This window comes from Methylobacterium sp. HMF5984 (genome assembly GCF_045033435.1).
Classification (GTDB): Bacteria; Pseudomonadota; Alphaproteobacteria; order Rhizobiales; family Beijerinckiaceae; genus Methylobacterium.
Window position 1 is genome coordinate 1421872 of the sequence record NZ_JBJFLN010000001.1, and the last position, 56513, is coordinate 1478384.

The window sequence follows — 56513 nt, forward strand, 5'->3', positions numbered from 1 at the left end:
TGCCGAGCTCCTCGCCGAGCTGGGCCGCCACCGTGTTGATCGAGAGCGCGAAGGCGGTCCGCAGCGGCACGGCGCCGCGGAACCGGTTGTTGGCGTTCTGCGGCTCCCAGTCGCCGATCTGCACCGGGCGGTCGACCAGCACGGTCTCCGGGGTCAGCCCGTTCTCGTAGGCGGTGAGGTAGACGAACAGCTTGAACAGCGAGCCGGCCTGGCGCTTGGCCTGGGTCGCGCGGTTGAACTGGCTGTCCTCGTAGTCGCGCCCGCCCACCATCGCGAGGATCGCGCCGTCCTTCGACATCGCGACGAGCGCGCCTTGGCCGATCTTCTTCTTGCCGCCCTCGGCGTCGAGGCGGCGTGCGACGATTCCCTCGGCGAGGCTCTGGAGGTCGAGGTTGAGGGTCGAGCGCACGGTGAGGTCGCCCGGCGCGTCTGTGAGCTTCTTGGCGTCGGCGGCGAGGAGGTCGAGAAAGTAGTTGCTGCCCGGCGGCGTCTCCGGCGGCGTGCGCAGCGTCACGGTCTTGGCCCGCGCCGCGTCGGCGGCCTCCGCGGTGATCGCGCCGGTCTCGACCATGGTCTGCAGCACCACGTCGGCGCGCTCCTTGGCGCCGCCGAAGTTGCGCGTCGGGGCGAGCTGCGAGGGCGCCCGCACCAGCCCGGCGAGCATCGCCGCTTCCGGCAGGGTCAGCGCCTTCGCACCCTTGCCGAAGTAGCGCCGCGCCGCCGCATCGGCACCGTAGGCGCCGGCCCCGAAATAGGCGGTGTTGAGGTAGCCGAGCAGGATGTCGTCCTTGCTCATCTCGGACTCGACCCGCAACGCCAGGAAGGCCTCCTGGATCTTGCGGCGCAGGGTCTTCTCCTGGTTGAGCGAGGTCAGCCGGACATATTGCTGCGTGATCGACGAGCCGCCCTCGCGCACCCCGCCGCCGACGGCGTTGCGCCAGGCCGCGCGCACCAGCCCGCGCAGGTCGATGCCCCAATGGCTGTAGAAGCGCCGATCCTCGATGGCGACGATCGCCTGGGCGAGATGCGGCGGAAGCTCCGCCTTGGTGATCGGCTGCCCGCGGAACGCGCCGCGGGTGGCGAAGACCCGGCCGTCGTCGGCCTCGACGGTGAGCGCGCGCTGGCCCTGGTCGATCACCACGCCGCCGAGCGGCGGCAGCGTCAGGAACGCGAACAGGACGTAGCCGGCCAGCGCAACGAGCGGCAACGCGACGACGGCGCCGGCGACCAGGAGCGCGGGGCGCAGCGGACGCCCGCGGATGGCGAAGCGCGACGGCGCGGACCCGGCGGTCGCCGGTCCCGCGATGGGGGCGTCAGCCTCGGCCGGAGTTTTGGATCGGCGGCGTGCCGCGAGGCCCCCGACGAGCGATCCGGTGGCGCGCGCCGCCTCCCGGCCCCTGCGCCCGGCGCCGCGCGCGGCACCGGCTGCGAGGATGCCGAGCTGGCGCGCCAGCACCTTGGCGGCGGCAGCCGCCTCCCGCGCCGCGGCACCGGGCGAGGCGTCGTCGGGGGGGCGTCGATCCGGATCGGGTGAAGGCATCGTGTTCCTGAACGGCGGCCCGTGCGACACCACAGCCCCGCCGGCGCTGCCGTTCTAGAACGAACGGGCGGAGCGAAGCTATGCCGTGTGGCGTCCGCCGGGACGTCCGGTCTCTCAGACGCCGTGGCGGAAGGGCATCGGCGAGCCGGCCGCCTCGTGGCGGTCGCGCAGGCGGAAGCCGAGGACGACCAGCAGGACGCCGAAGGCGACGGCGTAGGCGCCGAGCCACCAGGTGAGCACCAGCGCCGACATGCCCGGCTCGACGAGCAGCACCCCACCGAACAGGATCGAGACTACGCCGCCGAGGCCGAGCCACCAGCGTCCGAAATGCAGGTGCAGGCGGAAGGCGGCCGCGATCATCAGCGCGCCCGTGACGATTGCCCAGATCGCGACGAGCAGGACGAAGGCCCAGACGGCGGCGCCGGGCACGAAGAAGGCCGCGACGCCGACCAGGATGTCGAGCAGGCCCTCGATCAGCAGGAAGCCCCAACGCTCGTGGGCCTGTGCCGCCCGGACCGAGGCGACGATCGCGAACACGCCGTCGACGACCATGTAGGCGGCGAAGAACCACACCAGCGACAAGACGAAGGCGGCCGGCGCCACGAAGGCCATCACGCCGAACAGGATGGCGACGACGCCGCGCAGGGCGACGAGCCACCAGTTGCGCGCCAGCGTCCGGCTCATCGCGTCGAGGCGCGCGGTCCCGACGAGCGGGACGCCGGTCGGATGGGTTCGAGAGAAGAGGGCCATCGCATCGGCTCGCTGGTGATCGGTACGGTACTCCGGCGCGAAAACGCCGCACCGCAACGCCCGTTCCCCTCGGTCCTGTCCCGCGGGGTCGAACGGCGCGGCGAAGCGCAGCGGAACTTTGCCGTCGCATCGCCTTTTTAGTCGGTGAGGCGGGTTATTCGTTCGCTCCGGCCGCTTCGGCAGTGTTCGGCGCGGGCGCAGGCGGTTTCTTTTCGATGCTAGACGATCAGCGCCAGGCGACGGCCCTGGACCCGCAGACGCGCCCCGACGACCGGGAGGCGCCCGACCGACGCGACATCATCGATCTCAAGCCGCAGGAGAAGGATCCTCCCGCGGGCGACGAGGCCGACGAGAGCAAGGCCGAGTCCGATCAGGACGCGTCGTCCGAGGGCGAGGATGTCGAGAACCGGCCGGGTATCCTCAAGCGCCATCCGTGGTGGTTCGTCCTCGGCGGGATCGCGATCGTGCTCCTTGGGATCGCCGGGTTCTTCTACTGGCAGATCTACCTGCACCCTTACGAATCCACCGACGACGCGTTCGTCGACGCGCGCCAGTTCTCGATCGCGCCGAAGGTGTCCGGCTACGTCGTCGCGCTCTCGGTCACCGACAACCAGCACGTCGACACCGGCGCGACCCTGTTCCAGATCGACCGGCGCGATTACCAGGTCGCCCTCGAGCAGGCCCAGGCTCAGATCGCGTCGGCCAAGGCGTCGATCCAGAACGTCGACGCGCAGGTCGAGGCGCAGAGGGCGCAGATCGACGTCGCCAAGGCGCAGGTGACGCAGAACCAGGCGGCGCTCGACTTCGCGAAGGCGGATGCCGCCCGCTACAAGGATCTCGCCAGCCGCGGTGCCGGCACCGTGCAGCAATCGCAATCCTCGACTTCGACCCTCGAGCAGCGCCAGGCCGCGCTGACGAGCGCGAACGCCAGCGTGGTGCAGGCGCAGAAGCAGATCGGCTCGCTCCAGGCGCAGCGGGCATCGGCCGAGGCCAGCCTCGCCAACGCCGATGCGCAGGCGGCGCAGGCCGTGCTCAACCTCGGCTACACGACGGTGACGGCGGCGCAGCCGGGCCGGGTCGTGCAGCTCACCGGCGCGGTCGGGCAGTACGCCCAGGCCGGCCAATCGCTGGCGATGTTCGTGCCCGACGAGAAGTGGGTCGTCGCCAACTACAAGGAGACGCAGATCACCGACATGCGCCCGGGCCAGTCGGTGAGGATCGAGATCGACGCCTATCCCGACCGCAAGATCACCGGGAAGGTCGCCTCGGTGCAGCCCGGCTCGGGCACCGCCTTCAGCCTGCTGCCGGCGCAGAACGCCACCGGCAACTACGTGAAGGTGGTGCAGCGCGTGCCGGTGAAGATCGTCGTCGACGAGTGGCCGCAGGACGTGTCGATCGGCCCCGGCATGTCGATCGTGCCGACGGTGCGGGTGCGATGAGCGCCGGGGCCGCCGCGGCGGGCGGCGGTTCGCGCAAGGCCGGCGGCAAAGATGCGGGAAAAGCGAAGGCGACGTCGGGCGGCCTGCCGCGCACCGCGGGCGGCCACAGCCCGTGGGCGGTGGCGCTCGTGGTCGCGCTCGCGACCTTCATGGAGGTGCTCGACACCACCATCGCCAACGTCGCGCTCCGCTACATCTCGGGCGGGCTCGCCGTCGGGCCGGACGAGGCGGCGTGGGTGGTCACGAGCTACCTCGTCGCCAACGCGATCGCGCTCACCGCGTCGAGCTTCCTGGCCAAGCGCTACGGCCGCAAGGCATTCTTCATCGCCAGCGTCGCGCTGTTCACTGTCGCCTCGATCGCCTGCGGCTTCGCCTGGGACCTGAACTCGCTGCTGGTGTTCCGCGTGATCCAGGGGCTCGGCGGCGGCGGCATGGCGCCCCTGGCGCAGTCGATCCTCGCCGACTCGTTCCCCCCCGCCAAGCGGGGCCAAGCCTTCGCGCTCTACGGGCTCGCGATCGTCGTCGCGCCGGTCGTCGGCCCGACGCTCGGCGGCTGGCTGTCCGACAACGTCTCCTGGCACTGGTGCTTCCTGATCAACGGCCCCGTGGGCGTGATCGCGCTGGCGCTGATGTGGTGGCTCCTGGAAGATTCCGAAGCCGCGGTGAAGGAGCGCAAGGCGCTGCGGAAGAAGGGCATCCGGTTCGACGTCGTCGGCTTCCTCCTGGTGGCGACCTTCCTCGGCTCGCTCGAGGTCTGCCTTGACGAGGGCCAGCGCAAGGACTGGTTCGGCTCGCCGCTGATCCAGGTCTTCGGTGTTCTCGCCGTGGTGTCGTTCGTCGCGATGATCCCGTGGCTTCTGAGGGCGAAGAACCCGGCCGTCGACCTGCGCCTTCTCGGCAAGCGCCAGTTCGGCTCGTGCTTCCTGGTCATGCTCGCCACCGGCGCGATCCTGATCGCGACGACGCAGTTCATCCCGCAGATCACGCAGGACTATTACGGCTACACCGCCACCATCTCGGGGCTCGTGCTGGCGCCCGGCGGCCTCGTCACCGTGGCGATGATGCTGGTGATCGGGCAGGTGTCCGGCTACTTCCAGCCGAAATGGCTGATCGCCACCGGCGCGACGATCGTCGCGCTGGCGATGTACGACCTGACCCGGATCTACGGCGATTCCACGTTCTGGTTCTTCGCCTGGTCGCGGATCTACATCGGCATCGGCCTGCCGATGATCTTCATCTCGATCACCGCCGCCTCGTACGAGGGCATCGAGAAGTCGCAGACCGACCAGGCCTCGGCCTTGATCAACGTCGCCCGCAACGTCGGCGGGTCGATGGGCGTGTCGCTGGCGCAGAACATCCTGGCCTATCGCAGCCAGTTCCATCAGAGCCGGCTGTCGGAGAGCGTCACCACCACGAGCCCGGCCTACCAGGAGACCATGCGGCAGGCGACGCAGTACTTCACGGTGCACGGCACTCCCGGCGTCGACGCGCAGGGGCAGGCCACCGCCTGGATCGGGCAGCAGCTCGCGACGCAGACGGCGTTCTTCGCCTACATCGACGTGTTCTGGGCGCTCTGCCTCGTCTCGGCTTCGGCGGTGCCGCTGGCGATGATCCTCAAGCGGGTCGAGCGCGGCGGCGACGCGCCGGCGGGGCATTGAGGGAACGCCCTCCGAGATCCGGTGCGGCCGCGGATCGATGCGCCGGCGACGTTCGTCCGGTTCGACAGTTCGCGGGATAACGCTTACCGGCTGCAACCAGAAGAAATCATCTCGGCCCTGCGCGCCGAGCGGGAGGAAGCCGGCGTGCCGCGTTCATCGAGGACGACATCGACCGTTGCCGCCGTGGTGCTCCTTGCGCTCGCCCTGCCGGCGCGGGCCGCCGAGCCCGCCGGCGAGTGGCGGACCTTCGGGCACGACCATTCCAACCGGAATTTCTCCGATCTCTCGGCGATCGACCGGAGCAACGTCGGGCGGCTCCGGCCGGCCTGGATGTTCCAGACCGGGGTGACCGGCTACTTCCAGGCCCAGCCGGTGATGGTCGACGGCGCGCTCTACCTCTCGACCACGCAGAACAACGTCGCGGCGCTCGACGCGAAGTCCGGCCGGGTGCTGTGGACCTACACCCACAAGCCGCGCACCGAGAAGATCTTCGGGCCGCCCTCGAACCGCGGCGTCGCCGTCTCCGGCGGCCTCGTGTTCCAGGCGACGATGGACGGGCGGGTGATCGCGCTCGACGCCAAGTCCGGAAAGGTCGTGTGGGACCACGAGGCGGTGCGCCCGGAGGAAGGCGAGTCCGAGACCGCATCGGGGCTGACGGCGCAGCTCGGCGGCAAGCCGGTGCAAGGCTCGAGCCGCCTCGGCTTCAAGATGCCGCCGCTCGTCGCCGACGGTCTCGTCATCGTCGGGGTGAGCGGCGCCGGCTACGGGCTCCATGTCGAGGACGAGAAGGGCGGCCTCGACGGCGGCTCGGTCGTCGGGATCGAGGGCGGCTACGGGCGCCGCGGGTGGCTCGCCGCCTACGACGCGAAGACCGGCGAAGAGCGCTGGCGCTGGTACGTCACCAAGGCCGACGGCTGGGAGGGCGGATACGTCGAGACCACCGCCGACGGCGTCCCGCTGCATCGCGACGTCGCCGCCGAGAAGGCGGCAGCGCCGGCCAACCGCGAGGCATGGCGGGTCGGCGGCGGATCGCTCTGGATGACCCCGGCCTTCGACCCGGATCTCGGCCTGATCTACCTCGGCACCGGCAACCCGGCGCCGCAGAATTTCGGGCTCTCGCGGCCGGGCGACAACCTCTACACGATGAGCCTCGTGGCGCTCGACGCGAAAACCGGCGCGCTGCGCTGGTACTATCAGCAGGTGCCGCACGACGAGTGGGGCTACGACGTGGCGAGCCCGCCGTTCCTGCTCGACCTGAACGGGAAGGACGGCCCGGTGCAGGCGGTCGCCTCCGCCAGCAAGACCGGCTGGATCTACGTCCACGACCGCGCCACGGGCCGGCTGATCGAGCGCTCGGCCCCGCTGATCGCGCAGAAGAACCTGTTCGCTCCCCCGACCGCGGAAGGCACCGTGGTCGCGCCGGGACCCCTCGGCGCCGTGTCCTGGCCGCCGACGGCCTACGATGCCGCAAGCGGCCTCGCCTTCGCACAGGTCCGGCACGGGGCGACCACCTACACCGTCAAGACCGTGCCCGGCGGCCCCGGACGGCCGGAGATCCGCTACACCGAGACCGGCGAGGCGAAGGGCGAGCCGAGCTTCAGCACGCTCACGGCGGTCGACCTCGCCAAGGGCGGCACGATCGCCTGGTCGGTGAGGTCCGAGAGCCGGCTTGCCGGCGGCACGCTGGCGACGGCGGGCGGCCTGGTCTTCTCCGGCGAGGAGGACGGCCATCTCGACGCGCACGATGCCGGCACCGGCGAGATCCTGTGGCGGTTCCAGTGCGGCGCCGGCATCAGCGGCCCGGCGATTACCTACAGCCTCGACGGGAAGCAGTACGTCGCGGTGGCGGCCGGCGGCTCGTCCTTCACCAAGGCTTCCGGCTTCGGCACCGGCGACGCGCTGGTGGTGTTCGCGCTGCCGGACTGAGCGTGATCGCTCAGCCCTTCGGCCGCGCCTGCAGGATCGCCGCGCGGACGAACGGGCGCTTCAGCGCGATGCCGACATCCTCGCGCTCCATGAAGACCCGTGCGCCCTGGTGGTTGCGCACCGCCTTCATCAGGTTCAGCCGATAGCCCTGCCGGAACACGAAGATCGGCGGCAGCGGGTCGGCGAGGTAGGCGGCCACCGCGGCGTCGACCTCCTCCTCGGCGATGTGGTGGGCGTTGCAGAGGTCGCCGACGGTCTGGAAATCGATCATCCCATCGACATAGGGCGTCGCGCCCCGCCTGTCCCGGGCCGCGACCGCCGCCGTCGCGTTCGGGTCAGGCGACCGGGCGGTAGGCGGTGCGCAGGCGCAGGCCGAACACCGCGAGCATGGTCATGCCGCACAGGACGGTGTTGGCGTTCAGCAGCACGTTCTCGAACGAGGCCGAGATCACCGCCAGCATCCAGATGCGCAGGAAGAACAGCGTCTGAGCGTCGAGCAGCCGCCCGGCGCTGGCCCGCTGCAGGTCGCGGATCGGGGCCACGACGAGAGCGTTCAGGAGCAGCAGCGCGCCGGGCAAGCCCATGACCAGTGCGGCGTCGAGGAAGGAGTTGTGCGCCTGCGTCGCGGTCTGCACCCAGTCCGAGCCCGGGTCGGCGCCGCCGCCGTAGACGGTGCGGTCGGTCAGCCAGAAGGCGCCGTAGCCCCAGCCGCGGATCGGGTGCACGACGACGTGCTCGATCGCGAAGGCCCAGATCTCGTTGCGCGCAGTGAAGGTCGCGTCGGGAATGATCGCGTCCAGCACCGTTCGGATCGGCGGCAGCAGCACCGAACCGATGGTCGCGACGATCAGCAGCGCCACCGGGCCGACCAGCAGCAGCCCGCGCATCGTCCCCCCGCGCAGACGGCTGCACAGGACCGAGACCAGCAGGACGAGGGGCAGCACGGCCAGCGGCGTCTTCGAGCCGGCGAAGACCATGAAGACCAGCGCCCCCGCCGTGATGGTCCAGCCCAGGCCCCGGTGCAGCACGGCGGCGACGTAGAGGCCGCAGACCGCGATCATCGACATCGCCGAGCCGGCCTCGTTCTTGTGGGTGAAGATCCCGCGCCACAGGCCGATGTGGTTGTACTCGCCGGTGACGTCGAAGGCCGAGTGGATGGTGAGGTTGGGGACGAGCGCGACGCCGAGATAGCTCGCGGCCAGCACGATGCCGGCGGCGAGCGCCAGCGCGGTGGCGAACTGGCGCCCGTTGCGCGCGACCACGAGAACGCCGGCGGCGAGCAGCGCGACGATGCCGAACAGCACGATCCGGCGGATCGACAGCATCGGGTCGGTGGAGAGGAGGGTGGTGATGCCGAGCCAGCCGCCGAGCAGCAGGAGCGGCCAGGAGGCGAGGGGGCGCAGCCTGGCGAAGCCGAGCCGCCCGAGCACCATCAGCATCGCCGTGCCGAGGATGACGAACAGCGCCTGGGTGAAGAGGCTGCCGGTTTCCGGGTCGCTCAGGAGGCTGCGGTTGGCGAGGTCGCTGAACCAGAGATGGTTCCAGAGCAGGATCAGCACGACGGTGACGAACGGCAGGCGGACGGCGTCCGGGATGTCGCGTCCCGGCAGCGATCGCGACCGCCTGACGGCCGCCTCAGCCCTGATGCCGTGCGCCGCTGACACGAACCCGCCCTCACCGGCCATCCGCGGTCTGGAACCGCGCACCATCATAGTCCGGACGGAACACGCCGTCGCCCCGAACCTGCCCGCGGTCTCATCCGATCGCGGGTAACCTTGACGGAGCGATCAGCGCCGCCCGATCGTGATCGATTGCCGGCTCGCCGCCTGCGTCCGGAGGAAGGCCGCCATCTCGGCGAGCTCCGGCGCCTTCGACCGGAAGGTGACGGAGAGCGCGAGCAGGGTGTCGGCGTGGTCGAGCCCGGAATAGATCCGCTCCTGCACCGGCACGCGGGCGTTGCGCAGCGTCTCGGCGAGGCTCTGGGTGTTGCGCGGGCGGACGATCGTGTCGTCGGCGCCGGTCGCGAGGAAGGCCGGCGGCGCGCTCGGGCCGGCGAAGGTCACCGGCTGAGTTGCGCGCGGGTCCGGCGCCTGGCCGAACACCTTGCGCGAGGTGTCCTGGTCGAACGGCAGGAAGTCGTAGGGGCCGGACAGGCCGGCGACCGCACGGATCACCTTCGGGTCGACCCCGGCCGCCTTGAGGTAGCGGGTGTCGAGGCCGAGCATCACCGCGTTGTAGGCACCGGCCGAGTGCCCGGCGAGCACGATGCGGCGCGGGTCGCCGCCATAGGTTGCGATGTTGTCGCGGACCCAGGCGACGGCGGCTGCGCCGTCCTCGAGGAAGCCGGGGAAGGGCGCCTCGGGATAGAGCCGGTAGTCCGGCAGTACGGTGACGAAGCCCTGCGCGGCGAGCGCCTGTCCGACGAAGGCGTAATCCGCCTTCGAGCCGTTCTGCCAGGAGCCGCCGTAGAAGAACACCAGCACCGGCGCGTTCTCGGGCGCGTTCACGGGCGCGTAGACGTCGAGGCGACGCCGCGGGCCCTCGCCGAACGGCTCGTCCCGCAGCACCTGCCGGCCGCCGGAATCCCGCGGGCCGATCGCATCGAACAGGGCGAGCGGCGAGCAGGCGGCGATGCCGATTGCGGCGAGCGCGAGGCATGCCAGGCTGGCGAGAGCCGTGAGGATTCGTGTCATTCGATGTCCGATTGGGCCGCGAAGGCCAGATGCATGCGGCTCTGGGCGGATTCATGACCGGATCGCGCCGAACTCCGTCGACGCGTCAGGTGCGCAGCACGATGCAGGCGCCGCCGACGCTGCGGATCCGGCCGCACAGCCCGTCGGCCGCCTGCCGGCTCTCGGCCGGGATGCGGATGCGGTAGAACGCGCGGGTGCCGCGATTGCGCAGGCGCGTGCCGATGATCATCGGGCGGACCTCGCCGACCACCTTGGCGTAGGTGGCGCGCGCCCGGGAGAAGGTCGCCAGCGCCAGCGACTTCGAGAAGTTGCCGGCGAGCTGGATGCCCCACGGCGCGGCCGGCCCTTCGTTGGCGCCGATGGCGAAACGGTCGCCGCGCGACGGCATGCGCAAGGCGGCCGTGACCTGAAGGCAGGTCTGCGCCGGCTCGGGTGCGGTCTCGGCCTTCGCCGACTCGGGCACCCGGGCGTCCGCGCGCTTCGTCTCGCCGGGTTTGGCCTCGCCCGGCGTGGTCTCGGCGCTCTTGGTCTCCGTGTTCTTGGTCTCGGCCTTCTTGGCCTCGGCGCTCTTGGCCCCGCCCCCTTCCGGCGGCCCCATCTCGATCCGGGATGCGCCGCCGCGCCAGTCCTCGGCGGGCGCGCCGGTGATCGCGAGCACGTAGGCGCGGGTCTCGGCGGGCAGGCCGCCGCTGCCGGCAAGCCAGCTCGTCACCCGGCCCGGGCCGCCGTTGTAGGCGGCCGCCGCCAGGCCGAGATTGCCGAACTGCCGCTTCAGGTCGGCCAGCAGGTGGGCGGCATGCGGGATCGCCTGCTCGGGGTCGAACGGATCGGCCAGCCCGCGCTCGCGCGCCGTGCCGGGCATGAACTGGGCGACGCCCTGCGCCCCGACCGGGCTGACCACGCCGACGCGGAACGCGCTCTCGCGCCAGATCAATCGCGTCAGGAACGGCACCGGCAGCCCGCGCGCCCGCGCCGATCCCTCGATCAATCGGCACAACGCCTGCTCGACGGTCTCGGTGGCGCCGTCGGAGGGGACGGCGTGTGCGGGCGTGGCGAGGAGGAGGGTGGTCGCCAGGAGGGCGAAGGCGGCGCGATGCCGAGGGGATTTGAGCAACCCTCCGGCGATGCGAGCCCATGCGTTGCACCAGGCATAATCAAGAATGCTGGTGTGATACCGCTCCGAACACGCGCGTTTCCCTCCCCCGCAGAGGGGGGAGGGAAGGGTGCTGAACGAGGGGCTATCTGAAAACACCTCACGCCACGAATGGGAACGGTCATGCCTCGCGATCGTGCCCCTTGCGGTCGCGGGCGCCGTGCGCCGCAAGACCGATCCATCCCACGTGCACCGTTCTAGCGCCCTGCAACCGGCGATCAATCCGCCGCGTCACGTCCAGGCGGGGCGGTCGGTGCCGAGGCGGCGCGCGGGCAGGGACCATCGGACCGGCGCGCCGGCGACCGCCAGGGGCGGGCGCAGGCGATGGGCCGGGCCCCACGGCGTCGCCTCGACGCCGGCATCGAAGTCGTCGTCGGCTTCCGGCGCGAACGCCTCCATCGAGCCCGTCCGCTCGGCGTCGAGGAGCAACCGCGCCGTCCGGGCCAGCGAAAGGCGCGCCGCGCCGGCACGCCCGTCGCGCAAACGTCGCTCAAGGAGGCGGATCGCGGCGGCGGCCAGAAGGTAGCCGGTGGCGTGGTCGAGGGCCTGGACGGGCAGCGGCACCGGCCGGTCGGCGTTCCGCCACGCCTGCCCGGCCTCCGCGATGCCGCAGCTCATCTGCACCAGGCTGTCGAAGCCGCGGCGTCCGGCCCAGGGGCCGGTCCAGCCGTAGGCGTCGAGGCTGACGTCGATCAGCCCGGGCGAGAGGGCACGCCGTGCCGCGGCGCCGTAGCCGAGGCGGTCGAGCGCTTCGGGCCGGTAGCCGTGCACGAGGATGTCGGCGCCGGTGAGCAGCGCCTCGAACCGGTTGCGGTCGGCCTCGCGGCGAAGGTCGAGCCGGGCGCATCGCTTGCCCAGCGTCACGTCCGCCTCGACGCCGGGCTCGTTCCAGCCCGGCGGGTCGATCCGCAGGACCTCGGCGCCGAAGCCGGCCAGGAACCGGGTCGCCACCGGCCCGGCGAGCACCCGCGTCAGATCGAGGACGCGCAGGCCCGCGAGCGGCCGCGCGGGTTCGGGCTTCCAACTGGAGCGGGCGGCCGCGCCGGGATCGAAGGCGACGAGCGGCTCGGCCGCGACCGCCGCCCCCTGCGGATGCGCATCCCAAACCTCGACCGAGCGCATCTCGGCCGCGCAGCCGCCCTCCGCCACGATCGCCGCCTCCAGATCGGATTTGTCCCAGCCGGCGACGGCGGCCGCCATGCCCGCGCGGTCGGCTTGCGCGCCGAGAACGCGCTCGGCCGCCGCGCGGTGATGCGGCGCGTTGGTGTGGAGCCGGATCCAGCCGTCGCGGGTGCGGTAGTCGCCCGCCACCGGGTCCCACAGGTCCGGCAGCGTCCATTCGATCGGGCGGAGCGAGGTGCGGAACCACAGCGAGGCGAGGCGGCGGTCGACCGAGACGGCCGGCGTCGCGCCGACGGTGCCGACGAGGTCGGCGATCGCCAGCCCCGCCGCGGCGACGGAGCCGGCGGCTAGGTCGGTGACCGGAAAAGCCGAAGGCAGGGTCCCCGTCCCGGTGATCGTCCACGCCCCGGTGCCCGCCGCGCTGCCCAGCGCCGCACGGATCGTCGCCGCGAAGGTCTCTGCCGACATGCCGCCCCCTGTTGGCCCCCGGGTGGTTCGCCGTCGGGCCGCCGCCGCGCTATAGAGACCGCACCTGCCCCGGAACGAACGCGATTGATGCCCGAGCCGCTGCTTTCCGTCGAGGATCTCTCGGTCGCCTTCCGATCGCGCGAGGGCGAGAGCCGCGCCGTCGATGGCGTGTCGTTCACGATCCTGCCGGGCGAGACCGTGGCGCTGGTCGGCGAGTCGGGATCGGGCAAGTCGGTCACCGCGCTCTCGATCCTGCGGCTCCTCGACGGCGCCGCCCACCATCCGGGCGGCCGGATCGTGTTCAAGGGGCGCGACCTGCTCGCCCTGCCGGAGCGCGCGATGCGCAAGGTCCGCGGCGCCGACATCACCATGGTGTTCCAGGAGCCGATGACCTCGCTGAACCCGCTCCACACCATCGAGCGGCAGATCGGCGAGGTTCTGGGCTTGCACCGCGGCCTGTCCGGCAAGGCGGCGCGGGCGCGCATCCTCGAATTGCTGGAGCTGGTCGGCCTGCGCGATGCCGCGCGCCGCATGGGCGCCTATCCGCACGAATTGTCCGGCGGCCAGCGCCAGCGGGTGATGATCGCGATGGCGCTCGCCTGCGAGCCGGATCTGCTCGTCGCCGACGAGCCGACCACGGCGCTCGACGTGACGGTGCAGGCGCAGATCCTCTCGCTGCTGGCCGACCTGCAGAAGCGGCTCGGCATGGCGATGCTGTTCATCACCCACGACCTCGGCATCGTCGAGCGCATCGCCGCGCGGGTCTGCGTGATGCTGAACGGTCGGATCGTCGAGGCCGGCCCGGTCGCCGCGGTGTTCGCCGACCCGCAGCACGCGTACACGCAGCGCCTGATCGCCTCCGAGCCGAAGGGCCGGGGCAACCCGGTCGCGGCGGATGCCGAGGCGCTGGTCGAGGCCGGCCCGCTGAAGGTGTGGTTTCCGCTCAAGGAGGGCTGGCTCCGGCGCACCGCCAGCTACGTCAAGGCGGTCGACGGCGTCGCCCTGCGGGTGCGTGCCGGCGAGACCGTCGGCGTCGTCGGCGAATCCGGCTCGGGCAAGACCACGTTGGGCCTCGCGCTGCTGCGGCTGACGGCGTCGGAGGGGCCGATCGTCTTCCTCGGGCGCGACATCGAGACCTACGGCGTCGCGGCGATGCGGCCCCTGCGCAAGGACATGCAGGTGGTCTTCCAGGACCCCTACGGCTCGCTCTCGCCGCGGATGTCGGTGGCCGACATCGTCGCCGAGGGGCTGGTGGTGCAGGGCTTGCTGAAGCGCGAGCATCGCGCCATCGTCGCGCAGGCGCTGACCGATGTCGGGCTCGATCCGGCGGCGATGGACCGCTACCCGCACGAGTTCTCCGGCGGCCAGCGCCAGCGCATCGCCATCGCCCGGGCGATGGTGCTCGACCCCCGCTTCGTCGTCCTCGACGAGCCGACCTCCGCGCTCGACCGCTCGGTGCAGTCACAGATCGTGACCTTGCTGCGCGACCTGCAGCGCACCCGCGGCCTCGCCTACCTCTTCATCAGCCACGACCTCAAGGTGGTGCGCGCGCTCGCGAACTACGTGCTGGTGATGCAGAACGGCGTTGTGGTGGAAGAAGGACCGGCCGACGAGATCTTCTCCCGGCCGAAGACCGCGTACACCCGCACCCTGTTCTCGGCGGCCTTCGCGCTGAAGAGCGACACCGTCGCCGACGTCGAGCCGGTCTAGGACGATGGCGCGGGCACTGCTCATCGTCCTCGATTCCGTCGGAATCGGCGGCGCGCCGGACGCCGAACGCTACGGCGACGCCGGCTCCGACACGGTCGGTCACATCGCCGAGGCCTGCGCCGCGGGGCGGGGCGACCGTACCGGCCTACGTTCCGGCCCGTTGCGCCTGCCGCATCTGGCCGCCCTCGGCCTCGGCCTCGCCTGCGAGGCCGCGACGGGTCGGATGCCGCCGGGGCTCGCGCCGCCCGGCGCGCTCGCGGGCGCCTGGGGCCACGCCGTCGAGACCGCGGCCGGCAAGGACACGCCGTCCGGGCATTGGGAGATCGCCGGCCTCGCCATGCGCGAACCGTGGGGATACTTCCCGGATATGCGGCCGGCCTTTCCCGAGGCGCTGACGCGCGACCTGATCCGGCTGGGGGACCTGCCGGGCATCCTCGGCGACCGCCACGCCTCCGGCATCGCGATCATCGATGCGCTCGGCGCCGAGCACGTCCGGACCGGCAGGCCGATCTGCTACACGTCCGCCGACAGCGTCTTCCAGATCGCGGCCCACGAAGACGCCTTCGGCCTGGAGCGCCTCTACGACCTGTGCCGGATCGCGCGCGAGCTCTGCGACGCCTACCGGATCGGCCGGGTGATCGCCCGGCCCTTCGCCGGGACGGCCGAGGCAGGCTTTCGCCGGACGAGCCACCGCCGCGACTTCTCCGTCGCGCCGCCGGCCGACACCCTGCTCGACCGCCTCCAGGCCGCGGGCCGCGACGTGGTCAGCGTCGGCAAGATCGGCGACATCTTCGCCCACCGTGCCACCGGCCGCGAGATCAAGCCGGGCGCCAACATGGCGTGCCTCGACGCCGCGCTCGATGCGCTCGGAAGCCTCGCCGATGGCGGGCTGGTATTCGCCAACCTCGTCGACTTCGACAGCGAGCACGGCCACCGCCGCGACGTGCCGGGCTACGCCGCCGAGCTGGAAGCGTTCGACGCCCGCGTTCCCGACATCCTGGCGACGCTTCGCCCGGGCGACCTTTGCCTCGTCTCCGCCGACCACGGCAACGACCCGACCTGGCACGGCACCGAGCACACCCGCGAGCAGGTGCCGGTCCTGGCCTTCGGGCCGGGGATCGCGCCGGGCCCGCTCGGGCGGCGCGCGACGTTCTCCGACATCGGCGCCACCGTCGCCCGCCATCTCGGCCTGCCGCCCGGCGCCGGGACGCCGGCCTTGTGAGGAGTTTTGCGATGCGGGACGACGACGAGCGTGTGAAGCGCCCGGTCCGCCACGAGATCGGGCAGGGGCTCGACACCCTGTCGGTGGACGAGATCGATCACCGGATCGCGCTGCTGCAGGACGAGATCCGGCGGCTCGAGGCGGCCCGGACGGCCAAGCAGGCGGCGCTCGGCGCCGCGGACGCGTTCTTCAAGCGCTGAGGCGGCGCGTTCAGTAGCGCGTCGTGAGCGCGTTCAGCCAATCCGGCGAGGCGTCGACCAGCACCGCCTCGATCCGCTTGTCGGCGCCGAGCACGATCACCAGCCCGGTGGCGACGAGGATGAGACCGAGCGCCGCCTTCATTCCCTTGCCGGCCCGCATCAACCGGTCGCGCCAGCGCATCAGGACGGATCGCGAGAGGGCGCCGAGGATCAGGAGCGGCAGGGCCGCGCCGATGCCGAAGACCAGCATCGTCAGGCCCACCGCCCCGAGGTCGCGTCCCTGCGCGGCCAGGATCGAGGCGGCGCCGAGCGTTGGGCCGACGCAGGGGCTCCAGACGGCGCCGAGCAGCAGCCCGACGCCGAACTGGCCCCACAGGCCGGTGGCGGAGAACCCGCCGAAGCGCGCCTCGGTCCAGTTCGCGACCGGCCCGGCGGCGACCGCGAGGCGCGTCTGCGCCGACGGCACCAGCAGGACGATCCCGACGAGGATCAGCAGGATCGCGGCGACGCGGCGGAACACGTCGCCGTCGAGCCCGAGACCGAAGCCGATCGTGGCGACGAACAGGCCGATCGCCACGAACGACAGGGCCAGCCCGCCCGCCAGCGCCGCCGGCCCGTAGCGATGCTCGGACGCCGCCGCCCCGAGCACCAGCGGCAGCAGCGGCAGCACGCAGGGCGAGAGCGTCGAGAGCAGTCCGGCGAGCAGCGCGAGGCCGAGGCTGACGAGCATCGCGTTCGGCCTAAAGGGTCTTCTCGACCAGCCCCTCGATCCATTCGGGCTGCGTCTCGCCGACCGAGCGGCCGGTCTCGACGGCGCCCTTGTAGGCGATCAGCGTGCTCTGCATGCGGACGTCGAGCTTGCGCAGCAGGTCCTTCTGGCTGTCGAAGTCGATGTCGAAGATCTGCAGGTCCTTGAAGCGCGGGTCGGCGCTGAGCTTGGCCAGGATCGGCTTCTGCGTCTTGCAGATCGGGCACCACGGCGCGCTGACCTCGACGAGGATCGGCTTGCCGGCCTTCTGCGCGGCGTCGAACGCCTCCTGCGAATAGGGCTTCATCTCCCCGGCCTGCGCCTGGGCGAAGGCCAGCGGCGCGAGGGCGAGGAGGGCGATGAGCGTACGGCGGCGTGTCATGAGCGTCGGATCCCCGGTTGGCGAAAGCCCGGCCCGCTCGGGCCGGGCGCGTCGTCGTCGATCAGTTGCTGACGGCCGGCACCGGGAAGGTGTGGTCGAACGTGCCGCCCTGGCTGTCGGTGGCCGCGACCGTGATCGGCGCGCTGCCCTCGGGGCGCATCTCGAAGCCGATCACCGGGTTCGACGAGATCGAGATGTCGCCTTCCAGCGTGAAGACGTTGCGCGCGCCCTGGCTGACGCTGATCCGGTCGAGGTAGCGGGCGGGCGTGTACTCGCGCGAAACCTGGTTCATCTGCATGCCGGAAAAGTTCGGGTGGCGGATCATCAGCGTCGCCGGCATCGCCTTGTCGGCGGTGAGGTCGGAGAACTTCATCCGCATGTCGCCCATGCCCTTCATCGCGTCCGCGTCGGTCATCCCCATCGGCGCCGAGCAGCCGCCCGATGCCTTTACGAAGATCTCGGACGCGACGAGGCGCCCGTCCTTGGTCTCGGCCACGGCGTGGACGTTGGAATAGGTGTTGACCCGCACCCGCATCTTCAGCTGCGCCGGGTCGCCGGCCGGCCCGAAGTCGACATGGGCGGCGAGCGGTGCCGGGTTGTCGTCGATGATGAGGTACAGCCCCTTCACCTGGTCCTTCCTGGCGACGGTGAGCGTCACCGGGACCAGGGCGGCGTCCTCGGCGCGCACCGGCATGTCGATCGACACAAGCTTGCCGGGCTCGACCTTTCGGTCGCCGAACACCTGCTTCTGCAGCTCCTGCCAGCGTGCCGCGCGCTCGGCGTCGCCGGCCGCCGCGAAGGCGACGCCGGCCGAGGCCAGCACGGGCAACGCGACGGCGAGGCCGACGACGGTCTTTCGGATGATGTGGCGCATGGCGTTTCCTCGTAATCTCTTCGTTCGTTGCATCGGTGCTCTTGATGGCACCGCCGTCACGATAGACTTATAGAGGAGATTGCCGAATTTCCTCGGTCAAAACATAGTGCGCCGCGCGTCGTACCGAGCCGCCGGCACGGTTGCGTCTAAGATGCGTTCGGCTTGCGGAGCACCCGCTCGTCCGCGACGAGCCGCTCCAGCTCGGCCTCGCCGACCGCATCCATCGGCGCGCGGATGCGGATCGCCCGCGTCGGCTCGCCGGCGCGCATCACCAGCACCACGGTCTCGATGTCCGGGCAGCCGGGGTCGGCACAGGCGATCTCGTTGACGGTGATCGCATCCTCCGCGCCGAGCCCGAGGGCATCCGAGCATGCGACCTTCAGAAGCTTGGCGCGCTGAGCCTGCTCGGCCGAGCGCGCCCGCCACGCCTTCAGGCTGACGAAGGCCATGCTCGCGATTCTCCGTTCCGCGCCGAGGGGTCGCACGGCATCCCGAGCCCTGCCGATCACCGGATGAAACCCTGTTGCATCGGGCGTGGCTGTCAAGCCTCACGCCCGCGTCCATCGTCGACTGGTAGACGCAACGATGTCGGGCAAAGCTGGATTTCTGGTAAGCTCGCACGATCGCCGAAACAAACGCGACGCTCGCTCGTAAACGTCGCGCGCCCGCGTCCGGGGTGCAGGTGAGGAGTACCCGTTGCGACCCTGGCGAGACGGACCCGCTGATCGACGTGGCTACCACCACGGCAACCTGAAGGAGGCGCTGATCGAGGCCGCGCGCCGCTTCATCGCCGAGCGCGGCATCGGCGGCTTCACCCTGGTCGACGCCGCCCGCCTCGTCGGCGTCACCCCGGCCGCGCTCTACCGGCATTTCCGCGGCCGCGAGGCGTTGCTCGAGGAACTCGCCGGGCGCGGCTTCGCGGATCTGGCCGAGCGGCTGGCGCGCGCGCTCACAGCCCGCGGCACCCCGCTGGAGCGCTTCACCCGGATGGGCGAGGCCTACCTCGCCTTCGCGGAGGAGGAGCCGGGCTACTACGCGGCGATCTTCGAGACCCGCGGCGTCCATGCCCCGAACGAGGCCGGGCCGCGCCCGAGCCCGTTCGACCTCCTGGTCGAGGCGTTGCAGGCGACCTTCCCCGACGGGTTCGGCGGCGTTGCCCCGCGCTTCATTGCGTTGGAGGTCTGGGCGCTCTCGCACGGGCTGGCGACCCTCGCGGCAGCGGGACACCTGCCGAAGGGGCCGGGCATTCCCGACAAGTATGAGCTTCTGCGCGCCGGCGTGCTCGCCCTCGTCCACGGCGCCGGGGCGGGCAAGCCGGGGTGATGCGCATCGCGCGTCGCACCCCTTGAAAGGCCTTCGCGCCACCCGCATGTTAACGCTGTTCACATGAACAGCGGAGCCTTACCGTGAGCACTTCCACTTCCTCCCCCTGGGCGAGCGGCAAGGTCAGCCGCTGCGGCCCGTTTCCGCGCCGCTCGATCGAGATCGGCGCGATCGTCGTGAGCTTCATCTACTGGTGGCCCGTCGGCCTCGCCCTGGTGGCGTGGAAGATCGCCGGGTATCCGGCCCTCGGGGAACTGCGCGACTACGCCAAGCGCGGCGCCGCGGGCTGGGAGGGCGGCACCGCCCGTGCCTCGCGCTTCGCCCGCGCGTTCGAGGCCTCGAACCGCCGCGGAACCACCGGCAACTGGGCCTTCGAGGAGTATCGCAAGGCCGAGCTCGACCGGCTCGACGCCCAGCGCCGCGCCCTGCAGGAGGAGAGCCGCGCCTTCGCCGAGTTCGTCGAGGAGCTGAAGCGCGCCAAGGATCGCGACCAGTTCGACGCCTTCATGGACAAGCGCCGCGCCGACGGGACCGACAAGTCCTTCACCGCCTGATCCCGACGCGCGACCGACGAGATCGAGGGCCTTCCGTGCGAGCGGAAGGCCCTTTTTCGTGGGGTTCGCGTTGCGCCCGGGATCGCCGTTCGGCAAAGCGGGAGGGCACGCGTCGGGAGGACAGGATGAGCCAGGCAACGGTCACGGTGGTCGACCACCCCCTCGTCCAGCACAAGCTGACGCTCCTGCGCGACAAGAACCGCTCGACGCAGGGTTTCCGCAACCTGCTCAACGAGATCGGGATGCTGCTCGCTTATGAAGTGACGCGCGACCTGCCGCTGGAGCCGGTGACGATCGAGACGCCGATCCAGACGATGGAGGGGCGCCAGATCCAGGGCAAGAAGCTGGTCCTCGCCCCGATCCTGCGGGCTGGCGTCGGCTTCCTCGACGGGATGCTGTCGCTGCTGCCCTCGGCTCGCGTCGCGCATGTCGGGCTCTACCGCGACCCGGAGACGCTCGAAGCGGTCGAGTACTACTTCAAGGCGCCGTCGGACCTCGCCGATCGCACGGTGCTGGTGCTCGACCCGATGCTCGCCACCGCGAATTCCGCCATCGCCGCGCTGACGCGGCTGAAGGCTCGCGGCGCGCAGGACCTGCGCTTCGTCTGCCTGCTCGCCGCGCCGGAGGGCGTCGCCCGGCTTCAGGCCGCTCACCCCGACGTGCCGATCTGGACCGCGGCGATCGACAGCCACCTCAACGACCACAGCTACATCGTGCCGGGCCTGGGCGATGCCGGCGACCGGATGTACGGCACCCGCTGAGACGCGCGGGCCTTGGACCCGGGCTTGCCAACGGAGCGTCCGGCAGCAACTAGGGGCGAACCCTCGCGAGGAGACCGCCCGATGACGACGACGCTGCCCGAGACGATGCGCCAGGTCTGCTTCAACGGAGCCGGCGGCCCCGAGGTGATCGGCATCAAGACGGTGCCGCTGCCGAAGGCCGGGCCGGGACAGGTGCTGATCGAGGTGGTGTCGGCCGGCGTCAACCGTCCGGACGTGATGCAGCGCGGCGGCAAGTATCCGCCGCCGAAGGGCGCCACCGCGGTGCCGGGCCTCGAAGTCGCGGGCCGCATCGCGGCGCTCGGCGAGGGCGTGTCCGGCCTGTCCCTCGGCGACGAGGTCTGCGCGCTGGTGATCAGCGGCGGCTACGCCGAGTTCGCGGTGGCGGAGGCCGGGCATTGCCTGCCGAAGCCCGAGGTGCTGTCGCTCGTCGATGCCGGCGGCATCCCCGAGACGTACTTCACGGTCTATTCCAACGTGGTGCAGCGCGGGCGGCTCGCCGCGGGCGAGACCTTCCTCGTCCATGGCGGATCGAGCGGCATCGGCTCCACGGCGATCCAGATCGCCAAGCACCTCGGCGCCCGCGTGCTGACGACGGCCGGCTCGGCCGAGAAGTGCGCGTTCTGCGAGTCGCTCGGCGCTGACGCCGCAATCAACTACCGCGAGGCCGACTTCGCCGAGGAGGTCCAGCGGCTGACCGACGGCAAGGGCGTCGACGTCATCCTCGACATGATCGGTGCGAGCTACCTCGCCAAGAACCTCGCCTCGCTCGCGATCGAGGGTCGCCTCGTGCTGATCGCCCTGATGGGCGGCAACAAGGTCGAGGCGCTCAACATCACGCCGATCATGATCAAGCGGCTCACCTTCACCGGCGCCACGCTGCGGCCGCGTCCGAACGCCGAGAAGGCGGAAATCGCCGACGGGCTCCGCCGCGACGTGTGGCCGGAGCTCGATGCCGGCCGCATCCGTCCGGTGATCCACGCGACCTTCCCCCTGGAAGAGGCGCAGAATGCGCATGCTCTGATGGAGTCGAGCGCCCACCTCGGCAAGATCCTGCTCGTCACCGGCCGCTGAGGCCGAGCGCGGCCGTATCGGGAGGAACCCCCGGCGACGGACCGGCGTTTGCCGGGTCGAGAACGCGTGCCGCCCTTCGGCACGCGGCGACGCCCTGACGGCGTATCGGTGAGGTCCTTGGAATGGTCGAGAAGCTTCCCAATCAGAACGCGCGCCAGGGCGAGCGCGGCAAGTCGGTGCTGTGGGTGCTGGTCGGCAGCCTCGTGCTGCTCGCGGTCGCCACGATCGGCTTGCTGACGTGGAACGGAGCCAACGCGCCGAAGGATTATGCCAGCCAGAGCCAGGACGCATCGCGCAAGGAGATCACCGGGTCGGTGACGGGCTCGAGCAATGCGCCGGCGTCGAGCAACAGCGGTGCCGTTCCGGCCGGCAACCCGACCTACCCGCAGCCGGCCCAGCCGAGCGCCAACGGCAATCAGCCCAAGTAGGCGATGAAAGCGACCCGGCCCGCGCTCAGCGGGTCGGGACCGGCGTCTCGCCGCGATAGTCGTAGAAGCCGCGCTTGACCTTGCGGCCAAGCCAGCCGGCCTCGACGTACTTCACCAGCAGCGGGCACGGTCGGTACTTCGAATCCGCCAGACCCTCGTAGAGCACCTGCATCACCGACAGGCAGGTATCGAGACCGATGAAGTCGGCGAGCTGCAGCGGGCCCATCGGATGGTTCGCACCGAGCCGCATCGCGGTGTCGATCGATTCGACCGAGCCGACGCCCTCGTAGAGCGTGTAGATCGCCTCGTTGATCATCGGCAGCAGGATGCGGTTGACGATGAAGGCCGGAAAATCCTCCGACATCGTCGAGGTCTTGCCGAGCTTTGCGATGAACGCCTTGGCCGACTCGTAGGTCGGGTCCTCCGTGGCGATGCCGCGGATCAGCTCGACGAGCTGCATCACCGGCACTGGGTTCATGAAGTGGATGCCGATGAAGCGCTCCGGCCGGTCGGTCGAGGCGGCGAGCCGGGTGATCGAGATCGAGGACGTGTTGGTGGCGATCAGCGCATCGGGCCGCAGCGACGTGCACAGCGTCGAGAAGATCTGCCGCTTGGTCGCCTCGTTCTCGGTCGCGGCCTCGATGACGAGGTCGCAGGGGCCGAGGTCGTCGTAGCTGCGGGCGGCGACGATGCGCTCGCGGACGTCGCGGCGCTGTCCCTCGTCCATCGTGCCCTTCGAGACCTGGCGCGCGAGGTTGCCGTCGATGTTGGCGAGGCCGGCGTTCAGGCGGTCGGGATCGCGGTCGTTCAGCAGAACGTCGAGGCCGGCCGCTGCGCAGACGTGAGCGATGCCGCTCCCCATCTGCCCGGCACCAATGATGCCGACCCGCTTGATATCGATGCCCATCTGTCGATCCATGCCCCCGACGCCGACGACCGAAGCGGTTGTCGAGCTGCCCTACGCCGCACGGCCCACCATCCGACGCGAAAGCTGGAAGGACTGTGCGGCGTTTCTTTTAGACCCTTCGTCGGCCCAAGTGGAACCCGTCGCGCACGCGATCGCGAGACGGGTTCGACCGGGTGACGCGATCCGACGACCTTCGGATCGCGACGAACGACTTCAGTTGCCCTTGGCCTTGCCGATCTCGGCCTGCAGTTCCGGCACGATCTGGAACAGGTCGCCGACGAGCCCGTAATCCGCCACCTGGAAGATCGGCGCGTCCTCGTCCTTGTTGATCGCGACGATGACCTTCGAATCCTTCATGCCGGCCAGGTGCTGGATCGCGCCGGAGATGCCGACGGCGACGTAGAGGTCGGGCGCGACCACCTTGCCGGTCTGGCCGACCTGCCAGTCGTTGGGGGCGTAGCCGGCATCGACCGCGGCGCGGGAGGCGCCGACGGCGGCGCCGAGCGAGTCGGCCAGCGGCTCGATCAGCTCCTTGAACTTGTCGGCCGAGCCGAGCGAGCGACCGCCGGAGACGATGCTCTTGGCCGCCGCCAGCTCCGGCCGGTCGGACTTGGCGATCTCCTCGCCCTTGAAGGTCGAGCCGCCGGCAGGGGGCGCCGCCGCCGTCACCGCCTCGACGGGGGCCGCCGCTCCGCCCTCGCCGGTGGCCTTGAAGGCGGCGGTGCGGACGGTGATCACCTTCTTGCCGGCGCCGGCCTGGACGGTCTGGATCGCGTTGCCGGCATAGATCGGGCGCTCAAACGTGTCGGGCGACACGACCGCCATAATGTCGGAGATCTGCGCGACGTCGAGCAGGGCGGCGACGCGCGGCAGGATGTTCTTGCCGGTGGTGGTCGCCGAGCACACGATCGCGTCGTAGGGCTCCGCGATCGCGACGATCAGCGCGGCGACCGGCTCGGCGAGGTCGTGGTCGTAGGCCGCGTCCTCGGCCAGCAGCACCTTGTCGACGCCGTCGAGCTTGGCCGCCGCGTCGGCGGCGGCCCGGCTGCCGGCGCCGACGACGAGGGCGTGGATGGGGGCGCCGAGCTGCTTGGCGGCGGTGAGCGCCTTCAAGGTGCCGTCCTTGATCTCGGACTGGCCGTGCTCGACGAGGAGGAGGGTGGTCATCGGTTCAAACCTCGGATCTCGGATGAGGCGCGCGCTCGACCGGATGCGGGAGCGCGCGCTGCGGGACTAGATGACGTTGGCCTCGGTCTTCAGCTTCTGCACGAGCTCCGCGGCCGAGCCGACCTTGATGCCGGCCGAGCGGCCCGGCGGCTCGGCGGTCTTGAGGACCTTCAGCTTCGGGGTGACGTCGACGCCGAGGGCGTCGGGCGTCATCTCCTCGAGCGGCTTCTTCTTCGCCTTCATGATGTTGGGCAGCGAGGCGTAGCGCGGCTCGTTGAGGCGCAGGTCGGTCGTGACGATCGCCGGGAGCTTGAGCGACACCGTCTGCAGGCCGCCGTCGACCTCGCGGGTCACGTCGAGGCTGCCCTCGCCGGCCTCGATCTTGAAGGCGAAGGTGCCCTGCGGCCAGCCGAGCAGCGCGGCGAGCATCTGGCCGGTCTGGTTCGAATCGTCGTCGATCGCCTGCTTACCGAGGATCACCAGCTCCGGGTTCTCCTTCTCGACGATCGCCTTCAGGATCTTGGCCACCGCCAGCGGCTCGCAGACCGTGTCGGTCTTCACCAGGATCGCGCGGTCGGCGCCCATGGCGAGCGCGGTGCGGAGCGTCTCCTGGGCCTGCTGCGGGCCGATCGACACCGCCACGATCTCGGTGACCTTGCCCTTCTCCTTCAGGCGGATCGCCTCCTCGACGGCGATCTCGTCGAAGGGGTTCATCGACATCTTGATGTTGGCGAGCTCGACCCCGGAGCCGTCGGCCTTGACGCGGATCTTGACGTTGTAATCGACGACCCGCTTGACGGGCACCAGAACCTTCATGGCGGTCTACTTCCTCCGCGGCCGGATTGTTGTGATCGGCGAATTTCGGAGCGCCTTCGCAGGCGGCTCGCACAGGGCGCGGACCGTAACGGCCACATTTCCGCCTTGTCAACGCGGCGCGCGCACGCGCTTTCGAAAAGCCGCGGACGGTCGGCGAAGGGAATTCGGATCGGCGGTACGGCGGCGGGCGCGGATCGGCCCGGGCCCGCCCTAGCGGTTCTTGCCGGGCACCCAGAGCACGTCGTCGGCGCCGTCGGCGTTGGCCGCGCGGCTCGCCACGAACAGGAAGTCCGACAGGCGGTTGAGGTACTTCAGCGCCTCGGGCGAGACGATCTCGCCCTCGGTCGCCGCAAGCGCGACGGCGAGCCGCTCGGCCCGGCGGCTGACGGTGCGGGCGAGGTGGAGCGCGGCGGCGGCCGGCGAGCCGCCGGGCAGCACGAAGGACTTCAGCGGCGCGATGTTGGCGTTGAGCGCGTCGATGTCGGCTTCGAGCCGCGCCACCTGCGAGGCGACGATCCGCAGGGGCTCGTAGGCCGGGGGCGCGTCGCTCGGGGGCGTCGCGAGGTCGGCGCCGAGATCGAACAGGTCGTTCTGGATCGCGCCGAGCATCGCGTCGATGCGCGGCTCGGCGTGCTGGCGGGCGAGGCCGACGCAGGCGTTGGTCTCGTCGACGGTGCCGTAGGTCTCGACCCGCAGGTCCGCCTTCGACCGGCGCTGGCCGTCGGCCAGGGCGGTGGTGCCCTTGTCGCCGGTGCGGGTGTAGATGCGGTTGAGGGTGACCACGGGTGCGCCGACGCTTTCATGTCAGAAGATGTAGCCGAGCTTGCAGATCAGAAGGTGTAGCCGAGCTTGCCGCCGAAGTTGGTCAGGCCGCGGTTCTCGCCGCACAGGCCGGCATTCGACATGTGCTCGACGGTCGCCATGATGCTCCAATGCTCGGTGATGCGGAAGCCGAGCGCCGCGGCCTCGCGGAACAGCGGCGAGCAGCCGAGCGAGTTGAAGCCGTACGGGGCGAGCGCCTTCGGGCCGGTATAGCCGTTATGCGCGGCGCCGCCGAAGAAGCCGTCGATGAAGACGCGGCGGTCGAAGGTCTCGGGGAAGAGGTCGACCGACCAGGTCGCGCCGAGATAGGCGTAGCTGGTCCGGCCGCCGGTGTTGTAGCTGCCGCCCACCGTCGGGCGCGGCACGAAGGCCTGCCAGAACGGATCGGCGCTCACCAGCGGCTTCGAGAACAGGATCTCGCCGTTGACGTTCTGCTTCTCGAAGCCCGGGAGCTTGCCCTCGGCGCTGCCGGGATCCTGCACGGCGCCGCCGATCCGGACTTCGGAGACGATGCTGAGGGGCTGCACCGGCGGCGCGTAGGCCGCGGGCCGCGGCGCGTACCCGAGATCGGCTGCCGCGACGGGCGAGGCGATCGCGAGGGCAAGAGCGCCGGCGACGAGACGATGCGAGGAGGACTTCATGCGGGGCGGATCCGGTTGAGCCCGGAATTCCTAGCATGGGCCGGCCTGCCGGGGGCGCCGTTTCATCCGGCCCGCGCTCGAATGCGCCCCGGTGCGGCCCGGCGGTCACAGTCCCGGGCCGCCCCGATCCATCAGGCCGAGCGCCACCAGGCCACGCCCATGATCACCAGGATCGCCACGAACTGCAGCAGCACGCGCAGGCGCATCAGGCGCTGGGACAGGTTGGCGTCGCCCCCGCGCATCATGTTGGCGAGGCCGAGGAGGAGGATGACCGCGACCGCGAGGCAGGCGACGAGGACGACGGAGTTGCCGGACATGGACGGACGATCTCGACTGCGAGCGATTCCGCCCTTGTAGGCGCTTCGCCGGGCGAACGGCAGGGGCGATGCGACGCGGGCCGCGCCCCGGCTCAGTTCCGGCGCAGCAGGCGCTCGAAGTAGTCGAGCTCCTCCTGCGAGCGAGTCGGGTCGCCGAGCTTGCGCCGCAGCTCCTCCATGATCCGGCGCGCCCGCTGCACCGCCGATTCGTCGGCGGTCGGCACGCGCACGCGGCCGTCGCTCATGTCGCGCCCGCGGGTCGGGCGGCCGAGCGGGTCGTCGTCCTTGGCACCGGCCTGTCCCTGCTGGCCGGGCTGCTGGCCGTCGGGCTTGTCACCCTGGCCCTCGCCCTCGGCTTCGGCCGATTCCTGCATCTGCTGCTGCATGCCGTCGGCACCGCGCTTGAGCCCGTCGAGGGCGCGGCCCTGCGCGTCGACCGCGTCTCCGTCCTGGCCGTCCTTCAGGGCGTTCTCGGCCTCGCGCATCGCATCCTCGGCATCCGAAAGGCCTTCCTCGCCCTTCATGCCGTTCTCCTTCATGCGGTTCTGCAGGTCCTGCAGGCGCTGGCGCAGGGCCTGCTGGCGCTCGCCGACCCCGCCCTGCTGGCCCGGCTGCCCCTTGCCTTGCTGGCCCTGGCCCGGCTGCCCCTGCTCGCCTTGACCTTGCTGGCCCTGGCCCTGCTGGCCGGGGCTCTGCTGCCCCTTCTGCCCCGGCTTCTGCCCCGGCTGACCGCGGCTCGGCGGACGCTGGTCCTGCTCGCCGCCGGGCTTCTCCTGGCCTTCCTTGAAGGTCTCGTCGCGCAGGCCCTGCTGCTCGCGGGCCATCTGGTCGAGCTCCTTCATCTGCTTCTGCATCTCGCGGGCGGTCGGGTCGGACTTGCCGCCCTGCTCGGCGCTCTGCAGGTTCTCCAGGATGTTGCGCAGCTGCTCCATCAGGCGCTGCGCCTCGGCCGTGTCGCCGCGCTTCATCGCCTCGGCCATGTCCTTGAGCATCTTGTCGAGGTCGTCCGGCGTCACGCTCTTCGATGGCTGGCCCTGCTTGTCGCGCGAGCTCTGCTCGCGCGGCTGCTTGCTCTGCTTCTCGGCCAGCTGCTTCATGAACTTGTCGAGGGCCTGCTTGAGGTCCTGGGTCAGGCGCTGGATCTCGTCGTCGGGCGCGTTCTTCTCGATCGCCTCCTTAAGCCGGTCCTGCGCCTGCCGGAGCTTCTTCTCGGCGTCGGAAAGGTCGCCGTCCTCGATCTTGAGGGCCATCTCCCAAAGCAGGTCCGCGACCTCGGTGAGCGCGGCATCGTTGCCGGCCGCCCGCAGGCGCCGCGCCGCGGTCTTCAGGCCGAGGAACACCCCCGGCTGCGGCGTGAACATCTCGGGCGCGACGAGCAGTCCGTCGAGCGCCATCTGCACGCGGGCGCGGCCCTCGTCCGGCGTCACCACGAGGCGACGGCGCTCCTCGGCCAGCGCCCGCGCCAGCGGATCGCGGAAGGGGCGGGCGGGCAGCACCATCTCGATCGTCGGCGTGCGGCCCTCCTGGCCGGCCTCGTCCTTGACGAGATAGGTGAAGCGCACCTTCGCGCCCGACCAGGGGTTGTCGGTCAGGTCCACGAGCGTCTTGGTGTCGGTCTCGCCGCTCGCATCGCCCGGCAGCGCCAGGGCGATGCGCGGCGGCGGCACAAGCGAGCGCGTCCCCTCCAGCGGCTCGACGATCCCCTCGGCCGAGGCGATGCCGTAATCGTCCTTGGCGCGGTAGCTCAGGTTGAAGGTGCCACGCCCGTTCACCTCCGGGCCGCCGACCGCGTGGACCTCGGGCGGGGTGTCGGGGATCGCCTCGACGATCAGGCGCTGGGTCTGCCCCGGCGCGGCGATGGTGAGCTCGGCCGTCGGCCCGACGATCTGGAACCGGTCCTCGCGCAGGTCGGGTCGCGGCTCCTTGCCGGGCACGGCCTTGAGCCCGGCATTCGGCGTCAGCACGGTCTGCGCCGGGCCTTCGCCGGCGATGCGCACGATCAGCTGCGAATTCACCGGCACGCGCAGGCGCTGCTCGCCGCCAGACATCGCGACCGCGAGCGGCGGAAGCCGGGTGTAGAGCGGCGGGTCGATCCAGCCGTCGATGCGGTAGTTCGGGCCGGCCGAAGCGGCTTCGCGCCAGTCGAAGGCGCTGCCGAGGCGCTCGCGCCATTCCGGGCCGGCGACGAACAGGCTCGCCACCGCCGCGACCACGAGGCCGGCGCGCAGCGCGAACGGGTCGTGGCGCGGCATGCCGGGCCGCGGCCGGCCGACGCGCAGAGTCGCGACGGCGCTCGCCGCCCGCGCCTGATGCAGGGCCCAGAGCGCCCGCGTATCGGGATCGGTGGTGCCGACGGCAAGCGTGTCCTCGATCGTCGAGGCCGGGGCGTGAACCAGCGTCGCGTCGCGCGCCGCCGCCTCGCGGTCGATGCGGGCGAGCGCGGCGCGCCGGTCCGACCGGCGCAGCCGAGCGAGCGGGGCGAGCACGGCGACCAGCGCGGCACCGAAGGCGACGAGGCCGACGATGCGCCAGGTGGCGGAGAGATCGAGCCAGAGGCCGAGCCAGGAGACGGCGAGGAAGGCCAGCACGACGCCGAGGCCGCGCCACAGCACCGGCCAGGCCCGCTCCCACAGGCCGGCGGCGTTGGAGCGCGCCACCAGCCGGTCGAGCCGTGCGGCGGTGCCGGATCGCTTCGGATCGTTACTGCTCACGCCCGCAATCGCCTCGCCGCTCTCGAACCAGCACGTTCGTGCCGGCAAGCTAGCATGGTGCGCATCGTGCGCGTGCGGGTCAAATCCGCTCAGGGCGGGTCGGCCGTCCTCAGTTGTGCGACTGGATGAAGTTGCGCACCAGCGGGTAGGTCTGCCCCTCCCACTTGCGGCCCGAGAACACCCCGTAATGGCCGACGCCGGCCTGGAGGTGGTGGCTGCGCATGTGCGGGGGCAGGCCGGTACAGAGGTCGTGCGCCGCCATGGTTTGGCCGACGGCGCAGATGTCGTCGCGCTCGCCCTCGACCGTCATCAGCGCGGTCTTGCGGATCGCGCGCATGTCGATCCAGTTGCCGCGATAGGTCAGCTCGTTCTTGGCCAGGGTGTAATCCTGGAACACCGTCTTGACGGTCTCGATGTAGAACTCCGCCGCGAGGTCGAGCACGGCGAAGTACTCGTCGTAGAACCCGGCGATCGCGTCGGCCTTCTCGACCTCGCCGTTGGCCATGTGCCAGAACAGGTCCGCATGGCCCTGGACGTGGCGCTTGGTGTTCATCGAGACGAAGGCCGAGACCTGGACGAAGCCGGGATAGACCCGGCGGCCGGCGCCCTTGTGGCGCCGCGGCACGGTGGCGATCAGGTTCTTCTCGAACCACTCGATCGGCTTCGAGGTGGCGAGCGCGTTCACCGAGGTCGGGCTGATCCGGCAATCCACCGGGCCGGCCATCAGCGTCATGCTGCGGGGCGTGGCCGCATCCTTCGATTCCGCCATCACGGCGGCGGCGGCGAGCGCCTGGACGGTCGGCTGGCAGACCGCAAGCACGTGCGCGGGGCCGCCCATCGCCCCGAGGAACTGCACGAGGTGCCCGACATAGTCGTCGAACCCGAACGCGCCGTCGGAGAGCGGCACGTCGCGGGCGTTGTGCCAGTCGGTGATGTAGACGTCGTGGTCGGGCAGCAGGGTCTTCACCGTGCTGCGCAGCAGCGTCGCGAAATGGCCCGAGAGCGGGGCCACGACCAGCACCTTCGGCTGCTCGGAATCGATGTCCTTGCGAAAGCGCAGCAGGGTGCCGAACGGCGTGACGAGGACCGACTCCTCGACCACCGAGACCTCGCGGTTGCCGACCGTCACCGCCTCGATGCCGAAGGACGGGCGTGCGAAGGTCAATCCGGCGCGCATCATCATGCGGGCGCCGGCCGACATCCAGTTCACCGGATCGCCGAAGGCGGTCCAGGGCGAGACGGCATCGTGCAGCACGCGCCCCCAGGCCCGCGTCTGCTGGGCCAGGTCGCACTGCATCTCGAACGCGTCGTACAGCATGGGGCGGGCACTCGTGCGCGACCGGCCCGACAGGCGGGCGGTCGCGGCTTCGGGATGGGGCTGATACGCCGCTTCGTGCTGCATCATCATGCGGTGAGGATCAGACGGGCGCGCACCCACCGCAACCGTCTAAAAGTACGAAGCCGTCGGCCTGTGTCTTCGCAGTACCACGTTTGACGGCGCGGCGCTTGTCAGTTCGTGCGCCGCCATGCTCAACCGCTGAGATGATCGACCGAGGCAGGCCCGCGGCCGGGCAGACCAAACGCTATGCCCTCAAGCGCGGGGCGATCCTCGATGCGGCGGCACGGCACTTCAATGCCCGCGGCATCCGCGGCACGGCGCTCAACGACGTCGGCGGCAGCGTCGGGCTGATGCCCAACAGCATCACCTACTATTACCGCCGCAAGGAGGACCTCGCGGCCGCCTGCTACGTCAGCACGATCGCGTGGCACGAGGCGCTGCTCGCCGAGACGGTGGCGCTCGCCGACCCGGCGGAGCGCCTCTCCGAATTCCTGGCCGCCTACTTCCGCGACCTCGCGGCGATCGAGATCGGGGCGCGGGCGCCTCAGGTCCGGCTGACCGACATGCGCGCGCTGCCTGAGCCGCAGAGCGCGGCGGTCTACGCCGCCTACAACGCCTTCTTCCGGCAGGCGCGCGCCGCGTTCTTCCCTGAGGCCGCCTTCCCGGGCCTCGACCGCGACGCGTTGCGGGCACGGACGCTCCTCGTCGTCTCGGTGGTGCACACGGTCCGCGCCTGGATCGACCGCTACGAGGCGGCGGATTACCCCCGCGTCGGGGCGCGGATCGCCGATCTCCTGCTGCACGGCCTGGCGAGCCCGGAGAGCCGCTGGAGCGGCGACGCACCGGACCCGATCGCGGCCCAGGGCGACCCGACCGAGCCGTTCCTGCGGGCGGCGACGGCGCTGATCAACGAGGAAGGCTATCGCGGCGCCTCGGTGGAGAAGATCTCGGCGCGGCTCAGCGTCACCAAGGGCTCATTCTACCATCACAACGACAACAAGGACGACCTGATCGCCCAGTGCTTCGCGCGCACCTTCGCCATCCTGCGCCGGGAGCAGGAGGCGGCCGAGGCGGCCGGCGGCACCGGCTGGACTCGGATCACCGCCTGCGCCCGTGCGCTGATGCGCCACCAGGTCTCCGAGGGCGGCCCGCTCCTGCGCTGCACCGCCGTCGGCGCCCTGCCGGACACCCTGCGCGCCGAGATCCCGCTGACCATGCGCCGCCTGTGGGAGCGCCTGGCCTTCCCGATCGGCGACGGCATCGCCGACGGCTCGATCCGCGCCGTCGACCCGTCGATCGCCGCGCAGGTCGTGAGCAGCATGATCGACGCCGCCTCCGACCTCGACCGCTGGTGCGACGTCGCCGGCGCCGATGCGGCCGAGATCTTCGTGCGCCCGCTGTTCATGGGGATCCACGCGGCCGCCGATTAGCGCGTGCCCGGGTCCTCGGATCGCGTCAGGCCGCGATCAGGCCGCCGTCGTCGGCGACGCGGCGCAGGTGGTAGGGCGTGTCGCCGAGCTGGTACTCGATCATCGCCAGGCGCTTGAAGTGGTGCGCACCGATGTACTCCATGGTCATGCCGATGCCGCCGTGGAGCTGGACCGCTTCCTGGCCGAGGAAGCGGCACGCCTTGTTGACCTGCACCTTCACCGCCGACAGGGCGGCGGCACGCTCGGCGGCATCGCCGGCCTCGACCATCATCGCCCCGTAGATCGCCATGGAGCGCGCCTGCTCCAGGGCGATCAGCATGTCGACCGCCCGGTGCTGCAGCGCCTGGAAGCTGCCGACCGTGACGCCGAACTGCTTGCGCGTCTTGAGGTAATCGACGGTCAGCGCATGCAGCGCCGACATCGAGCCGAGGGCCTCGGCCGCCAGCGCCGCGATCCCGTGCTCGGCGACGCGCACCAGCAGCGGCAGGCCGCCCTCGGGATCGCCGAGCACGTCGCCGCCATCGACGGCCACGCCGGCGAAGGTCACCTCCGCGGCCCGGCCGCCATCCTGGGTCGGATAGGCCTCGATGGTGACGCCCGGCGCATCGGCCGGCACCACGAACAGGCCGATCCCGTGCGGGTCGCGGCGCTCGCCCGAGACCCGGGCGCTGACGACGATCAAGCCGGCGGAATCGGCGTTCAGCACGACGCTCTTCTGCCCATCGAGCACGAAACCCGAGCCGTCGCGGCGGGCCCTGGTCGCGACATCGTGAAGGTCGTAGCGGGACTGCCGCTCGGTCTGGGCGAGGGCGAGGCGGGTCGAACCCTCCACGATCCCAGGAAGCCAGCGCGCCTTCTGAGCCGAATCGGCGCCGAGCCGGATCGCGGTGGAGCCGAGCACGCCGCTGGCGAAGAACGGCTCGACCGCGAGGTTCCGGCCGATCGCCTCCATCACGATCATCGTCTCGACGGCGCCGCCGCCGAACCCGCCATCCTCCTCGGAGAAGGGCAGGCCGCAGACGCCGAGCTCGGCGAGCTTGCCCCAGCTCGGCTCGGAGAACCCCAGAGGCTCGCTGGTCCGGGCCTGGCGCGCCTCCAGCGACGGGTAGTCGTCGGCGCAGAAGCGCTCGACGCTGTCGCGCAAAAGGTTCTGCTCGCCGCTGAAATCGAAGTCCATGGTGTCATCCGTTCGAAGCCGCGAAGAGGCTTCCGATAGAAACGCGAGTCCCCCCCTCCCGTGCGGGAGAGAGACAGAATGAGGGCTCCAGGTCTTTCCGGCGACGTCGCATCCCTCTCCCGAACGGGAGAGGGCGGCGCAGTGCGTCCTGCGGGAGGTCTCACAAGCCCAAGATGCCCTTGGCGATGACGTTGTGCTGGATCTCGTTCGAGCCGCCGTAGATCGAGACCTTGCGGTTGTTGAAGTAGCTCGGCGCGGCCGCGTCGACCCAGTCGAAGCCGCCGGGCGGGTTGTTGGCGCCGGCGCCGCGCTGGGGCGCGGCGAGCGAGAACGGGCCTGCGAGCTCCACCAGCAGCTCGGTCGCCGCCTGCTGCAGCTGCGAGCCGCGGATCTTCAGGAGCGAGGAGGCCGGGTCGGGCTGCACCGAATCGGCGCGGCCCTGCTTGGCCGCGACCCGCATCTGGGTGATCTCCAGCGCCTTCAGCTCGATCTCGACCTCGGCGACCCGTCCGCGGAAATCGCCGTCGTCCCACATCGAGCCGGCGCCGGAGGGCATCTCCTTGGCGAGGCGCTTGATGCGCTGGATGCGCTCCTTGGTCAGGCCGATGCGGGCGATGCCGGTGCGCTCGTTGGCGAGCAGGAATTTCGCGTAGTCCCAGCCCCTGTTCTCCTCGCCGATCAGGTTCTCGACCGGCACGCGCACGGAATCGAAGAACACCTCGTTGACCTCGTGGCGCCCCTCCAGGGTGATGATCGGGCGCACGGTGATGCCGGGCGACGTCATGTCCATCACGAGGAAGGAAATGCCGCGCTGCTTCTTCGCCTCCATGTCGGTGCGCACGAGGCAGAAGATCCAGTCGGCATGCTGGCCCAGCGTCGTCCAGGTCTTCTGCCCGTCGACGACGTAGTGGTCGCCGTCCCGCACCGCCTTGGTCTTGAGCGAGGCGAGGTCGGAGCCGGCGCCGGGCTCGGAGAAGCCCTGGCACCACCAATCGTCGAGATTGGCCGCCCGCGCGAGGAAGCGCTGCTTCTGCTCCTGGTTGCCGAAGGTCGCGAGCACCGGGCCGAACATGTAGCAGTTGAACTGCTGCGGCAGCGGCACCGCCGCCTGCAGCAGCTCCTCGGTGTAGATGTAGCGCTGGATCGGCGTCCAATCCTGGCCGCCCCATTCCTTGGGCCAGTGCGGCACGGCCCAGCCGCGCGCGTTCAGGATGCGCTGGGACGTGACGACGTCGTCCTTGCCCAAGCCGCGGCCTTCCGAGACCTTGCGCCGGATCTCGGCCGGGATCTTCTCGCGGCAGAAGCTGCGGACCTCGTCGCGGAACGCGATCTCGTCGGCGGTGTAGCGCAGGTCCATCGGTGTCTCCTGATCGTCGCGGATCGCTAGGCGGCGATCTCGAAGAGGCCGGCGCAGCCCATGCCGCCGGCCACGCACATGGTGACGACGGCGTAGCGCGCCTTGCGCCGCCGGCCCTCGAGCAGGGCGTGGCCGACGAGGCGGGCGCCGCTCATGCCGAAGGGGTGGCCGACGCTGATCGCGCCGCCGTTGACGTTGACCCGCTCGGGATCGATCCCGAGCGTGTCGCGGCAATAGAGCGACTGGCTGGCGAAGGCCTCGTTCAGCTCCCACAGGTCGATGTCGGCGACCTTGAGCCCGTGGCGTTCGAGCAGGCGCGGCACGGCGAAGACCGGGCCGATGCCCATCTCGTCGGGGTCGCAGCCGGCCGAGGCGAACCCGCGGAAGCTGCCGAGCGGGGCCAAACCGCGCCGCGCCGCCTCCGCCCGCGACATCACCACGCAGGCGGACGCGCCGTCCGAGAGCTGGCTGGCGTTGCCGGCGGTGACGAACGCATGCTCGCCGCGCACGGGCTTGAGCTTGGCCAAGCCTTCCAGCGTCGTGTCGGGGCGGTTGCCCTCGTCCTTGGCGAGCCGGGTCTCGACGGTGCGGGTCTCGCCCGTGGCCTTGTCGGTGACCGACATCATCGCGGAGATCGGCACGATCTCGTCGTCGAACAGGCCGCGCTCCTGCGCCGCCGCGGTGCGGCGCTGGCTTTCGAGCGCGAATGCGTCCTGCGCCTCGCGCGAGATGCCGTAGCGCCCGGCGACGATGTCGGCGGTCTCGATCATCGGCATGTAGATCGCCGGCAGGTGCGCCAGCAGCCAATCGTTCCGGGTCAGCTCCTTCTGCACCTTCGGCTGCACGAGGCTGATCGATTCGAGGCCCCCGGCCACCGCCACAGGGACGCCGTCGAGGATGACGCGGCGGGCGGCGCTGGCGATCGCCTCCAGACCCGAGGCGCAGAACCGCGACACGGTCACGCCGGCCGACCCGACCGGGATGCCGGCGACGAGGCTCGCATGCCGCGCGACGTTGCCGCCCGTGGCGTTCTCCGGGTAGCCGCAGCCGAGGACCACCTCCTCGACCTCGCCCGGCTCGACGCGCGCGCGCTCGACGGCGGCGCGGATCGCGTGCGCGCCGAGATCGGCGCCGTCGATGAGGTTCAACGCGCCGCGGAACGCCTTGCCGATCGGCGTGCGGGCGGTCGAGACGATGACGGCGTCGGTCATGCGGGGTCAGCTCCGGTCTTCGCGCGCTCTTCGGCGACGAGCACGCTGGCGAGCAGCTTGCCCGCCGGGCTGCGGGGCAGGGCGTCCCGGAACTCGAGCGCCCGGGGGATCTCGTGGCGGCCGATGCGGCTGCCGAGGAAGTCGTTGAGCGCGTCGAGGCTGAAGCGCTCGGCGCCGGGCTTCAGGGTGACGAAGGCCTTGGCCGCCTGCCCGCGGTACGCGCAGGGCACGCCGATGACGATCGTCTCGGCGACGGCCGGGTGCTCGTAGATCGCGCTCTCGATCTGCACCGGATAGACGTTGTAGCCGCCGGAGATGATCATGTTCTTGCGCCGGTCGACCAGGTCGAACAGGCCGTTCTCGTCCACCCGCCCGATGTCCCCGGTGAGGAACCAGCCGTCGCGGAACGCGTCCGCGGTGGCGTCGGGTTGCTCGAAGTAGCCGACGAAGACGTTCGGCCCGCGGATCGCGATCTCGCCGGTCTCGCCCGTCGGCACCTCCACCGACGGGTCGTCGAGGGAGACGACGCGCATGTCGACGCCCTTCAGCGGAATGCCGATCACGCCGGGGCGGCGCTCCCCCGCCCGCGGCAGGCGGGTGCCCGCCGGCGCGGTCTCGGTCATGCCCCAGCCGACGGCGAGGTTCACGCCCATCAGCCGGCTGAGGCGGCGCATCACGTCGAAGGGCAGGGGCGCGCCGCCACTCATGCACGACCGCAGCGACGAGAAGTCCACCGCCTCGATGCCGGGGCGGTTCTGCAGCGCGAACCACATTGTCGGCACGCCCGGCAGCGCCGTGGCGCGGCGGACCTCGATGTCGGCGATGATCTCGTCCAGGTCGAAGCGCTGGCGCAGCAGGATCTGGGTGCCGCCGCGGATGCCGCGCAGCAGCACCGTCGTCAGCGCGTAGATGTGGAAGAGCGGCAGCACGCAGACGGTGCGGGCCGAGGCCTCGCCCTCGTCCCCGTCGTCGGTCCAGAGCCGGTACATCGAGACGGAAGCCGTGAGGTTGCCGTGGGTCAGCATCGCCGCCTTCGGCAGCCCGGTGGTGCCGCCGGTGAACTGCAGCAGCATCACGTCGGAGGGCTTGCGCTGCGGCCAGGCCGCCGGACGCGGAGCCCGGCGCAGGGCCGACAGGGTCACGACGCCCGGGCGCTCGGGGATCGGCAGCGGCTCGGACACCGTCGAGGCGCCCCATTCCGCGTCGTCGCCGACGAGGAGGGTGTCGACGGCGCCCTCGTCGAGGAGCTTCAGCGCCACCGGCAGGAAGCCCGGGAGGTTGGTGGTGACGAGGACGCGCGCGCGGGTGGTGCCGAGCTTGTGCGCGAGCTCGCGCGGCGCATCGAGACCGGACAGGTGCACCACCCGCAGGCCGGCCCGAGCCGCCGCGAAGAAGGCGACCGGGTGGAACGGGGTGTTCGGCAGGTGGAGGCCGATCGTGGCGTCGGGCGTCAGCCCGCGATCGATCAGGCCGGCGGCGACCGCCTCGACGTGGTCGGCGAATTCGGGAAAGCCGATCGCGCGTCCGCGGAAATCGAAGGCCGGGCCCTTCGCCGCGGCGACGCCCGCCGCCAGCAGGTCCGGGATGGTGCCGATCTCGACCGGGCAGTCCCAGTCGCAGGCATTCGGGAAATGGCGCGCCCAGGCCTGTGCCCGCGGCTCCGCCGTCGGCTCGGTCTCCCGGATCGCCTGATGCGACACGCCAACCTCCCAAACGCGGCCTCGTGCGGGCCGCTGTTCCATGATTGCGAAATTCGATCTATGCCGATGCCGGGCGGTGTCAACCGAACATACCGGTTTTTCGAAACCGGAACGGGTGGGCCGGTGTCGAGCGGCGCCGCAGACGTGCCGGACACGGGGCCAGGAGGAGCCGATGGAGCGGACGACGGAACCGGACCTGCCGCTGGCGGGCATCCGCGTCCTCGACCTGTCGCGGGTGCTCGCCGGGCCGTGGTGCGCGCAGGTGCTGGGCGACCTCGGCGCCGACGTGATCAAGGTCGAGCATCCGACCCGCGGCGACGACACCCGCGACTGGGGCGTCGCCACGAGCCCCGGCAACACGACGTATTTCGACAGCGTGAACCGCAACAAGCGCTCGCTCGGCCTCGACCTGGCGTCCGAGGAGGGTGCGGCGTTGGCCCGAAGGATCGCGGCCGGCTGCGACGTGCTGATCCAGAACTTCAAGCGGGGCGGCGCCGACAGGCTCGGGCTTGGCTACGACCGCCTGTCGGCGGAGAACCCGGGGCTGATCTACTGCTCGGTCGCCGGCTACGTCGGCGACGGGCCGGAGGCGGAACGCCCGGGCTACGACCTCGTGGTGCAGGGCGAGGCGGGCCTCATGGCGCTGAACGGCCGCCCGGACGAGCCTCCGCTGAAGTTCGGCGTCGCGGCCGTCGATCTGTTCACCGGCCAGTATGCGGCCCAGGCGGTGCTCGCGGCGCTCCTTCAGCGCCACCGCACCGGGCGCGGCCGCCACGTCGAGATGGCGCTCTACGATTCCGGCCTCAGCCTGACCTCCTATGTCGGCCTCGCGGCGCTCGCGCTCGGGCGCGATCCCGAGCGGGTCGGCAACGCGCACCCGGCGATCGTGCCCTACGGCGTGTTCGAGGCGGCCGACGGCCCCCTGGTCATCACCGTCGGCAACAACGGCCAGTACCGCCGCTTCTGCACGGTGATCGGCCGGGAGGACCTCGCGGCCGATCCGGACTACGCGACCAACCTCGGCCGCTCGCGCCACCGCGACCGGCTCGCGCCTGAGATCGACCGCGAGCTCGCGCGCATCCCGCGGGCGACGCTGATCGCGGCGCTCCGGGACGCGGGCATTCCCTGCGGCGAGGTCGCCGGCCTGCACGAGGCGTTCCGTTCCGATCGGACGGCCGAAGCGCACATGCTGCATGCGGGACGATCGCCCGTCCTCGCGCCGCCCTACCGCCTCGACGGAGCCCGTCCCCCGGTGCGCCGGCCGCCGCCGGGCCTCGGCGAGCACACGCGCGCGCTGCTCGCGGAACTCGGCCTCGATTCGAAGCATATCGCCGACCTGCGGACGCGCGGCATCGTCGCGGGCTGACGCCGGCCCGTGCGACCGAACCCCGATCTCGAAAACCGCCGACGCCCGGACCCGGCCGGACGCGGCGCACGATGAGGAAGCCAGCATGACCGACATCCCGATTACCCTCCGCCGCGACGGCCGCGTCGCCGTCATCACGCTCGCCTCGCCGCCGGTGAACGCGCTCGGCGCGGCCGTCCGCGAGGGCCTGCGCGATCGGATCGCGGAAGCCGGGGCGGATGCGGAGGTCGGGGCGATCGTCCTCACCGGCTCGGGCAAGCTCTTCTCCGGCGGCGCCGACATCACCGAGTTCGGCAAGCCGCCCCGCGGCATGGGGCTCGGCGAGCTGCTCGACATCGTCGAGACCTCGTTCAAGCCGGTGGTCGCGGCGATCCACGGGCAGGCGCTCGGCGGCGGGCTCGAGCTGGCGCTGGCCTGCCACCACCGCGTGGCGACGCCCTCGGCGAAGCTCGGCCTGCCGGAGGTGAAGCTCGGCCTCGTCCCCGGCGCCGGCGGTACGCAGCGCCTGCCCCGCGTGGTCGGCCCGCAGAAGGCCCTGGAGATCATCACCTCGGGCCAGCCCGTCGGCGCGAAGGCCGCGCACGCGATGGGCTTGCTCGATGCGCTGACCGGCGCGGACACGCTGGTCGCCGACGCGACCGCCTTCGCCGAGCGCATCCTCGCCGAGGGACAGGCCTCGCCCCGCATCCGCGACCGCGACGACCGCATCGCGGAAGGGCGCGACGACCCCGCCCTGTTCGACGCCTTCCGCAAGGCGAACGCCAAGAAGTTCCGCGGCTTCGAGGCGCCCGAGGCCTGCATCCGCTGCGTCGAGGCGGCCTGCAACAGGCCGTTCGCGGAGGGCATCGTCTTCGAGCGCGAGACCTTCGACCGGCTGATGCACGGCGCGCAGTCGATCGCCCAGCGCCACGTCTTCTTCGCCGAGCGTGAGGCCGCCAAGATCCCGGGCCTCGGCAAGGACGTCCCGACCCGCCCGGTCGCCCGCGTCGGCATCATCGGCGCCGGGACCATGGGCGGCGGCATCAGCATGAACTTCCTCAACGCCGGCATCCCGGTGACGATCGTCGAGGCCAAGGCCGAGGCGTTGGAGCGTGGGCTGAAGACGATCCGCCGGAACTACGACGGCTCGGCGAAGAAGGGCCGCATCACCGCCACCGACGTCGAGACCCGCATGGCACTGCTCACCGACAGCCTCGACTTCGCGGACCTGGCCGGCTGCGACCTGATCATCGAGGCGGCGTTCGAGGACATGGACCTCAAGCGCACGATCTTCCGGACGCTCGACGCCATCGCCAAGCCCGGCGCGATCCTCGCCTCCAACACCTCCTACCTCGACATCGACGTGATCGCCGGCATGACCCGGCGGCCGCAGGACGTGATCGGGATGCACTTCTTCTCGCCGGCCAACGTCATGCGCCTGCTCGAGGTGGTGCGCGGCGCCGAGACCGCGCCCGACGTGATCGCCACCGCGATGGCGCTCGGGCGCCGCATCGGCAAGGTCGCGGTGCTGGTCGGCGTCTGCCACGGCTTCGTCGGCAACCGCATGCTGGAGCAGCGCCAGCGCGAGGCGAACAAGCTGATCCTCGAAGGCGCCCTGCCGCAGGACGTCGACCGGGTGGTGGAGGGCGTCGGCCTGCCGATGGGGCCGTTCGCGATGAGCGATCTGGCCGGCCTCGACATCGGCTGGTCGGCGGAGACCTCGAAGGGCGAGAGCGTGCGCGACATCCTGTGCGAGCAGGACCGCCGGGGGCAGAAGACCGGCCGCGGCTTCTACGATTACGACGAGAACCGGAAGCCCTCGCCCTCGGATGCGGTCGAGGCGGTGATCCGCGACGTCTCCGAGCGCAAGGGCATCGCCCGCCGCACCGTCACCGACCAGGAGATCCTGGAGCGCTGCCTCTATCCGATGGTGAACGAGGGCGCGAAGATCCTCGAGGAGGGCAAGGCTTTGCGCGCCTCCGACATCGATACGGTATGGATCAACGGCTACGGCTGGCCGGTCTACACCGGCGGCCCGATGCACTGGGCCGACGGCATCGGCCTCGGCAAGATCCTCGACCGGATGAAGGCCTTCGAGGCGGAGCACGGGCCGGAATTCGCGCCCTCTGCCCTGCTGGAGAAGCTGGTCGCCGAGGGCGGGAGCTTCGCGCAGTACGACAGGGCGGCGCGGAATACGGCCTGAAGACGGGGGCCTCGGCAGCGACACCCACGCCAACAATTTTGAGGAGGCGCGGGTCCCCTCTCCCCGCGCGCGGGGAGAGGCCCGGCTGCACCCCGTCGTGTGGCCGGGAAGCGCAGGCGAAGCCGAAGCGGAGGTGAGGGGGCGTTGCCGGGGTTAGGCTCCTCGTTCGACGCGCCCTCACCGTCGGCCGCCGCCTCGCCGCGCCGACGACGGGGTCGTCGCGGCCCTCTCCCCGCGGGCGGGGCGAGGGGATGCGCGGCGGTCGCAGCGTTCAGATCCGAGGCTTGGACAGACGATCGACCGCTGTGTCAGAAAAGCGCGGCGTCTACCCGATCGCCCCGCTGGCGATCGTCACGCCGCCGTCCACCACGATGGCCTGGCCCGTCGTGAACCGCCCCGCGGCCGAGGCGAGGAAGATCGCCGCACCGGCGATCTCGTCGGGCTCGCCGATGCGGCGCAAAGGCGCGAGCGAGGTCGCGGATTCCAGGACCTTCGGATCCTCCCACAGGGCGCGGGCGAAGTCGGTGCGGACGAGGCCGGGGCAGATGCAGTTCACCCGGACGTTGTGCGGGCCGTACTCGACCGCGTAGTTCCGCGCGAGCTGCATGTCGGCCGCCTTCGAGACGTTGTAGGCGCCGATCACCGGCGAGCCCTTGAGGCCGCCGATCGAGGAGACGATGACGATCGCGCCGTCGCGCCGGGCGATCATCGCCGGCGCCACCAGCTGAATCAGCCAGTGGTTCGAGACGATGTTGTTCGACAGGATCTTGGTGAACTGCTCGTCCTTGATGTCGGCCAGCGGCCCGTAATACGGGTTGCTCGCAGCGTTGCAGACCAGCGTGTCGACCGCGCCGAAACGGTCGTTGGTCTCGCCGATCAGACGGACGAGGTCCTCCTTCACCGAGATGCTGGCCGGCACCGCGATGGCGCGGCCGGCGCCGTGCGCCGCCTCGATCTCGGCGACGACCACGTCGCAGGCCTCGCGCTTGCGCGACGACACCACCACCCGCGCGCCCTGCTCGGCCATGCGGAGCGCGATGGCGCGCCCGATCCCGCGGGACGAGCCGGTGATGACGGCGACCTTGCCGGTGAGATCGAACAGCGACATCGGATCATCCTCTCGCGCGTCTGAGCTTGGCCATGCCGCCGATCCAGCGGTCGTGGTCGTCGGCCTTGCGGCGCACGTAACCGGCGACCTGCGGGTGCGGCAGGATCAGGAAGTGGCCCTCGGCGAGGCCGGCGAACGCCGCCTCCGCCACCGCTTCGGGGCTGAGCAGCCCGTCGAGGAGCGCCGGCTCGCGCGCCGAGGCGCCGCGCACCATCGCGGTGTCGACCCCCTGCGGGCAGAGCGCGGCGACACGGATGCCATGGTCGCGATGGGTGATCGCGAGGTGCTCGCAGAAGCCTAGGGCGGCGTGCTTGGTGGTGGAATAGGTCGCGCTGCCGATCTGGCTGAGCAGGCCGGCCGCCGAGACCGTGGCGAGGAAGGTCCCCGCGCGTCGGGCGATCCAATCCGGCAGCAGCGCGCGCGACGCGTGGACGTGGGCCATCACGTTGACCGCCCAGGCGCGCGCCCAGTCGGCATCGGGCGCGGAGGCCGCATTCTCGGGATCGGGGTCGCGCAGCAGGATGCCGGCATTCGAGCAATAGACGTCGACCGGCCCGTGCTCCCGGATCGTCCGCGCGACGAGGTCGGCGACGCTCTCGGCCGCGCCGACGTCGCAGGTCGCGGCGACGCCGCCGATGCGCGCCGCGGTCGCGGCGGCGCCGGCCGCGTCGACGTCGGCGGCGATCACCGTGGCGCCGTCGGCGGCGAAGCGCTCGCACAGCGCCCGGCCGATGCCCTGGGCTGCGCCCGTCACCACGACGACGCGCGCCATCGCGGTCAGGCCCCGGCTTTCACAGCGAACGACCAGGCCGCGTCGGCGAGCTTCGGCACGCGGGCGGCCATGTCGGCGGCGTGCTCGCTCGCGGCGGTGCCGGCCTTCATCCGGCCGGCGATGCCCTGGAGGATGCCGACGAGGCGGAACAGGTTGTAGGCGAAGTACCAGTTCAGGTCGGGCAGGCCGTCGCGACCGGTCTCGCGGCAGTAGAGCGCCACCGCCTCGTCCTGCGTCGGGATGCCGAGCGCGGGGAGATCGAGCCCGCCGAGCGCGCTGCGGCCGTCCGCCGGCAGCACCCAGTGCATCAGAAGGTAGCTGAAGTCGGCGAGCGGATCGCCCAGCGTCGACAGCTCCCAGTCCAGCACCGCGGCGACCCGGCCATGGGCGAAGATCATGTTGTCGAGGCGGAAGTCGCCGTGGACGATCGAGACCCGGTCCTGCTCCGGCACGGTCCGCGGCAGCCAGGCGATCAGCCGCTCGGCCGCCTCGAGCCGGTCGCCTTCGGCGGCGCGGTACTGCTTGGTCCAGCGGTCGACCTGGCGGGCGAAGTAGTTGCCCGGCCGGCCGTAATCGCCGAGCCCGATAGCGGTGGGGTCGGCCCGGTGCAGGCGGGCGAGGGTCGTGATCATGCCCGCGTAGACGTCGCGCCGCTCGGCCGGCGGCAGCTCGGGCAGGGCCGCATTCCAGTGCACGGCACCCTTGACCGCCTCCATCACGTAGAAGGCCGCGCCGATGACGCCGGCATCCTCGCACAGGGCGTCCGCCCGCGGCACCGGGAAGCCGGTGTCGTGCAGTGCGCCGATCAGGCGGTACTCACGCTCGACCGCGTGGGCCGAGGGCAGCAGCGGGCCGAAGGGCTTGCGCCGCAGCACGTAGGCGCCCCCCGGGGTCTCGACCCGGTAGGTCGGGTTCGACTGGCCGCCCTTGAACTGGCGCAGCGTCAGCGGGCCGTCGAACCCGGCGACGTGCTCCGCCATCCAGGCCGCCAGGGCGCCCTCGTCGATCCGGTGGCGCGGGTCGACCGGCTTGGTGCCGGCGAAGGCGGAATCCCCCGTCCCGCTCACGCGGCGGGACCCGCTTTGCTGTGGCGGGCGAATTCGAGGCGGGCGATCGAGCGGTTGTGGACCTCGTCCGGCCCGTCGGCTAGCCGCAGGGTGCGGATGTGGGCGTAGGTGCGGGCGAGGTCGAAGTCGTCGGAGACGCCGGCGCCGCCATGGGCCTGGATCGCGTCGTCGAGCACCTTCAGCGCGATGCGCGGGGCGGCGACCTTGATCATCGCGATCTCGAGCTTGGCCGCCTTGGCGCCGACCTTGTCCATCATGTCCGCCGCCTTCAGGCAGAGCAGGCGCGTCATCTCGATGTCGATGCGGGCCTCGGCGACGCGCTGCTCCCACACCGACTGGTCGGCCAGCCGCTTGCCGAAGGCGGTGCGCGCGAGCAGGCGCCGCACCATCGCCTCGAGGGCGGCCTCGGCCGCGCCGATGGTGCGCATGCAATGGTGGATGCGCCCCGGCCCGAGGCGCCCCTGCGCGATCTCGAAGCCGCGGCCCTCGCCGAGGATCAGGTTCTCGGCCGGCACGCGCACGTCGCGTAAGGTGACCTCGGCGTGGCCGTGCGGGGCCTCGTCGTAGCCGAACACCGAGAGCAGGCGCTTGATCTCGACGCCGGGCGCGTCGAGGGGCACGAAGATCTGCGATTGCTGTTGGTGGCGCGGGGCGTCGGGGTCGGTCTTGCCCATCACGATCGCGACCTTGCAGCGCCGGTCGCCGACGCCGGTCGACCACCACTTGCGGCCGTTGATCACGTAATGGTCGCCGTCGCGGCGGATCGAGGTCGCGATGTTGGTCGCGTCCGACGAGGCGACCTCGGGCTCGGTCATCAGGAAGGCGGAGCGGATCTCGCCCGCCATCAGCGGCTTGAGCCAGCGCTCCTTGTGCATCGGGCTGCCGTAGCGGTGCAGCACATCCATGTTGCCGGTGTCGGGGGCCGAGCAGTTGAACACTTCCGAGGCCCAGGCCACCCGGCCCATCTCCTCGGCGCAGCGCGCGTAGTCGAGGTTCGTCAGCCCGGCGCCGTGGAACGCATCGGTGTCGTGCTCGGGCGAGGGCGGCAGGAACAGGTTCCACAGGCCAGCGGCGCGCGCCTTCGCCTTCAGGCCCTCGATCGCCGCGGAGGGCGCCCAGCGGTCGGGCGCGGACTGTGCCGTCTCGGCCTTCACGGCGTCGAGCGCCGGATAGACCTCGGCGGCCATGAAGTCGCGCACGCGCTTAAGCCAGAGCTCCTGCGTCGAGGACGGGGAAAAATCCAATGTTCCACTCCCTGAGCCCGCCGACGTCGTCGCGTGGCTGGGCGGTCCGAGCGTACTCCCGCTTCGAATCGGGCCACAAGCCCCAACCCGGCCGGCCCTGACAGATCGGCGCCCCCGTCTCCGACCGCCCAGCGTACCGAAACCTTGAACCGACGTTCCCACGGCGATCGGCGCTACGATGGCGCGGCCGCTCCGTGCTGTAGAGCGAAGGCTCCGTTTGGTACAGAGGCAAGCATTCGCTCGCTGTGACGCCGGAACTGTTGCAGATCGACGCTTGGAAAATCTATAGAAGACTTAACGTGCGTGAAGGCTCGCCCGTCCGATCGATGGCATTCACGGCGGGCCGGGACAGCGTTTCTCCTCCGGCGGCACCTTCGCCGGTCAACGTCCCCCGACCTCCCGGCGAAGGTGCTCTTCGTCGCGGCCGCGCGTCAGGCTTCCATGCCGCGAGGAGCCGCCGCGCCCCCAGAAAGCGGAGTGCCCGTCGTGTCCGAGCCGATCACAGCGCGCTCCCTCGTCGGTCGGGATCCCGCCGTGACGACGATCGTCTTCCTGGTGCTCCTCGTCGAGAGCGTCTTCCTGCTCGCCTGCCTCCTTTACCTGTAGGGCGCCGCGGGCGGAGCGGGGCGACGGACGCCATCCCCCGCCCGGCGTTCGCAGGACCATGCCCGAGGTCGGCGATCCCGCCCGAGGGGTCCGGCCGCGATGAAGCGCTTCGGGCTTCACGTTTCGTCAACCCTATCGCCAGGTCGCCGACGCTCGCGCTTTACATGGAACAAAACAGGAACAAAGTAGGGTCATCGAAACGGAGTGCCCGACATGCTCAAGCGGATGGTTCTGGTCGGCGTCGCGGAGTTCATGGCCTTCGGGCTGCTCGCGGTCGCGGTGGCGGGTTGGGCGGTAGCCTTGGCCCCGATCCGTTGAGGGATGCCTTCGGCGCGGGCGGCCGGACTGCCCGTGCACAGGATAATCGGTCGCAGGCCGCGCGTCCGAAACGCCACATCGGCGGTGGATATCGGCAATCGCGGCCTGCCGGCCATCGACTCCTGCGGCCGAAGGACGGATCTCTGTGGCACCCGCACAAGGACCGTCATGGCGCGCCAGCTCAAGGAGGTCGGATTCGTCCACCTCCACGTCCACTCGTCCTATTCCCTGCTCGAGGGCGCCCTCAAGGTGGGCGACATCGTCAAGTCGGCTCTGGCCGACCACCAGCCGGCGCTGGCGCTGACCGACACCAACAATCTGTTCGGCGCGCTCGAGTTTTCCGAGAAGGCCGCCGGCAGCGGCATCCAGCCGATCGCCGGGATGCAGCTCTCGGTGGCGTTCGAGGCCGTCGACCCGATGGCACGGGTGGCGCGGCCCGCCGGCAGCCTCGTCGTGCTGGCGCAGGACGAGACCGGCTACGGCAACCTGCTGCGGCTGGCGAGCCGCGCCTACTTCGACACCGGGCTCGGCGAGGCGCCCTGCGTGAGCGCCGCGGCGCTCGCCGAATCGTCGGCGGGCCTGATCGCGCTCACCGGCGGCTTCACCGGCCCGCTCGACGCGGCGCTGCGCGCCGGCCGCCCAGACCTCGCCGAGGCGCGGCTCGCCGCCCTGCGCACCACCTTCGGCGAGAGCCGGCTCTACGTCGAGCTCCAGCGCCACGGCCTCGACGACGAGGGCCGGATCGAGGCCGAGCTGCTGCGCATGGCCGACCGCGACGGCCTGTCGATCGCCGCCGCCAACGAGCCGTTCTTCGGCAAGGCGGGCGATTACGACGCCCACGACGCGCTGCTCGCGATCGCCGACGGGCGCGTCGTCTCCGACGACCGCCGCCGCAAGCTCACCGCGCGCCACGGCTTCAAGACCCGGGCCGAGATGGCCGAGCTGTTCGCCGACCTGCCGGACGCCCTGCAGGCGACGGTCGAGATCGCGATGCGCTGCGCGGTCCGCGTCCGCACCCGCAAGCCGATCCTGCCGAACTTTTCGCGGGTGGCGGCGGGCGGGACCGCGCCGATGCAGGACGCGCTCGCCGACGCAGCGCCCTCGGTGCCGGTGGAGGTCGCCGCCGACGAGCCGACCGAGCTGCGCCGCCAGGCCGAGGCCGGCCTCGCCCTGCGCCTGAGGCAGCACGGGCCGTGCGAGGGCTTCACCGAGCAGGCCTACCGCGACCGCCTGGCCTTCGAGCTCGACGTGATCGTCGGGATGAAGTTCCCGGGCTACTTCCTGATCGTCTCCGACTTCATCAAGTGGGCCAAGGACCACGACATCCCCGTCGGCCCGGGCCGCGGCTCGGGCGCGGGCTCGCTTGTCGCCTACGCGCTGCTGATCACCGACCTCGACCCGCTGCGCTTCGGCCTGCTGTTCGAGCGCTTCCTCAACCCCGAGCGCGTCTCGATGCCGGACTTCGACATCGACTTCTGCGTCGAGGGGCGCGAGCGCGTGATCCAGTACGTGCAGGAGCGCTACGGCCAAGAGCAGGTGGCGCAGATCATCACCTTCGGCACGCTGCAGGCGCGCGGGGTGCTGCGCGACGTCGGCCGCGTGCTCGAGATGCCCTACGGGCAGGTCGACAAGCTGACCAAGCTGGTGCCGCAGAACCCGGCCAATCCCGTGACCCTGGTCCAAGCGATCGAGGGCGAGCCGAAGCTGCAGCAGGCGATCGAGGAGGAGCCGATCGTGGCTCGCCTCATGGAGATCGCCAAGAAGCTCGAGGGCCTGCACCGGCACGCCTCGACCCACGCGGCCGGCGTGGTCATCGGCGACCGGCCGCTGGAGCAGCTGGTGCCGCTCTACCGCGACCCGAAGACCGGGATGCGGGTGACCCAGTTCAACATGAAGTGGGTCGAGGCCGCCGGCCTGGTGAAGTTCGACTTCCTCGGCCTCAAGACGCTGACGATGCTGAGGTGCTGCACGGACCTGCTCAAGCAGCGCGGCATCGAGATCGACCTCGCGGCGCTGCCGCTCGATCAGCCCGAGACCTACCAGCCGATGGGCCGGGGCGAGACGGTCGGCGTGTTCCAGGTGGAATCGGCCGGCATGCGCAAGGCGCTCTGCGAGATGCAGGCCGACCGCTTCGAGGACATCATCGCGCTCGTCGCCCTCTACCGGCCGGGCCCGATGGCCAACATCCCGGTCTATTGCGAGCGCAAGCTCGGTCGCGACGCCGGCAACGAGGCGGCGTGGTACCCGCATCCCAAGCTGGAGCCGGCGCTGAAGGAGACCTTCGGCATCATCGTCTACCAGGAGCAGGTGATGGAGATTGCCAAGCTCCTGGCCGGCTACTCGCTCGGCGAGGCCGACATGCTCCGGCGCGCCATGGGCAAGAAGATCCGCGCCGAGATGGACGCCCAGCGCGACCGCTTCGTGAAGGGCTGCGTCGAGCGCGGGCTGACCAAGCCGAAGGCCAACGAGATCTTCGACCTGTTGGCCAAGTTCGCTGATTACGGCTTCAACAAGAGCCACGCGGCGGCCTACGCCCTGCTGACCTACCAGACCGCCTACCTGAAGGCGAACCATCCGGTCGAGTTCCTCGCCGCCGCGATGAACCTCGACATGGACAACACCGACAAGCTCGCCGAATTTCGGCAGGACGCGCAGCGGCTCAAGATCGTCGTCGAACCGCCCTCGATCAACACCTCCGGCGTCACCTTCGAGGTCCATGTCGACGATAATAGCGTCGGGCGCATCCGCTACGCGCTCGCCGCGATCAAGGGCGTCGGGCGCGAGGCGGTGAAGTCGATCGTCGAGGCGCGCGGCGAGCGCCCGTTCAAGGATCTCGCCTGCCTCGCCCGCCGGCTCAACCCGCGCCACGTCAACAAGCGCACGCTCGAGAGCCTGGTCGCCGCCGGCGCGATGGACGACATCGAGCCGGACCGCGCCAAGGCCTGCGCCGCGGTCGAGCCGATTATGAAGCTGGCGCAGGGCGCGGCCGAAGCCGAGAGCGCCGGCATCGCCGACATGTTCGGCGGCGTCACCTCCACCGACGTGAGCTTGCGCATCCCGGCCTACGAGGGCTGGCCGATGGCCGAGAAGCTCAAGCGCGAGTACGACGCGATCGGCTTCTTCGTCTCGGGGCACCCGCTCGACGAGTATCAGGATCTGCTGGGCAAGCTCCGGGTGCAGAGCTGGGCCGAGTTCTGCCGCTCGGTTCGCGCCGGCACCTCGAGCGTCGGCAAGGTCGCGGCCTCGGTGCTCGACCGTTCCGAGCGCCGCACCAAGACCGGCAACAAGCTCGGCATCGTCACGCTCTCGGACCAGACCGGGCATTTCGAGGCGATCATCTTCTCCGAAGGCCTCGGGCATTACCGCGAGATCCTGGAACCCGGCCAGCCGCTGGTTCTCCAGCTCCAGGCCAACCTCGAGGGCGAGGACGTGCGCGCCCGGATCCTCGCCGCCGAGCCGCTCGACGCGGCGGTGGCGCGTTACCAGAAGGGCATGCGGATCTACCTGCGCGACGAGGGCCCGATCGGCGCCGTGCAGCAGCGCCTCGCCATGCGCGGCGAGGGCGAGGTCTCGTTGATCCTGCTGCTGGACGGCGGCGAGCGCGAGGTCGAGATCAAGCTGCGCGACAAGTACCAAGCCACCCCGCAGATCGCCGGGATGCTGCGCGCCGTGCCGGGCGTGATCCAGGTGGAGGTGAACTGATCGTGAGGAGCCTGAGCCCGCCACCGGCCCAGTGTGGCGAGCACCTATAGAATCTGGATCCCAGAAAATTCGTATCAGGACCTCGCAAGGAGAGCCTTGAGACGATCACTTTGCATCTTTGAGCAAACAAGAAATGGTTTATTCAATTAGATGAGCTCCGCGGTCGATGAATATTGCTTGCGTCCAGCTCCCGACTAGCGAATTCGTCATGTAGCGATAGTGTTTCGTCTGCTCCTCCGGTGGAAGAAGGATGAAGCCAGCGATTTTGATTTCACCTTTTCCGAAATACCCACCGCAACTCGTAACATCATAAAGAACGCCGAATTCGCGCGGGAGTTCGCCTCTGACCGGTTCGATGAGACGAACCCGCGCATACCGTTCCATCATGAATATCGTCCGGACCTGAAGTACCTCCACCTTGCCAACGAGAAATCGGGTCGGCCATTCAACGAAAGAACCGCGCGTCGGTATCGGGACATCGCACGCCGAAGCGCTTGCAACGGACGTGAGCAACACGACCAAGGCCGACCGGATCGATCTCGTAAGCATCGACTGGATCACTCCATGAAAGACCTTCATCTCATGCGACTGAATATAAATCCTGATTTAAATTTATAAACAGTATACCTGCCATTGTAGCAACGTGATCGCAATACGACTGCACGAAGATGATTCGATAGGGACCTCGTAACGTCTTCTTTACCATGCCAAGGGGAAACAGGCATTCGGTCCGGTCGATGTGCGCCGGCGCAACCTCCTCAAAACCGACCGATCCTACACAGCCTTGCTTAACCAAGCGGGACGGGGTCGATGCGGACGAAGGTGGTGCTGGCGCTGACGGTGGTCGTCTACCTGACGACGGGCCGGGCGCCGGGCTTGCGCGAGTTGCGCAACCCGGATGCGGAGCATGGCGGCGGCCGCGTCGTGACGGCGCTGAAGCGCGCCTGGGTCTGAGGCCGCATCGATGGAGGCGTCCGCTCTCGCCGCCGCGAGCCTATCCCGGTGCGCCGCCCGAGATTGGATGGCCGAGATCCAGGCGGGCGGCGACCAGGGCCTGCAGGTTCCAGAGGTGCCGGTCGCGGATGCCGAGTGCCTCGCAGGCCTCGACCGTGCGAAACAGGTACTCGGCGCTCGGCCCGAGATGCCCGGACGCGACCGCGATCCGGTCAGCGATCTCGGCCTCCGTCAGGCGACCGGAATAGCGGTCGCTCGCGCGGTTCACGAGAAAGGTCAGCGCCGAGACCGTTCCGGCCTCCGTCGCGACCGGCAGCCAGCGCGCGACGTAGCCGCGCCCGCGCATCTCGCGGCGCCAGACCGGCATCAGCGTCTCGCGCAGGTTGGTTCCGGCCAAGCGGAACGCGACGCCCCGGCACGAGCCGCCGCGGTCCAGCGCGAGCACGAAGCCGGGCCGCTCCGGCGTGCCGCGAAAGCGCCGTTGCAGCAGGCAGAAGCGCCGGTGGAAGCCGCGCACCGTGCCGATCCGGCTCTCGGCGAAGGCGAATTCCGGCCGCCACATCAGCGAGCCGTAGGCGAACACCCAGAGGTCGCCGGCGCCGCCGCGCTGCTCGATGATCGCGTCGAGGCCGGGCTTCAGCTCCTCGTCGGTCATCACCTGCAGCGCGCTCTCGTCGTCGGCGACGGGAACGGCGTGCGCGCGGGCGATCAGGTCGAGGGAGAGGGCGAGCGGCGTGTTTCGCATCGGTCCGGGGGAGCAAGGACGGGGCCGGAACAACCCGGATCAGCCCCCGATGGTGCCGGCCTTCGCGTTGCCCACGGTCTCCAGCTCCGGGAACGGCTCTGTGCGGTGGCCCTGGCAGACCTCGTCGTCGTCGATCGCCGTGAGCGCGTTCGCCGCCTTGTCCTCGCGGATCACGACCTTGGGTCGCTCGCCCTTGCCGAAGGTGCGACCCTTCATGTGGCTCGAGACGCAGTAGAGCGTGCGCCCGCCATCCTCGAACGGCCCGGCGATCCGGCTCGATTCGAACCGCACCGGCAGCAGCGAGACCGACCCGAACGCGACCTGCCGCAGGGCGAGGGCGGCGATGCGCTCGCGGACGGGTTTTGACGACGCCTGGGCGGCGGGGGAGGGCGCCTCGCCGCGCCCTATGCAACCGGTGAGGATCACGGTGATGGCAAGGATGGGCGCGGACCGTCGAAATGCCCGCCGAGTGGGACGCGCAGCGGGTCCCGAGATCGAATTCCGCACCAGCATCCAATCCCCGCAACCTCTCCCGATGCCAGAAGCTACCGCGGCTTTCAGTCCTAGGAAACACACACCCTCACGCCGCACACCAAAAACGCCTATGTACGGCGGATGCAGTGGACGGATGACGCGCTCGTGCTCGGCGTGCGCAGGCAGGGCGAGACCGGCGTCGTCCTCGAGGCGATGACCCGCGCGCACGGGCGTCATCTCGGCCTCGTCCATGGCGGGCGTTCGCGCCGGTTGCAGCCGGTGCTGCAGCCCGGGAACCTGGTCCGCGCGACCTGGCGCGCGCGGCTCGACGACGGCCTCGGCGCCTTCGCGGTCGAGCCGCTCGAATCGGCCCTGTCGCGGCTGATCGGCTCCGGCCTGGCGCTCTACGGCGTCGGCCACCTCGCCGCCCTCCTGCGCCTGCTGCCCGAGCGCGATCCGCATCCCGAGATGTTCGAGGCGGCCCGGGTCCTGATCGGCCACCTGGACGACCGCACGATCGCCCCGGTGCTGATGGTGCGGTTCGAGCTGGCGATCCTGGCCGAGCTCGGCTTCGGCCTCGATCTCGGCGCCTGCGCCGCCACAGGCGGGAACGACGCCCTGATCTACGTCTCGCCGAAGAGCGGGCGCGCCGTCAGCGCCTCGGCCGGGGAGCCCTACCGCGACCGCCTGCTGGCGCTGCCTGCCTTCCTGCGCGACGGCGGGCGGTTGGAGGGCCTGGACGACGTGCGGAATGGGTTTACCTTGACCGGCTACTTCCTCACCCAGCACATCTGGGGTCCGCGGGCGCTGCCCGTCCCCGAGGAACGCTCACGATTCGTCGCGGCCGGCCTGGATGCCGCGCCGTGATGTTCGTGTTATGTTCCACATGAAACATCTGAGAACGGAGCCGTGATGGGCCAGCCCTTCGAGCCGCCGACCGGGGACGGCATCGAGAGCGTCGAGCTGAAGTCCGCGCTAGAAGAGCGCTACCTCGCCTATGCGCTGTCCACGATCATGCACCGGGCGCTGCCCGATGCCCGCGACGGGCTCAAGCCGGTGCACCGCCGCATCCTCTACGGCATGCGGCTGCTTCGGCTCGATCCGAACACCGCGCACAAGAAGTGCGCAAAGATCGTCGGCGACGTGATGGGCGACTTCCACCCGCACGGCGATCAGGCGATCTACGACGCGCTGGTTCGGCTGAGCCAGGACTTCGCGCAGCGCTATCCGCTGGTCGACGGCCAGGGCAACTTCGGCAACATCGACGGCGACGGCCCGGCCGCCTACCGCTACACCGAGGCGCGGCTCACCGAGGTCGCGCGGCTGATCCTCGACGGGTTCGACGAGGACACGGTCGACTTCCGCCCGTCCTACAACGGCGAGAAGGACGAGCCCTCCGTCCTGCCGGCGGCGTTCCCAAACCTGCTCGCCAACGGCAGCCAGGGCATCGCGGTCGGCATGGCGACCTCGATCCCGCCGCACAACGCCGCCGAGCTCTGCGACGCGGCGCTCTACCTGATCGCCAACCCGCAGGCGACCTCGGCCCAGCTCGTCAGCTTCGTGCAGGGGCCGGACTTCCCCACCGGCGGCATCCTGATCGACTCGGCCGAATCGATCGCCGAGGCCTACCGCACGGGCCGCGGCGCCTTTCGCGTGCGCGCCCGCTGGACCAAGGAAGACCTCGGCCGCGGCACCTGGAACATCGTCGTCACCGAGATCCCCTACGGCATCCCGAAGGCGCGGCTGATCGAGAAGCTGGCCGAACTGCTGCAGGAAAGGAAGCTGCCGCTGCTCGCCGACGTGCGCGACGAATCGGCCGAGGACGTGCGCGTCGTGCTGGAGCCGCGCTCGCGCAGCGTCGACCCGGTGATCCTGATGGAATCGCTGTTCCGGCTGACCGAGCTGGAAGCCCGCATCCCGCTCAACATGAACGTGCTGGTCGGTGGCCTCGTGCCCCGCGTCATCGGGCTCGCCGAGGCTTTGCGCGAATGGCTCGACCATCGCCGCGTCGTGCTGCAGCGGCGCTCGCGCAACCGGCTCGGGCAGATCGAGCGCCGGCTCGAGATCCTGAACGGCCTGCTCATCGTCTACCTCGACCTCGACGCGGTGATCCGCATCATCCGCGAGGAGGACGAGCCGAAGCCGGCCCTGATGGCGCATTTCGGGCTGACCGAGGTCCAGGCCAACGCGATCCTCGACACGCGGCTGCGCTCCCTGCGCAAGCTCGAGGAGATGGAGCTGAAGCGCGAGCTGGAGACCCTGTCGCGCGAAAAGGACGGGCTCGAGGCGCTGCTCGGCTCGGATGCCGCGCAGTGGAAGGCGATCACCCAGCAGGTCCGCCAGGTGAAGAAGGCGTTCGGGCCCGACACCAAGCTCGGCGCCCGCCGCACGACGCTGCAGAACCCGCCCGACACCGCGGGCATCGACTTCACGGCCGCGATGGTCGAGCGCGAGCCGATCACCGTCATCGTCTCGGAGAAGGGCTGGATCCGCGCGCTGAAGGGCCACGTCGCCGACCTGTCGGGCGTCGCCTTCAAGGGCGACGACCAGATCAAGATCGCCTTCCCGAGCGAGACCACCGCCAAGATCCTGGTCCTGGCCTCGAACGGCAAGGTGTTCACGCTCGACGCCTCGAAGCTGCCGGGCGGCCGCGGCTTCGGCGATCCGATCCGGCTGATGGTCGACCTCGACGACGGCACCGAGATCGTCGCGGCGCTGCCCTATCGCCCCGAGACCCGCCTGCTCATCGCCGGCTCTGACGGGCGCGGCTTCCTCGCGCCGTCCGACGGGCTGGTCGCCAACACCCGCAAGGGCAAGGGCATCCTGGGCCTCGACGGGGACGCCAAGGCGGTGCTGCTGGTGCCGGCCGAGGGCGACCACGTCGCGGTGACGAGTTCCGACAAGCTGCTGCTGGTCTTCCCGATCACCGAGCTGACCGAGCTCGTGCGCGGCAAGGGCGTGCGCCTCCAGCGCTGCCGGCAATCGACCCTCGTCGATGCCTGCGTCTTCGCCCTGGCCGAGGGCCTGCCCTGGCGCGACGGCTCCCCCCAGCCGCGCCTCGCCAACGCCGGCGTGCTGGAGAAGTGGATGGGCCACCGCACCGATGCGGGCACGCTGATGACCCGGAGCTTCCCGAAGTTCGAGCGGTTCGGTCGGTAGAGAGGGCCTGGTTCTGGATCGCCGGAAGAGGGGGAGCGGCTTCTCCGAATCCGGCGCTCCCTCTCCCGACCCGCTTCGCGGGCCACCCTCCCCTCGAAAGGGGGAGGGAAGAGCCCGAACGCGATCGCGAGGCTTATCCGCTCACCGCACCACCCCCTCGCGCTTCAGCAGTGCCCGCTTGCGCTCGATGCCCCAGCGGTAGCCGGACAGGGCGCCGTCCGTCCGCACCACCCGGTGGCAGGGGATCGCGACGGCGAGGGCGTTGGCGCCGCAGGCGCGGGCGACGGCCCGCACCGCCGCCGGCGTGCCGAGGCTCCGGGCGATCTCGGCGTAGCTCGCGGTCGTCCCCGCCGGGATCCTGCGCAGGGCATCCCAGACGCGCTGCTGGAAGGCCGTGCCGCCGATGTCGAGGGGGAGGTCCACCGGCCGCCCCGGCGCTTCGACCAGGCCGACGACCTGCGCGACCAGCGCCTCGAACGCGGCGTCGCCGCCGGCGAGCGCCGCGTTCGGAAAGCGGTCCTCCAGGTCGCGCAGCAGCGCGTCCGGATCGTCGCCGAGCAGGATCGCGCAGACGCCGCGGGCGGTAGCCGCGACGAGGATCGCGCCGAGGCTGCACGGGCCGACCGCGAAGCGGATGGTCTCGCCGGTCCCACCCTTGCGGTAGGCGGCGGGCGCCATGCCGAGCCGCTCGCCGGCCCCGGCGTAGAAGCGGCTCGCCGCCCCGTACCCCGCCTCGTAGAGCGCGTGCGTGACGCTGCCGGCGCTCGGCAGGGTCTTCGCCATCCGTTCGGCCCGGCGGGCCTCGCCGTAGGCCTTCGGCGTGACGCCGGTCGTCGTCTTGAACACCCGATGGAAGTGGAACGGGCTCATCCCGGCCGCGCGGGCGAGAACAGCGAGCGCCGGCAGCGATTCGGCCTCGTCGATCAGGCGGCAGGCGCCGGCGATCGCCGCGGCGCGCCTCGCATCGGGCGACGCCTCGTTCGGCCGGCAGCGCCTGCACGGACGGAAGCCCGCATCCTCGGCCTCGGCGCAGGTGGCGTGGAACGCGACGTTCTCGGGACGCGCCGCGCGCGACGGGCAGCTCGGTCGGCAATACACGCCGGTGCTGCGGACCGAGTAGACGAAGCGGCCATCGTACGCCGCGTCGCGCGCCGACACGGCTTCGCGCCGCATGGCAT

Annotated in this window: 48 protein-coding genes (2 of these 48 only partly in view); 18 read left to right on the plus strand and 30 right to left on the minus strand. The window is 70.8% G+C overall.

Going from position 1 to position 56513, the window contains the following annotated elements; all coding sequences use genetic code 11:
• A protein-coding gene (locus ACFZ8E_RS06765) for a PBP1A family penicillin-binding protein (RefSeq protein ID WP_405042391.1) crosses the window boundary here: on the minus strand, positions 1 to 1540 show its 5' portion. 923 nt of this gene lie to the left of the window's left edge; 1540 of the gene's 2463 nt are visible here — the first part of the coding sequence; its start codon is at positions 1538 to 1540; its stop codon lies beyond the left edge, outside the window.
• Positions 1541 to 1654: 114 nt separating this feature from the next.
• The gene (locus tag ACFZ8E_RS06770; protein WP_405042392.1) at positions 1655 to 2290 is read right to left on the minus strand and encodes an HdeD family acid-resistance protein; all 636 of its coding nucleotides are present in this window, start codon (positions 2288 to 2290) and stop codon (positions 1655 to 1657) included.
• A 215-nt stretch (positions 2291 to 2505) separates the two neighbouring features.
• Between ACFZ8E_RS06770 and ACFZ8E_RS06775 the strand changes: the two genes are divergently transcribed.
• The 3 genes from ACFZ8E_RS06775 to ACFZ8E_RS06785 all read left to right on the plus strand — a co-directional run bounded on the left by ACFZ8E_RS06775 (position 2506) and on the right by ACFZ8E_RS06785 (position 7313).
• Positions 2506 to 3729, plus strand: coding sequence for a biotin/lipoyl-binding protein (locus tag ACFZ8E_RS06775; protein WP_405042393.1), 1224 nt, complete (start codon positions 2506 to 2508; stop codon positions 3727 to 3729).
• A complete protein-coding gene (locus ACFZ8E_RS06780; RefSeq protein ID WP_243935331.1) occupies positions 3726 to 5387 on the plus strand; it encodes a DHA2 family efflux MFS transporter permease subunit in 1662 nt (553 codons plus the stop codon). Before ACFZ8E_RS06775 ends, ACFZ8E_RS06780 begins: the two co-directional genes overlap by 4 nt.
• Before the next feature lie 183 nt (positions 5388 to 5570).
• Entirely contained in the window at positions 5571 to 7313 is a 1743-nt protein-coding gene (locus tag ACFZ8E_RS06785; protein ID WP_405044336.1) for a pyrroloquinoline quinone-dependent dehydrogenase, read from the plus strand.
• A 10-nt stretch (positions 7314 to 7323) separates the two neighbouring features.
• Here the strand turns inward: ACFZ8E_RS06785 and ACFZ8E_RS06790 are convergent, their stop codons facing one another.
• From ACFZ8E_RS06790 to ACFZ8E_RS06810, 5 genes are all read right to left on the minus strand, one after another.
• Positions 7324 to 7584 (minus strand): hypothetical protein, encoded by a 261-nt coding sequence (locus ACFZ8E_RS06790; protein WP_147727069.1) that lies wholly within the window; start codon positions 7582 to 7584, stop codon positions 7324 to 7326.
• A 64-nt stretch (positions 7585 to 7648) separates the two neighbouring features.
• Positions 7649 to 8998 carry an O-antigen ligase family protein gene (locus tag ACFZ8E_RS06795; RefSeq protein WP_405042394.1) on the minus strand — a complete coding sequence of 450 codons (1350 nt, stop codon included), beginning with the start codon at positions 8996 to 8998 and terminating at the stop codon, positions 7649 to 7651.
• A 102-nt stretch (positions 8999 to 9100) separates the two neighbouring features.
• Complete coding sequence (locus tag ACFZ8E_RS06800) at positions 9101 to 10006, minus strand: alpha/beta hydrolase (RefSeq protein WP_405042395.1); 906 nt, start codon at positions 10004 to 10006, stop codon at positions 9101 to 9103.
• Between the two features lie 85 nt (positions 10007 to 10091).
• The gene (locus ACFZ8E_RS06805; RefSeq protein ID WP_405042396.1) at positions 10092 to 11120 is read right to left on the minus strand and encodes a transglycosylase SLT domain-containing protein; all 1029 of its coding nucleotides are present in this window, start codon (positions 11118 to 11120) and stop codon (positions 10092 to 10094) included.
• Positions 11121 to 11390: 270 nt separating this feature from the next.
• On the minus strand, positions 11391 to 12749 hold the full coding sequence (locus ACFZ8E_RS06810) for a CoA transferase (protein ID WP_405042397.1): 1359 nt from the start codon (positions 12747 to 12749) through the stop codon (positions 11391 to 11393).
• A gap of 87 nt (positions 12750 to 12836) precedes the next feature.
• Between ACFZ8E_RS06810 and ACFZ8E_RS06815 the strand changes: the two genes are divergently transcribed.
• From ACFZ8E_RS06815 to ACFZ8E_RS06825, 3 genes are read left to right on the plus strand one after another with little or no spacing between them, the layout of a single operon-like run.
• Positions 12837 to 14459: an ABC transporter ATP-binding protein gene (locus tag ACFZ8E_RS06815; protein WP_405042398.1), complete on the plus strand. Its 1623-nt coding sequence runs from the start codon at positions 12837 to 12839 to the stop codon at positions 14457 to 14459.
• Between the two features lie 4 nt (positions 14460 to 14463).
• The gene (locus ACFZ8E_RS06820) at positions 14464 to 15681 is read left to right on the plus strand and encodes a phosphopentomutase (RefSeq protein ID WP_405042399.1); all 1218 of its coding nucleotides are present in this window, start codon (positions 14464 to 14466) and stop codon (positions 15679 to 15681) included.
• 11 nt (positions 15682 to 15692) lie between these two features.
• Positions 15693 to 15881, plus strand: coding sequence for a DUF1192 domain-containing protein (locus ACFZ8E_RS06825; RefSeq protein WP_405042400.1), 189 nt, complete (start codon positions 15693 to 15695; stop codon positions 15879 to 15881).
• 10 nt (positions 15882 to 15891) lie between these two features.
• Here ACFZ8E_RS06825 and ACFZ8E_RS06830 read toward each other — a convergent pair whose 3' ends face one another.
• From ACFZ8E_RS06830 to ACFZ8E_RS06845, 4 genes are all read right to left on the minus strand, one after another.
• Positions 15892 to 16611 carry a cytochrome c biogenesis CcdA family protein gene (locus ACFZ8E_RS06830; RefSeq protein WP_243935408.1) on the minus strand — a complete coding sequence of 240 codons (720 nt, stop codon included), beginning with the start codon at positions 16609 to 16611 and terminating at the stop codon, positions 15892 to 15894.
• A gap of 10 nt (positions 16612 to 16621) precedes the next feature.
• On the minus strand, positions 16622 to 17011 hold the full coding sequence (locus tag ACFZ8E_RS06835; RefSeq protein WP_147727472.1) for a thioredoxin family protein: 390 nt from the start codon (positions 17009 to 17011) through the stop codon (positions 16622 to 16624).
• A 61-nt stretch (positions 17012 to 17072) separates the two neighbouring features.
• Complete coding sequence (locus ACFZ8E_RS06840) at positions 17073 to 17885, minus strand: quinoprotein dehydrogenase-associated SoxYZ-like carrier (protein WP_405042401.1); 813 nt, start codon at positions 17883 to 17885, stop codon at positions 17073 to 17075.
• A 146-nt stretch (positions 17886 to 18031) separates the two neighbouring features.
• Positions 18032 to 18334 carry a hypothetical protein gene (locus ACFZ8E_RS06845; protein ID WP_243949608.1) on the minus strand — a complete coding sequence of 101 codons (303 nt, stop codon included), beginning with the start codon at positions 18332 to 18334 and terminating at the stop codon, positions 18032 to 18034.
• Positions 18335 to 18581: 247 nt separating this feature from the next.
• Here ACFZ8E_RS06845 and ACFZ8E_RS06850 point away from each other — a divergent pair, with 247 nt between their 5' ends.
• From ACFZ8E_RS06850 to ACFZ8E_RS06870, 5 genes are all read left to right on the plus strand, one after another.
• On the plus strand, positions 18582 to 19208 hold the full coding sequence (locus tag ACFZ8E_RS06850) for a TetR/AcrR family transcriptional regulator (protein WP_147727475.1): 627 nt from the start codon (positions 18582 to 18584) through the stop codon (positions 19206 to 19208).
• 83 nt (positions 19209 to 19291) lie between these two features.
• Positions 19292 to 19762, plus strand: a complete 471-nt coding sequence (locus ACFZ8E_RS06855) for a DUF2852 domain-containing protein (protein ID WP_405042402.1) — start codon at positions 19292 to 19294, stop codon at positions 19760 to 19762.
• Between the two features lie 125 nt (positions 19763 to 19887).
• Positions 19888 to 20523, plus strand: coding sequence for a uracil phosphoribosyltransferase (upp, locus tag ACFZ8E_RS06860; RefSeq protein WP_147727477.1), 636 nt, complete (start codon positions 19888 to 19890; stop codon positions 20521 to 20523).
• Between the two features lie 81 nt (positions 20524 to 20604).
• A complete protein-coding gene (locus ACFZ8E_RS06865) occupies positions 20605 to 21615 on the plus strand; it encodes an NAD(P)H-quinone oxidoreductase (protein ID WP_405042403.1) in 1011 nt (336 codons plus the stop codon).
• A 122-nt stretch (positions 21616 to 21737) separates the two neighbouring features.
• A complete protein-coding gene (locus ACFZ8E_RS06870) occupies positions 21738 to 22043 on the plus strand; it encodes a hypothetical protein (protein WP_147842947.1) in 306 nt (101 codons plus the stop codon).
• A 25-nt stretch (positions 22044 to 22068) separates the two neighbouring features.
• Here ACFZ8E_RS06870 and ACFZ8E_RS06875 read toward each other — a convergent pair whose 3' ends face one another.
• The 8 genes from ACFZ8E_RS06875 to ACFZ8E_RS06910 form a co-directional block, all read right to left on the minus strand.
• Positions 22069 to 22950: a 3-hydroxybutyryl-CoA dehydrogenase gene (locus tag ACFZ8E_RS06875; RefSeq protein ID WP_147727480.1), complete on the minus strand. Its 882-nt coding sequence runs from the start codon at positions 22948 to 22950 to the stop codon at positions 22069 to 22071.
• Between the two features lie 213 nt (positions 22951 to 23163).
• Positions 23164 to 24117: an electron transfer flavoprotein subunit alpha/FixB family protein gene (locus ACFZ8E_RS06880; RefSeq protein WP_147858070.1), complete on the minus strand. Its 954-nt coding sequence runs from the start codon at positions 24115 to 24117 to the stop codon at positions 23164 to 23166.
• Positions 24118 to 24183: 66 nt separating this feature from the next.
• Positions 24184 to 24933 carry an electron transfer flavoprotein subunit beta/FixA family protein gene (locus ACFZ8E_RS06885; protein WP_405042404.1) on the minus strand — a complete coding sequence of 250 codons (750 nt, stop codon included), beginning with the start codon at positions 24931 to 24933 and terminating at the stop codon, positions 24184 to 24186.
• A gap of 210 nt (positions 24934 to 25143) precedes the next feature.
• On the minus strand, positions 25144 to 25716 hold the full coding sequence (locus tag ACFZ8E_RS06890; protein ID WP_147728509.1) for a cob(I)yrinic acid a,c-diamide adenosyltransferase: 573 nt from the start codon (positions 25714 to 25716) through the stop codon (positions 25144 to 25146).
• Positions 25717 to 25763: 47 nt separating this feature from the next.
• The gene (locus ACFZ8E_RS06895; RefSeq protein ID WP_147728508.1) at positions 25764 to 26396 is read right to left on the minus strand and encodes an acyloxyacyl hydrolase; all 633 of its coding nucleotides are present in this window, start codon (positions 26394 to 26396) and stop codon (positions 25764 to 25766) included.
• Between the two features lie 131 nt (positions 26397 to 26527).
• Entirely contained in the window at positions 26528 to 26713 is a 186-nt protein-coding gene (locus ACFZ8E_RS06900) for a twin transmembrane helix small protein (protein ID WP_147728507.1), read from the minus strand.
• Between the two features lie 92 nt (positions 26714 to 26805).
• Positions 26806 to 29424 (minus strand): TIGR02302 family protein, encoded by a 2619-nt coding sequence (locus ACFZ8E_RS06905; protein ID WP_405042405.1) that lies wholly within the window; start codon positions 29422 to 29424, stop codon positions 26806 to 26808.
• A 109-nt stretch (positions 29425 to 29533) separates the two neighbouring features.
• Complete coding sequence (locus ACFZ8E_RS06910; RefSeq protein WP_405042406.1) at positions 29534 to 30742, minus strand: polyhydroxyalkanoate depolymerase; 1209 nt, start codon at positions 30740 to 30742, stop codon at positions 29534 to 29536.
• Between the two features lie 224 nt (positions 30743 to 30966).
• On the opposite strand from ACFZ8E_RS06910, the gene ACFZ8E_RS06915 reads away from it, so the two are divergent.
• A complete protein-coding gene (locus tag ACFZ8E_RS06915) occupies positions 30967 to 32193 on the plus strand; it encodes a TetR/AcrR family transcriptional regulator (protein ID WP_405042407.1) in 1227 nt (408 codons plus the stop codon).
• A 25-nt stretch (positions 32194 to 32218) separates the two neighbouring features.
• Here the strand turns inward: ACFZ8E_RS06915 and ACFZ8E_RS06920 are convergent, their stop codons facing one another.
• The 4 genes from ACFZ8E_RS06920 to ACFZ8E_RS06935 form a co-directional block, all read right to left on the minus strand.
• Entirely contained in the window at positions 32219 to 33370 is a 1152-nt protein-coding gene (locus ACFZ8E_RS06920) for an acyl-CoA dehydrogenase family protein (RefSeq protein WP_405042408.1), read from the minus strand.
• A 160-nt stretch (positions 33371 to 33530) separates the two neighbouring features.
• The gene (locus ACFZ8E_RS06925) at positions 33531 to 34727 is read right to left on the minus strand and encodes an acyl-CoA dehydrogenase family protein (protein WP_147726369.1); all 1197 of its coding nucleotides are present in this window, start codon (positions 34725 to 34727) and stop codon (positions 33531 to 33533) included.
• A gap of 26 nt (positions 34728 to 34753) precedes the next feature.
• A complete protein-coding gene (locus ACFZ8E_RS06930) occupies positions 34754 to 35938 on the minus strand; it encodes an acetyl-CoA C-acyltransferase (protein WP_405042409.1) in 1185 nt (394 codons plus the stop codon).
• Positions 35935 to 37623 carry an AMP-binding protein gene (locus tag ACFZ8E_RS06935; RefSeq protein ID WP_405044337.1) on the minus strand — a complete coding sequence of 563 codons (1689 nt, stop codon included), beginning with the start codon at positions 37621 to 37623 and terminating at the stop codon, positions 35935 to 35937. The genes ACFZ8E_RS06930 and ACFZ8E_RS06935 overlap by 4 nt, the downstream gene beginning before the upstream one ends.
• A gap of 187 nt (positions 37624 to 37810) precedes the next feature.
• Here ACFZ8E_RS06935 and ACFZ8E_RS06940 point away from each other — a divergent pair, with 187 nt between their 5' ends.
• Positions 37811 to 39004 (plus strand): CaiB/BaiF CoA transferase family protein, encoded by a 1194-nt coding sequence (locus ACFZ8E_RS06940; protein ID WP_405042410.1) that lies wholly within the window; start codon positions 37811 to 37813, stop codon positions 39002 to 39004.
• A gap of 85 nt (positions 39005 to 39089) precedes the next feature.
• Positions 39090 to 41186, plus strand: coding sequence for a 3-hydroxyacyl-CoA dehydrogenase NAD-binding domain-containing protein (locus ACFZ8E_RS06945; protein WP_405042411.1), 2097 nt, complete (start codon positions 39090 to 39092; stop codon positions 41184 to 41186).
• Between the two features lie 325 nt (positions 41187 to 41511).
• On the opposite strand, the gene ACFZ8E_RS06950 is transcribed toward ACFZ8E_RS06945, so the two are convergent.
• From ACFZ8E_RS06950 to ACFZ8E_RS06965, 4 genes are read right to left on the minus strand one after another with little or no spacing between them, the layout of a single operon-like run.
• Complete coding sequence (locus ACFZ8E_RS06950) at positions 41512 to 42294, minus strand: SDR family NAD(P)-dependent oxidoreductase (protein ID WP_243935436.1); 783 nt, start codon at positions 42292 to 42294, stop codon at positions 41512 to 41514.
• A 4-nt stretch (positions 42295 to 42298) separates the two neighbouring features.
• A complete protein-coding gene (locus ACFZ8E_RS06955) occupies positions 42299 to 43075 on the minus strand; it encodes an SDR family oxidoreductase (RefSeq protein WP_405044338.1) in 777 nt (258 codons plus the stop codon).
• Positions 43072 to 44133 carry a phosphotransferase family protein gene (locus tag ACFZ8E_RS06960; RefSeq protein WP_405042413.1) on the minus strand — a complete coding sequence of 354 codons (1062 nt, stop codon included), beginning with the start codon at positions 44131 to 44133 and terminating at the stop codon, positions 43072 to 43074. Before ACFZ8E_RS06960 ends, ACFZ8E_RS06955 begins: the two co-directional genes overlap by 4 nt.
• Complete coding sequence (locus ACFZ8E_RS06965) at positions 44130 to 45377, minus strand: acyl-CoA dehydrogenase family protein (protein WP_405042414.1); 1248 nt, start codon at positions 45375 to 45377, stop codon at positions 44130 to 44132. Before ACFZ8E_RS06965 ends, ACFZ8E_RS06960 begins: the two co-directional genes overlap by 4 nt.
• A gap of 1092 nt (positions 45378 to 46469) precedes the next feature.
• Between ACFZ8E_RS06965 and dnaE the strand changes: the two genes are divergently transcribed.
• Positions 46470 to 50003, plus strand: coding sequence for a DNA polymerase III subunit alpha (gene dnaE / locus ACFZ8E_RS06970; protein WP_405042415.1), 3534 nt, complete (start codon positions 46470 to 46472; stop codon positions 50001 to 50003).
• An 810-nt stretch (positions 50004 to 50813) separates the two neighbouring features.
• Positions 50814 to 50957 (plus strand): hypothetical protein, encoded by a 144-nt coding sequence (locus ACFZ8E_RS06975; RefSeq protein WP_187274632.1) that lies wholly within the window; start codon positions 50814 to 50816, stop codon positions 50955 to 50957.
• 40 nt (positions 50958 to 50997) lie between these two features.
• Here the strand turns inward: ACFZ8E_RS06975 and ACFZ8E_RS06980 are convergent, their stop codons facing one another.
• The gene (locus ACFZ8E_RS06980) at positions 50998 to 51702 is read right to left on the minus strand and encodes a gamma-glutamylcyclotransferase (protein ID WP_147727506.1); all 705 of its coding nucleotides are present in this window, start codon (positions 51700 to 51702) and stop codon (positions 50998 to 51000) included.
• Positions 51703 to 51741: 39 nt separating this feature from the next.
• Positions 51742 to 52215: a hypothetical protein gene (locus ACFZ8E_RS06985; protein ID WP_147727507.1), complete on the minus strand. Its 474-nt coding sequence runs from the start codon at positions 52213 to 52215 to the stop codon at positions 51742 to 51744.
• Between the two features lie 102 nt (positions 52216 to 52317).
• Here ACFZ8E_RS06985 and recO point away from each other — a divergent pair, with 102 nt between their 5' ends.
• Both recO and parC read left to right on the plus strand, forming a co-directional pair.
• On the plus strand, positions 52318 to 53043 hold the full coding sequence (gene recO, locus ACFZ8E_RS06990; RefSeq protein ID WP_243949634.1) for a DNA repair protein RecO: 726 nt from the start codon (positions 52318 to 52320) through the stop codon (positions 53041 to 53043).
• A gap of 45 nt (positions 53044 to 53088) precedes the next feature.
• Positions 53089 to 55335, plus strand: a complete 2247-nt coding sequence (gene parC, locus ACFZ8E_RS06995; RefSeq protein ID WP_243949635.1) for a DNA topoisomerase IV subunit A — start codon at positions 53089 to 53091, stop codon at positions 55333 to 55335.
• 141 nt (positions 55336 to 55476) lie between these two features.
• Here parC and ada read toward each other — a convergent pair whose 3' ends face one another.
• Positions 55477 to 56513, minus strand: partial view of a bifunctional DNA-binding transcriptional regulator/O6-methylguanine-DNA methyltransferase Ada gene (gene ada / locus ACFZ8E_RS07000; RefSeq protein ID WP_243949636.1) — the 3' portion only. 40 nt of this gene lie beyond the right edge of the window; the window shows 1037 of its 1077 coding nt (coding positions 41-1077); its start codon lies off the right edge, out of view; it ends in the stop codon at positions 55477 to 55479.

Excerpts from the sequence above, each read along its gene's own strand:
- ACFZ8E_RS06775 (WP_405042393.1), top strand. The coding sequence starts at position 2,506 with ATGCTAGACGATCAGCGCCAGGCGACGGCCCTGGACCCGCAGACGCGC.
- ACFZ8E_RS06865 (WP_405042403.1), top strand. The coding sequence starts at position 20,605 with ATGACGACGACGCTGCCCGAGACGATGCGCCAGGTCTGCTTCAACGGA.
- ACFZ8E_RS06870 (WP_147842947.1), top strand. The coding sequence starts at position 21,738 with ATGGTCGAGAAGCTTCCCAATCAGAACGCGCGCCAGGGCGAGCGCGGC.
- ACFZ8E_RS06795 (WP_405042394.1), bottom strand. The coding sequence starts at position 8,998 with ATGGCCGGTGAGGGCGGGTTCGTGTCAGCGGCGCACGGCATCAGGGCT.
- ACFZ8E_RS06780 (WP_243935331.1), top strand. The coding sequence starts at position 3,726 with ATGAGCGCCGGGGCCGCCGCGGCGGGCGGCGGTTCGCGCAAGGCCGGC.
- parC (WP_243949635.1), top strand. The coding sequence starts at position 53,089 with ATGGGCCAGCCCTTCGAGCCGCCGACCGGGGACGGCATCGAGAGCGTC.
- ACFZ8E_RS06980 (WP_147727506.1), bottom strand. The coding sequence starts at position 51,702 with ATGCGAAACACGCCGCTCGCCCTCTCCCTCGACCTGATCGCCCGCGCG.
- ACFZ8E_RS06915 (WP_405042407.1), top strand. The coding sequence starts at position 30,967 with ATGATCGACCGAGGCAGGCCCGCGGCCGGGCAGACCAAACGCTATGCC.
- upp (WP_147727477.1), top strand. The coding sequence starts at position 19,888 with ATGAGCCAGGCAACGGTCACGGTGGTCGACCACCCCCTCGTCCAGCAC.
- ACFZ8E_RS06925 (WP_147726369.1), bottom strand. The coding sequence starts at position 34,727 with ATGGACCTGCGCTACACCGCCGACGAGATCGCGTTCCGCGACGAGGTC.
- ACFZ8E_RS06945 (WP_405042411.1), top strand. The coding sequence starts at position 39,090 with ATGACCGACATCCCGATTACCCTCCGCCGCGACGGCCGCGTCGCCGTC.
- ACFZ8E_RS06895 (WP_147728508.1), bottom strand. The coding sequence starts at position 26,396 with ATGAAGTCCTCCTCGCATCGTCTCGTCGCCGGCGCTCTTGCCCTCGCG.
- ACFZ8E_RS06815 (WP_405042398.1), top strand. The coding sequence starts at position 12,837 with ATGCCCGAGCCGCTGCTTTCCGTCGAGGATCTCTCGGTCGCCTTCCGA.
- ACFZ8E_RS06880 (WP_147858070.1), bottom strand. The coding sequence starts at position 24,117 with ATGACCACCCTCCTCCTCGTCGAGCACGGCCAGTCCGAGATCAAGGAC.
- ACFZ8E_RS06985 (WP_147727507.1), bottom strand. The coding sequence starts at position 52,215 with ATGCTGGTGCGGAATTCGATCTCGGGACCCGCTGCGCGTCCCACTCGG.
- recO (WP_243949634.1), top strand. The coding sequence starts at position 52,318 with ATGCAGTGGACGGATGACGCGCTCGTGCTCGGCGTGCGCAGGCAGGGC.
- ACFZ8E_RS06840 (WP_405042401.1), bottom strand. The coding sequence starts at position 17,885 with ATGCGCCACATCATCCGAAAGACCGTCGTCGGCCTCGCCGTCGCGTTG.
- ACFZ8E_RS06930 (WP_405042409.1), bottom strand. The coding sequence starts at position 35,938 with ATGACCGACGCCGTCATCGTCTCGACCGCCCGCACGCCGATCGGCAAG.
- ACFZ8E_RS06770 (WP_405042392.1), bottom strand. The coding sequence starts at position 2,290 with ATGGCCCTCTTCTCTCGAACCCATCCGACCGGCGTCCCGCTCGTCGGG.
- ACFZ8E_RS06885 (WP_405042404.1), bottom strand. The coding sequence starts at position 24,933 with ATGAAGGTTCTGGTGCCCGTCAAGCGGGTCGTCGATTACAACGTCAAG.
- ACFZ8E_RS06940 (WP_405042410.1), top strand. The coding sequence starts at position 37,811 with ATGGAGCGGACGACGGAACCGGACCTGCCGCTGGCGGGCATCCGCGTC.
- ACFZ8E_RS06900 (WP_147728507.1), bottom strand. The coding sequence starts at position 26,713 with ATGTCCGGCAACTCCGTCGTCCTCGTCGCCTGCCTCGCGGTCGCGGTC.
- ACFZ8E_RS06950 (WP_243935436.1), bottom strand. The coding sequence starts at position 42,294 with ATGTCGCTGTTCGATCTCACCGGCAAGGTCGCCGTCATCACCGGCTCG.
- ACFZ8E_RS06800 (WP_405042395.1), bottom strand. The coding sequence starts at position 10,006 with ATGACACGAATCCTCACGGCTCTCGCCAGCCTGGCATGCCTCGCGCTC.
- ACFZ8E_RS06920 (WP_405042408.1), bottom strand. The coding sequence starts at position 33,370 with ATGGACTTCGATTTCAGCGGCGAGCAGAACCTTTTGCGCGACAGCGTC.
- ACFZ8E_RS06875 (WP_147727480.1), bottom strand. The coding sequence starts at position 22,950 with ATGGGCATCGATATCAAGCGGGTCGGCATCATTGGTGCCGGGCAGATG.
- ACFZ8E_RS06910 (WP_405042406.1), bottom strand. The coding sequence starts at position 30,742 with ATGCTGTACGACGCGTTCGAGATGCAGTGCGACCTGGCCCAGCAGACG.
- ACFZ8E_RS06825 (WP_405042400.1), top strand. The coding sequence starts at position 15,693 with ATGCGGGACGACGACGAGCGTGTGAAGCGCCCGGTCCGCCACGAGATC.
- dnaE (WP_405042415.1), top strand. The coding sequence starts at position 46,470 with ATGGCGCGCCAGCTCAAGGAGGTCGGATTCGTCCACCTCCACGTCCAC.
- ACFZ8E_RS06790 (WP_147727069.1), bottom strand. The coding sequence starts at position 7,584 with ATGATCGATTTCCAGACCGTCGGCGACCTCTGCAACGCCCACCACATC.
- ACFZ8E_RS06820 (WP_405042399.1), top strand. The coding sequence starts at position 14,464 with ATGGCGCGGGCACTGCTCATCGTCCTCGATTCCGTCGGAATCGGCGGC.
- ACFZ8E_RS06845 (WP_243949608.1), bottom strand. The coding sequence starts at position 18,334 with ATGGCCTTCGTCAGCCTGAAGGCGTGGCGGGCGCGCTCGGCCGAGCAG.
- ACFZ8E_RS06835 (WP_147727472.1), bottom strand. The coding sequence starts at position 17,011 with ATGACACGCCGCCGTACGCTCATCGCCCTCCTCGCCCTCGCGCCGCTG.
- ACFZ8E_RS06975 (WP_187274632.1), top strand. The coding sequence starts at position 50,814 with ATGCGGACGAAGGTGGTGCTGGCGCTGACGGTGGTCGTCTACCTGACG.
- ACFZ8E_RS06810 (WP_405042397.1), bottom strand. The coding sequence starts at position 12,749 with ATGTCGGCAGAGACCTTCGCGGCGACGATCCGTGCGGCGCTGGGCAGC.
- ACFZ8E_RS06830 (WP_243935408.1), bottom strand. The coding sequence starts at position 16,611 with ATGCTCGTCAGCCTCGGCCTCGCGCTGCTCGCCGGACTGCTCTCGACG.